Genomic DNA, 56,765 nt, shown 5'->3' with positions numbered 1-56,765 from the left:
AAAACACACCTCTCTTTTCCGTTTTAAAATCAGTTTGTGTTTTTATATAAAGGTATAAGAGCAAAAAACATTAAAGCAAAAAAAAAGTCCAATGTAAAAACATTGAACTTTTAAAGAGCCGATGGAGGGACTCGAACCCACGACCTGCTGATTACAAATCAGCTGCTCTAGCCAGCTGAGCTACATCGGCCTGAAAATCGAGTGCAAATATAAGACTATTTCTAGTATCTGCAAATCTTTTTCAAAATAATTTAGCTTAAATTATTAATTTTATCAATCAACGCACGTCCATCAGTTTCTAATGCTTTGTTAATTGCCTTAAAATGAGCTTTTTTATCTTCTACATTCTTATCGTTTACTTTTGCAATTAAAGTATCAAAAGTACTGATTGCTTCATCTATAATTGCTTCACTTTGTTTTGTATCCTTGTCTGTGTTGGTATATTCCCAAACATAAACAGCTTCAATAATATCTCCTAAAACGTAATTAATATCCTTCTTTAGGTCTCTAACATTTGCCATAATATAAAATTGTATTTATTTGTCTGCAAAATTACATTAATCTCAAACAAATTTTGTTATAAAAACATTTAAATATTGTTTGATTTAAAATAATTAACTACTTTTAACTCATGAATGTAGCCAAGGTATATAATATGCAGATTTGTAATCGTATTTCACAACAGTGGAACACGATTGTCATTTTTGTGCTTAAACATAAGCTCCCCTTGCATCTTGAAATAAGTTAACTATTATATAATATAACGATAATCAATTAAGGTGCTTTTTTAAAGGCACCTTTTTTATTTTTAACCCAGTACTAATTTAAATTTTTAAAAACATGAAAAACTCAAAATCCATTAATCAGAAAAACCAGAAGCTTGTTGCATTTTCCATTCGCACAAACGTCATGTATTGTACGTACCATAATTACAATTTGAGACCCACATTAATATATCCATAAAAAACTAAAATCATGAAAACTCATATAAATACCAACGTACCTTTTACTGTAACAAAAAATGTAAGTAACGCTAACGGATTTTTATTACCTCATATTTTATATAACAAAATAAAAACGGTTGCAACTTACCCTATTAAAGAATTTTATTTACAAGACGTCCCAGATCTTGCAGATTTTAAATTTAAAATGCACAAAAACGCATTCCTAAACGACGAATTAACCATCCAAGCACAGTTAATTAAAAAACATGATTATGGCTATTTGGTAAATATTATAGTTACCAAAGCAAAGCCTATTACCAATCATCATGAAACTATTTGTAGTGCCTTGTTTGGATTTACCTTAAATGAAGATCACTTTAAGGAATCAAAAACAGCTTGTTAAATAAAATTCCCGAGTGTTACACCCGGGATTTTTTTTTACACAAAAACTTCTAAAAGTTTTGCTTGTTTTGATATAATCTGATATGTTTCTACAGCAGCTGGAAGTAAAATTGTTTCTCCTGTTTTTATGGTTTCTGAAATGCCATTTACACTAATTTCTGCTTCTCCTTCAACACACATGTATATAAGAAACGAATCGTGAATATTTTTTTTCGATAACGTTTCGGTCACTTCTAAAAACTGAGTTGTAAAATATGGACAGCTTACCATTTCGTTAGACATATTTGCTGTTTTCTCGTAAGACACTTTAAAATTGTCTTCCATATCAAAATCTATAGCATCAAGAGCTAATTCTGTATGAAGTTCTCTTTCATTACCTTCCTTATCTACACGCTCCCAATCGTAAACACGATACGTAATATCGCTAGTTTGTTGAATTTCGGCAAGCATTACTCCTGCTCCAATTGCATGTACACGACCAACTTCGATAAAAAATGTATCGCCAGTTTTAACGCGCTCTGTATTTAAAATATCAGGTAGTGTCTTATTTTCTAAATGCTCTAAATAATTACCAGGTGTAATTTTGTCTTTAAAACCTATAATTAAATTAGAATTCTCATCGGCTTGCATAACATACCACATTTCTGTTTTTCCAAAGGAATTATGACGCTTTGCAGCCAAGTCATCATTTGGATGTAATTGAATAGATAAATCCTGCTTAGCATCAATATATTTAATAAGTAGCGGAAATTTATTTTTGAAAATTCTATAATTCTGAACTCCAATAAGATTTTCCTTATACGTTTCTAAAAGAAATTTTAAAGATTTTCCTTTTAATGTTCCATTAGCAACTATTGAAGGTTCTCCATCTACATCACTAATTTCCCAACTCTCCCCAACATCTGTTGAATTACTTTTCTTATTTAATAAAGATTTTAATTTTTCACCGCCCCAAATTTTTTCTTTTAAAATCGGTGAGAATTTAATTGGGTAAACTAAATTTTCCATAATATATTTATTTACCTGAGTAGCTTACAAAGTTCCTAGGTGTTTCGTAAAGTGTAATTTCCAATTGCAGATTAGAGTCTAATTTAGGCTTTAATTTATTGTAAATAACAACTGATATGTTCTCTGCAGTAGGATTGAGATCCTTAAATTCTGGTACATCTAAGTTAAGATTTTTATGGTCGAAAGCGTCTTCTATTTCGTCTTTTATTAGTTGTTTTAGAATTTTCAAATCTATAACAAAACCTGTCTCTTGATCTATTTCTCCTGAAACACTAACTATAACATCGTAGTTGTGCCCATGGTAATTTGCATTGTTACATCTTCCAAAAATCAATTGATTTTTTTCATCGCTCCAATCCTTTCTAAATAATCTGTGGGCCGCATTAAAATACCCTTGTCGGCTAACTTTTGCTATCATATTTACGAGATATTTATATAATCATAAAACTTATCGAAAATAATTTTAAACCAAGATGTGTAACGGTCGGGATGTAATTTAATATCTACTTTTACAGCATCTAAAGTCATCCATTTCCAATCCGCAACTTCCGCTGGGTTTATATTTGGTTCACCATCATAATATCCAATTAAAACGTGATCGTATTCATGTTCGATTAAACCGTTCTCAAAAGGTGATTTATACACAAACGAAATGGTTTCTTCCAAAGCGGTAACAAATCCCATTTCTTCTTCTAAACGTCTTCTTCCTGCTTCAACATTAGATTCTCCATCGCGTTGATGGCTACAACATGTATTGGTCCATAATCCCGGTGTATGGTATTTATCTAATGCCCGTTGTTGCAACATTAACTCACTATCATCATTAAAAACAAAAACAGAAAAAGCTCTATGTAGCACGCCTTTTTCATGAGCTTCGAGTTTTGGCATCAGCCCAATTGGCTCATCATTTTCATTAACTAATATTACGTTTTCTTCTCTCATATTGTAAAAATACCAAGTAAAATTATAAAATACGTTAATGTGAAGATAAAATTAAAAAGCGGTTGCATCATTTATTACATTTCTTACTAATAATAGTATCTTTGCGTCCTATTTTCAAGAATTATTATGAGTTTTAAAAGTGAAATAAACAGACGTCGTACTTTCGGAATTATATCGCATCCAGATGCCGGTAAGACCACATTAACAGAGAAATTACTTCTATTTGGTGGCGCGATTCAAGAAGCCGGAGCTGTAAAAAGTAATAAAATAAAAAAGGGAGCGACAAGTGACTTTATGGAAATCGAACGTCAGCGTGGAATTTCTGTTGCTACTTCTGTTTTGGCTTTTGAATACGATGGTATAAAAATTAATATTCTTGACACACCTGGTCACAAGGATTTTGCGGAAGATACTTTTAGAACACTTACCGCTGTAGATAGTGTTATTGTGGTAATTGATGTTGCAAAAGGAGTTGAAGAACAAACTGAGAAATTAGTTGAAGTTTGCCGCATGCGTAACATTCCTATGATTGTTTTTATAAACAAAATGGATCGTGAAGGTAAGGATGCTTTTGATTTATTAGATGAAGTGGAACAAAAACTAGGATTAAAAGTTGTGCCATTAAGTTTCCCTATTGGAATGGGGTACGACTTTAAAGGTATTTACAATATCTGGGAAAAGAACGTGAATCTATTTAGTGGAGATAGCAGAAAAGATATTGAGGAAACCATTGAAATCTCAGATTTATCTTCTCCTGAATTAGATAAATTAATCGGAGAAAAAGCAGCAAAAACATTAAGAGAAGAAATTGAATTAGTAAGTGGTATTTATCCTGAATTCGATAAAAAAGAATATTTAGACGGACACATACAACCTGTGTTTTTTGGTTCGGCATTAAACAATTTTGGTGTTCGTGAATTATTAGATTGTTTCGTAGACATCGCACCTAAGCCTAGAGCGAAACAAAGTGAAGAGCGTTTGGTACAGCCAGACGAAGATAAGTTTACGGGCTTTGTGTTTAAAATTCATGCTAACATGGATCCAAACCACAGAAACCGTTTAGCGTTTGTTAAAATCGTATCTGGAGAATTTAAACGTAACGCGCCTTATTTACACGTAAGAAGTAATAAAAAAGTTAAATTTTCTAGTCCAAATGCCTTTTTTGCTGAAAAGAAAGAGATTGTAGATATTTCCTACCCTGGTGATATTGTAGGTTTACAAGACACCGGTAGTTTTAAAATTGGAGACACGTTTACCGAAGGTGAAATTATTAACTATAAAGGTGTTCCGAGTTTCTCTCCAGAGCATTTTAGATATATAAATAATGCTGATCCTTTAAAATCGAAACAACTTAATAAAGGTGTTGACCAGTTAATGGATGAAGGAGTTGCCCAATTATTTACGTTAGAACTTAACGGAAGAAAAGTAATTGGAACCGTTGGAGCATTACAATACGAAGTTATTCAATACCGTTTGGAACACGAATATGGTGCTAAATGTACGTATGAAAATTTAAACGTTTTTAAAGCATGTTGGGTAGAACCGAAAGATAAAAAGAGCGATGAATTCAAAGAGTTCTTGCGTGTAAAACAACGTTTTTTAGCAAAAGACAAAAGAAATCAATTGGTATTTCTAGCAGATTCTTCATTTTCATTACAGATGACCCAACAGAAATATCCAAATATTAAATTCCATATGACATCTGAGTTTGATTAAACTCGAATACGTATAAAGCAAAAAATCCCATTGAAGATATATCAATGGGATTTTTTATGCGTTATAAAATTTTAAGCTTCTCCTGTTTGTCCAAAATTTAATGGAATTGCTGTTAGCTATGAAAAAACTATTTCGAGCAACCTTAACTAACTCCTGTTTATACTTTATAAGTAAACTTATTAAGCTTCTCCTGTAGGTCCAAAGTTTAATGGAATTGGTGTTTGCTCGTAATCTTTAATTTCACCGTGGGCATTTTCAAAACGGTTAACATTATCTGCTAGTGCTTTTGAAAGGCGTTTAGCATGCTGTGGTGTTAATATAATTCTAGATTTAACCTTGCTCTTAGGTGTTCCAGGCATAATGCTTACAAAGTCTACTATAAACTCCGAAACCGAATGATTTATAATTGCTAGGTTAGAATAAATGCCTTCAGCAATTTTTTCATCTAATTCTATATTGATTTGTCCTTGTTTTTTAGGATCTTTTTCGTCTGCCATAAAAATTTTATTTTTCACTTCCACGAAGGTGGAAGTCTTATTAATACATCATTTTAAAGAAAAAGCCCTACTAAATTTAGCAGGGCTTTTTCTTTATTAAAGATCCCAACCTGCGTTGGGATAAATTCGACTTTCAGGATTCACTTCACCTAAGCTTGTGAATCCTGAGTCTTATTTAGTTATAATTAACTTCTTGTTTTTTAGCTTGCATCATTTCATCAAACTCTTCTTTAGATCCAACGATAATATGTTCGTATTTACGCATTCCTGTACCAGCTGGAATTTTGTGTCCTACAATTACATTTTCTTTAAGACCTTCAAGAGTATCAATTTTACCAGCTACAGCTGCTTCGTTAAGAACTTTAGTAGTTTCTTGGAACGATGCCGCAGAGATAAACGATTTAGTTTGAAGTGACGCTCTTGTAATACCTTGTAAGATTGGCGTAGCCGTTGCTGGCTGTGCATCTCTAGCAGTTACAATTTCTTTATCTTCACGACGTAATGATGAATTCTCATCTCTTAATGTGAAAGGCGATATTAATTGACCTTCTTTAAGATTTACAGAATCCCCAGCACTTTCAACAATTTTCAATCCGAAAATTTTATCATTTTCTTCAATAAAGTCAGCTTTATGAGCTAATTGATCTTCTAGGAAGATCGTATCACCAGAATCTATAATTCTAACTTTACGCATCATTTGTCTTACAACAACCTCGAAGTGCTTATCGTTAATTTTCACCCCTTGTAAACGGTATACTTCTTGAACTTCGTTCACTAAGTATTGTTGTACAGCTGAAGGGCCTTTAATATTTAAAATATCGTTTGGTGTAATAGAACCATCAGAAAGCGGCATACCAGCTTTTACGAAATCATTCTCTTGTACTAAGATCTGATTAGATAATTTAACTAAGTATTTCTTAATATCTCCTAATTTAGATTCTACTATAATTTCACGGTTACCACGCTTAATTTTACCAAAAGTAACAACTCCATCAATAGCACTAACAACTGCTGGGTTAGAAGGATTACGTGCTTCGAATAATTCGGTAACACGAGGTAAACCTCCTGTAATATCCCCTGCTTTTGCAGATTTACGAGGAATTTTAACTAAAATTTTACCAACTCCAATCTTTTCACCATCGTCAATCATTAAATGCGCTCCAACTGGTAAGTTGTAAGAACGAATAGGTTCTCCTTTAGCATCATCGACATGAAGTGTTGGGATTAATTTTTTGTTTCTAGATTCAGAAATTACTTTTTCTTGGAATCCTGTTTGCTCATCAATTTCAACTTGATATGTAATACCTTGTTCGATGTTTTCGTAACGTACTTTACCAGCAAATTCCGAAATAATTACACCGTTATATGGATCCCATGAACAAACCACATCTCCTTTAGAAAGTTCGGCACCATTATCAATAAAGATAGTCGAACCGTAAGGTATGTTATTCGTACTTAAAGTGATTCCGGTTTTCTTATCTACAAGTTTCAATTCTGATGTACGAGAAATAACAATATCAATTGCGTTTCCTTCGTTATCTACACCTTTAACGGTTTTAAGATCTTCGATTTCTGCAATTCCTTTAAACTTAACTACAAGTTTATTTTCTTCTGAAATGTTACCTGCAATACCCCCAACGTGGAACGTACGTAATGTTAACTGTGTTCCTGGTTCCCCAATAGATTGAGCAGCAACAACACCTACAGCTTCACCTAATTGAACCATTTTATTGGTTGCAAGGTTACGACCATAACATTTAGCACAGATACCTTTTTTAGCTTCACATGTTAATGCAGAGCGTACTTCAACACTATCTAAAGGTGATTTATTAATTGCATTAGCAATATCATCTTCGATTAATTGTCCTTCAGAAACTAATAATTCTTCAGTTAATGGATTGTATACATCGTATAAAGAAACACGTCCAATTACGCGTTCTCCAAGAGATTCTACAATTTCATCATTTTTCTTTAATGCTGTAACTTCAACACCTCTTAACGTACCACAATCTTCGCTATTTACAATAACATCTTGAGACACATCTACCAAACGACGAGTTAAGTAACCAGCATCGGCAGTTTTAAGAGCCGTATCGGCAAGACCTTTACGTGCACCGTGAGTAGAGATAAAGTATTCTAAAATTGAAAGACCTTCCTTAAAGTTAGAAAGAATCGGGTTTTCAATAATTTCTCCACCACCTGCATTCGATTTTTTAGGTTTCGCCATTAATCCACGCATACCTGTAAGCTGACGAATCTGTTCTTTAGATCCACGAGCTCCAGAATCAAGCATCATAAATACCGAGTTAAATCCTTGTTGGTCTTCACGAATACGTTTCATTGACAATTCAGTCAATTCAGCATTTGTAGACGTCCAAATATCAATAACTTGGTTATAACGTTCGTTGTTTGTTATAAGTCCCATGTTATAGTTACCCATAATACCATCAACAAGCGTATTTGCTTTATCAATCATTCCTTGTTTTTCTGGTGGGATAATAATATCTCCTAAACTAAATGATAGTCCACCTTGGAATGCAAATTTGTAACCTAAAGTTTTAATTTCGTCAAGGAAATCAGCTGTTTGTGGAACAGATGTTAATCTTAAGATATTACCAATAATATCTCTTAACGATTTTTTAGTTAAAACTTCGTTTATATATCCAGCTGCATGAGGTACTTTATCGTTAAATAAAACACGACCTACAGTAGTTTCAATAATTTGTAATACAATTTCTCCTGCTTCGTTGAAATCGTAAGTTCGTACTCTAATACCTGCATTTAAGTCAACACGTTTCTCGTTGAAAGCAATAACTACTTCTTCTGGAGAATAAAATGTTAAACCTTCACCTATAACCTTAACATCTTCTGTAGAAGTACGTAGTTTGGTCATATAATAAAGACCAAGTACCATATCCTGAGAAGGTACAGTTACTGGAGATCCGTTTGCAGGGTTCAAGATACTATGAGAAGCCAACATTAACATTTGACATTCTAAAATAGCTTCTGGTCCTAATGGTAAATGCACAGCCATCTGGTCACCATCAAAATCGGCGTTGAATGCAGTACACACTAATGGGTGTAATTGAATTGCTTTTCCTTCAATTAATTTTGGTTGGAAAGCTTGTATACCAAGTCTGTGTAACGTAGGAGCACGGTTTAGTAATACTGGATGTCCTTTAAGAACGTTCTCCAAGATATCCCAAACAACAGGCTCTTTTTTGTCTATAATTTTCTTTGCAGATTTTACAGTTTTTACAATCCCTCTTTCAATTAGTTTTCTAATTACAAAAGGTTTGTAAAGCTCGGCTGCCATAGTTTTAGGTAAACCACATTCGAATAATTTCAATTCTGGTCCTACAACAATTACAGAACGTGCAGAATAATCAACACGCTTACCTAATAAGTTTTGACGGAAACGACCTTGCTTACCTTTTAATGAATCTGATAAAGATTTTAAAGGTCTGTTAGAATCTGTTTTTACCGCTGAAGCTTTACGAGTGTTATCGAATAACGAATCTACAGATTCCTGTAACATACGTTTTTCGTTACGTAAAATAACTTCTGGTGCTTTAATCTCAACAAGACGTTTTAAACGGTTGTTACGAATAATTACACGACGATATAAATCATTTAAATCTGAAGTTGCAAAACGACCACCATCTAAAGGCACTAACGGACGTAATTCTGGTGGAATTACAGGAACAACTTTCATAATCATCCATTCTGGACGGTTCTCTCTGTTCTCGTTAGATTCGCGCAATGCTTCAACAACTTGTAAACGTTTTAACGCTTCAGTTTTACGTTGCTTAGAGGTTTCAGTATTTGCTTTATGACGTAATTGATAAGATAATGCATCTAAATCAATACGTGCTAAAAGATCTATTAAACACTCAGCACCCATTTTCGCTAGGAATTTATTTGGGTCGGTGTCTTCTAAATATTGATTGTCTTGAGGAAGTGTTTCTAAAATATTTAAATACTCTTCTTCAGTTAAGAAATCCATTTTTTGAACTGGCTCTCCTTCGGTATTTTTAGCATTACCTGGCTGAATTACTACATAACGTTCGTAGTAAATAATCATATCTAATTTCTTAGATGGTAACCCTAATAAATAACCAATTTTATTTGGTAACGAACGGAAGTACCAAATGTGTGCTACAGGAACAACAAGATTAATGTGTCCTACTCTATCACGACGTACTTTCTTTTCTGTTACTTCTACACCACAACGGTCACATACAATACCTTTGTAACGAATTCTTTTATATTTACCACAAGCACATTCATAGTCTTTTACAGGACCAAAAATACGCTCACAGAATAAACCATCTCTTTCAGGTTTATGAGTTCGATAATTGATAGTTTCTGGCTTAAGCACTTCCCCTCTTGACTCTGCTAAAATAGACTCTGGTGATGCTAAACCAATTGAGATTTTATTAAATCTCTTTATTGTATTCTTATCTTGTTTTCTTGCCATAATATATGGTGATATCGAATTATTTGTAAACTTAGTCCATCAGGTTTAAATTAAACCTGATGGACAATATATTATTCCTCTAATCTAATGTCTAGTCCTAAACCTTTCAATTCGTGCATAAGTACGTTGAATGATTCTGGTAATCCAGGTTCTGGCATTTGCTCTCCTTTTACGATTGCTTCGTAAGTTTTAGCTCTACCAATAACATCATCAGATTTAACTGTCAATATTTCTCTAAGGGTTGCAGATGCACCATATGCTTCAAGTGCCCATACTTCCATCTCTCCAAAACGCTGACCACCAAATTGTGCTTTACCACCTAATGGTTGTTGTGTAATTAAAGAGTAAGGTCCGATAGAACGTGCATGCATTTTGTCATCAATCATATGACCTAACTTAATCATATAAATAACTCCAACAGTTGCTTTTTGGTCAAATCTTTGACCAGTTCCACCATCGTATAAATAGGTATGTCCAAATTCAGGAACACCAGCTTTATTTGTCAATTCAGTAATTTGATCAATAGTCGCACCATCAAAAATTGGTGTTGCATACTTCTGACCTAATTTTTGACCTGCCCAACCAAGAACAGTTTCATAAATTTGACCAATGTTCATACGAGATGGTACCCCAAGTGGATTTAATACAATATCTACAGGTGTTCCGTCTTCTAAGAATGGCATATCTTCCTGACGAACGATACGTGCAACAATACCTTTGTTACCGTGACGTCCCGCCATTTTATCTCCTACTTTTAGTTTACGTTTTTTAGCGATGTAAACTTTAGCTAATTTAATAATACCTGCTGGTAATTCATCTCCTACAGAAATAGTAAACTTCTCACGTCTTAAAGACCCTTGTAAGTCGTTTTCTTTAATCTTGTAATTGTGAATTAAATCCGCAACTAATTTATTAATATGGTCGTCGGTTGTCCATACACCAGATGTTAAGTGTGTATAATCTTCAACTGCATTTAACATTTTAAGTGTATATTTCTTACCTTTTGGTAATACTTCTTCACCTAAATCATTAAAGATACCTTGAGCCGTTTTACCACCTACTAAAGCAAACAATTTATCGATTAATAATGTCTTAAGCTCTTCGAACTTAGCATAATATATCGCTTCTAATTGTGTAATATCTTCTTTATCTTTAGCTCTCTTACGTTTATCTTTAACCGCACGAGCAAATAATTTTTTACCAATTACTACACCATTTAATGATGGAGAAGCTTTTAATGATGCATCTTTAACATCACCAGCTTTATCACCAAAAATAGCACGTAATAATTTTTCTTCTGGAGTTGGGTCAGATTCACCTTTTGGTGTGATTTTTCCTATAAGGATATCACCAGGCTTTACTTCTGCTCCAACGCGAATCATACCATTTTCATCTAAATCTTTAGTCGATTCTTCAGATACGTTAGGGATATCATTAGTCAACTCTTCGTTTCCTAATTTAGTATCACGCACGTCTAAAGAATACTCGTCGATATGTATAGATGTAAAGATATCTTCACGTACAACTTTTTCAGAAATTACAATCGCATCCTCAAAGTTATACCCTTTCCAAGGCATAAAGGCTACTTTCATGTTTCTACCTAAAGCTAATTCACCATTTTCGGTTGCATAACCTTGACAAAGTACTTGACCTTTTTGAACTTTATCGCCTTTACGAACGATAGGTTTAAGGTTGATAGAAGTACCTTGGTTTGTTTTTCTAAACTTAACTAAAGGATATGTTTTTGTTTCAGGATCGAAGCTTACTGATGCTTCATCTTCTGTACGATCGTAACGAATAGTAACTTCGTTTGCATCAACATATTCTACAACACCATCGCGTTCTGCATTAATTAAAACACGTGAATCTGATGCTACTTGTCTTTCTAATCCAGTTCCAACAATAGGAGCTTCGGCACGTAATAATGGTACGGCCTGACGCATCATGTTAGATCCCATCAAAGCACGGTTAGCATCATCATGTTCTAAGAACGGAATTAATGAAGCCGATATTGACGAAATTTGGTTTGGTGCAACATCTGTATAATGAAGTGCTGTTGGTTCAATAACAGGGAAATCACCTTCCATTCGGGCAATTACCTTATCATGAATAATTCTAGCATTCTCATCAATTTTTACAGTTGCCTGTGCAATTAATTTTTCTTCTTCCTCTTCAGCACTTAAGTAAACTGGAGGATTAATAATATCTACTACTCCGTTTGTAACAGGTCTGTAAGGTGTTTCGATGAATCCCATTGAATTCACTTTTGCAAATACAGAAAGTGAAGAAATTAAACCAATGTTTGGTCCTTCTGGAGTTTCAATCGGACATAAACGACCGTAGTGAGTATAGTGAACATCACGTACTTCGAAACCTGCTCTTTCTCTTGATAAACCTCCTGGTCCTAATGCTGAAAGACGACGCTTGTGCGTAATCTCTGCAAGAGGATTTGTTTGATCCATAAATTGAGATAACTGGTTCGTACCAAAAAATGAATTAATTACAGAAGATAAGGTCTTCGCATTAATTAAATCTATAGGTGTAAATACTTCGTTATCACGTACATTCATACGCTCACGAATAGTACGTGCCATACGTGCTAAACCAACACCAAATTGTTGAGATAATTGCTCACCAACTGTACGTACACGACGGTTAGATAAGTGATCAATATCATCAATCTCTGCTTTTGAGTTGATAAGCTCGATTAAATATTTTATAATCGTTATAATATCTTCTTTGGTAAGCACTTGCTTATCCATACCAATATCTAACTGTAATTTCTTGTTCATTCTGTAACGCCCAACTTCACCTAAAGAGTAACGTTGATCTGAGAAGAATAATTTATCAATAATTCCTCTAGCCGTTTCCTCATCTGGCGGTTCTGCATTACGTAATTGACGGTAAATGTGCTCAACAGCTTCTTTTTCAGAGTTTGTTGGATCTTTTTGAAGCGTATTATGGATAATTGCGTAATCTCCTTGTTGTGCGCTTTCTTTATGTAAAAGGACAGTCTTTACATTCGCTTCAAGAATTTCTTCAATATTATCTTTATCTAAAACAGTATCACGATCTAATACAATTTCATTACGTTCAATAGAAACTACTTCACCAGTATCTTCATCAACAAAATCTTCGTGCCAAGTGTTAAGTACACGTGCAGCTAATTTACGACCTTGATATTTCTTTAAACCAGATTTTGATACTTTAACTTCTTCAGCAAGATCAAAAATTTCAAGAATATCTTTATCACGTTCAAAACCAATAGCTCTGAATAAAGTAGTTACAGGTAACTTTTTCTTACGATCGATATAAGCATACATAACACTGTTAATGTCTGTTGCAAATTCGATCCAAGATCCTTTAAATGGAATAACTCTAGCTGAATATAACTTAGTACCATTCGCGTGGAATGATTGACCAAAGAATACTCCTGGAGAACGGTGTAATTGAGAAACTACTACACGTTCTGCACCGTTAATACAAAAAGTACCGCTAGGAGTCATATAAGGTATTGTACCTAAATACACATCTTGAACAATGGTTTCGAAATCCTCATGTTCAGGGTCTGTACAGTACAACTTCAACCTTGCTTTAAGCGGAACACTGTATGTAAGTCCTCTTTCGATACATTCCTCTAAAGAGTATCTAGGTGGGTCGACAAAGTAATCTAAGAATTCTAGAACAAATTGATTACGTGTGTCTGTTATAGGGAAATTTTCCATGAAGGTGTTATATAAACCTTCATTACCTCTTTCTTCAGATTTGGTCTCTAGTTGGAAAAAATCCTGGAAGGATTTTATCTGAATATCCAAGAAATCTGGATAATCTGTTCTATTAACAATAGACGAGAAATTTAATCTTTCAGCTTGTGTTTCTAACATCAATGGACGAAATTTTGATTAAAAATAATAATGTGTGCGTATCTAAATGATATATACGCAAAAATGGTCTAGGTCTTAGAGTACGACTCCAGACCTAAACCTTTATGTTGTTTGGTTAATAAGCTTACTTAAGCTCAACCTCAGCTCCAGCCTCTTCTAACTGTGCTTTTAATGCTTCTGCTTCGTCTTTAGACACAGCTTCTTTGATTGCACTAGGTGCATCATCAACTAAACCTTTAGCTTCTTTTAAACCTAATCCTGTTAATTCTTTAACTAACTTTACAACAGCTAATTTAGAACCTCCAGCGGCTTTAAGGATAACATCAAATTCAGTTTGCTCTTCAGCAGCTTCAGCAGCTGGTCCAGCAACAGCTACAGCAGCAGCAGCAGCAGGCTCAATACCGTACTCATCTTTTAATATAGTTGCTAATTCGTTAACTTCTTTTACTGTTAAGTTAACTAATTGTTCTGCGAAATCTTTTAAATCTGCCATTTTCTATCGTTTTAATAAATTTTAATATAATATGTGTGTGTAATAATGCGTACTATTTAATATTATCCTTCTTTTTCAGATAATGTTTTTAAGATACCTGCAAGTTTTCCTCCACTTGATTTAAGTGCAGAAATAACGTTTTTAGCTGGCGATTGTAATAATCCAATAATATCTCCAAGTAACTCTTCACGAGACTTGATATCTACTAAGGCATCTAATTGGTCGTCTCCTAGGTAAACAGTTTCTTCAATAAAAGCACCTTTTAGTAAAGGCTTATCAGATTTTTTTCTGAATGCTTGAATTACTTTAGCTGGAGCATTACCAGTTTCAGAATACATTACAGAAGTGTTACCTTTTAAAATAGTTGGTAAGTCTCCGAAATCTCTATCTGAAGCTTCCATTGCTTTTTCAAGTAATGTATTTTTTACTATTGCTAATTTTATATTAGCTTTGAAACAAGCGCGACGTAAGTCTGAAGTTTTAACAGCGTTTAAACCTGAAATATCTGCTATATAGATATTTGCGTTATCGGCTAATTGTGCAGTTAATTCTTCGATTACTTGTGATTTTTCTTCTCTAGTCATAATAAAAGTTTTTAACTAATTAACCAATTTTAGTCTCAACAGCTATACTAGGACTCATCGTACTAGAAATAAAAATACTTCTTACATAAGTACCTTTAGCCGCTGTTGGCTTTAATTTCATTAATGTTTGTAATAATTCGTTTACGTTTCCTGCAATTTGCTCTTGACTAAAAGATACTTTACCAACAGCTGCATGAACGATACCAGTTTTATCAACTTTAAAGTCAATTTTACCAGCTTTCACTTCAGTTACTGCTTTTGCAACATCCATAGTTACTGTACCAGTCTTTGGGTTAGGCATTAATCCTCTAGGTCCTAATATACGTCCTAATGGTCCTAATTTACCCATAACACTTGGCATAGTGATAATTACATCTACATCTGTCCAACCACTCTTGATTTTATCAAGATATTCGTCTAAACCTACGTAGTCTGCTCCAGCTTCTTTAGCTTCTGCTTCTTTGTCTGGAGTTACTAATGCTAAAACTTTTACGTCTTTACCTGTACCATGTGGAAGAGATACTACACCTCTAACCATTTGGTTTGCTTTTCTAGGATCTACTCCTAAACGAACAGCGATGTCTACAGACGCATCAAATTTTGCATTTGTTATGTCTTTTACTAATGCTGATGCTTCATTAACAGAATAAAATTTCCCTTTTTCTATTTTAGCTACAGCTTCTTTTTGTTTTTTTGCTAATCTTGCCATTTTAAATTTCTTTTTCTAGATTAATTTGGCGCGTTTCCGGTTACGGTTATACCCATAGACCTTGCGGTACCTGCGATCATTTTCATTGCTGATCCGATTTCAAATGCATTTAAATCTTGCATTTTATCTTCAGCAATAAGTTTAATTTGATCCCAAGAAACTTTAGCTACTTTTTTTCGGTTTGGTTCACCTGAACCCTTTTTCAACTTGGCTGCTTCTAATAACTGTACTGCCGCTGGTGGTGTCTTGATTACAAAATCGAATGATTTGTCTTTGTAAACAGAGATTACAACTGGTAATACCTTGCCTTGTTTGTCTTGCGTTCTAGCATTGAATTGCTTACAGAACTCCATGATGTTAACACCTGCAGCTCCTAAAGCGGGTCCAACCGGTGGCGACGGATTCGCTGCACCTCCCCGAACTTGTAACTTAACTACTTTACCTAATTCTTTTGCCATTTTTAATAATTTAATTTTGATATGCTTCTACAATTGGAAGCTGTATAACACATCTGTATCGTTGTAACAATAATTATATTAATTATACTTTTTCAACTTGCATATAGCTTAACTCTAATGGTGTTTTTCTTCCAAAAATCTTTACCATTACTTCTAGCTTACGCTTTTCTTCATTTATCTTTTCAATAGTACCATCAAATCCATTGAATGGTCCATCTATAACTTTTACTGTTTCGCCAATATTAAAAGGAATTGCAACAGTACTTTCTGTATCTACAGTCAATTCATCTACCTTACCTAACATTCTGTTTACTTCAGATTGTCTTAATGGCACAGGATCTCCACCTTTTGTTTCACCTAAAAATCCAATTACATTTGTAACAGATCTAATAATGTGAGGTACTTCTCCTGTTAAATTAGCTTGAACCATAATGTACCCTGGAAAATAAACTTTTTCTTTGCTTATTTTTTTTCCATTACGAATTTGAATAACTTTTTCTGTAGGAACTAATACTTGGTCTACATAATCTTCTAAGCCTAAACGAGCTATTTCACTCTCAATATATGCTTTAATCTTATTTTCCTGACCACTTACAGCTCTAACAACATACCACTTTTTCTCACTTCCTTCAGACATAAAAATTTTTTTTAACTTTTTTAGTTGATTAAATGAAAGTAATATGATATGACTTTGCTGAATACCGTATCAACTCCCCATATTGCTAAAGAGAACACTGTAGAGAATACAGCTACCAAAATAGTTAAGCTCTGTCCTTCTGCCAAAGTTGGCCAAGTTACATTATGCTTTAACTCTCCGAATGATTCTTTTACGTAATTTACAAATCCAGCCATTATTTTTCAAAACTTTATTAGCACGGGCGGAGAGACTCGAACTCCCGACACCTGGTTTTGGAGACCAGTGCTCTACCAACTGAGCTACGCCCGTATAAAAGTCAAGGTATTTCGTTATAGAAACACCTCAACCTTATATTGTATTAAACTTAATTTAGTCTAAAATTTCAGTTACTTGTCCAGCACCTACTGTTCTACCTCCTTCACGGATTGCAAAACGTAAACCAACATTCATTGCGATTGCTTGGTGTAAGTCAACAGTAATTGTTAAGTTATCTCCTGGCATTACCATTTCAACACCATCAGGTAAGTTAATTGTTCCTGTTACATCAGTTGTACGTACGTAAAACTGAGGACGGTAATTGTTATGGAATGGAGTATGACGTCCACCTTCTTCTTTTTTCAAAACGTAAACTTCAGCTTTGAATTTAGCGTGTGGAGTTACAGAACCTGGCTTACAGATTACCATTCCTCTTTTAATATCTTCTTTAGCAATACCTCTTAATAAGATACCTGCATTATCTCCAGCTTCACCTCTATCTAAGATTTGACGGAACATTTCAATACCAGTAATAGTTGAAGTTAATTTCTCAGCTCCCATACCAATAATTTCTACACCATCTCCAGTATTAGCTACTCCAGTTTCGATACGTCCAGTTGCTACTGTACCACGACCTGTAATAGAAAATACATCTTCGATAGGCATTAAGAAAGGCTTATCTACTTCTCTTAATGGCTCTTCGATCCAAGTATCACAAGCTTCCATTAATTCAAGAATTTTTGGAACCCATGTTGGATCATCATTCAATCCACCTAAAGCAGATCCTGAAATTACTGGTCCATTATCACCATCATAGTCATAGAAAGAAAGTAAATCTCTAATTTCCATTTCTACTAATTCTAATAATTCTTCATCATCAACTAAATCCACCTTGTTCATGAAAACAACCATACGAGGAATACCTACTTGTTTTCCTAATAAGATATGCTCTCTAGTTTGAGGCATTGGACCATCGGTAGCAGCAACCACCAAGATAGCACCATCCATTTGAGCTGCACCTGTAACCATGTTCTTTACGTAATCCGCGTGACCTGGACAGTCAACGTGAGCGTAATGACGATTTGCAGTTGCGTACTCTACGTGAGATGTATTAATAGTAATACCTCTTTCTTTTTCTTCCGGTGCGTTATCGATTTGATCAAAACCTTTTACTTCACAATAACCAGCTTTTGCCAATACCGTAGTAATAGCTGCAGTTAATGTAGTCTTACCGTGATCTACGTGTCCAATTGTACCTATATTTAAGTGTGGTTTGGAACGATCAAAAGTTGCCTTTGCCATGTTTTAAAAATTTAATCTTAGTTATATAATAATATTAGTGTATTCTACTTTATGCTTTTATAGAGCCAATGACGGGAATTGAACCCGTGACCTCTTCCTTACCAAGGAAACGCTCTACCCCTGAGCTACACCGGCTTAAAATTGAGCGAGAGACCGGGTTCGAACCGGCGACATTCAGCTTGGAAGGCTGACGCTCTACCAACTGAGCTACTCTCGCATTATTTTAATTCCTGTATTTATAATTATCAAAACCCCTATAATGTGTTACCATTATAAAAATAATGTGGGGAGAGCAGGATTCGAACCTGCGAAGACGTAGTCAGCAGATTTACAGTCTGCCCTCGTTGGCCGCTTGAGTATCTCCCCAATTATAAATTATTCACTCTTTAAAAGAACTTGAGCCGATGGAGGGACTTCCCTTCGACTATGCTCAGGATAAACTTCTCGTCCCAAGTTAAAATTGTGTTTTCACGACACTTTCAACTTCCTGTTGCACTTTTCACTTTATTGAGCCGATGGAGGGACTCGAACCCACGACCTGCTGATTACAAATCAGCTGCTCTAGCCAGCTGAGCTACATCGGCTTTTAATACTTTTTTCATCACAAAAAAAGTCCGCTATTTCTAACGGACTGCAAATGTATATATTTATTCTTTTATTCAAAACATTTTTATGAATAATTTTTTCATAAATATGATTTTAATTTTTCTTTTCGCTTTTTTAGCTGTCTTTCTAGAGAAGCTGTTGCACTATCTACGCCTTCTTCAAACGACTTACATTGTTTTTTAACTACAAAACTATCTCCTGGCACACTTACTCTTGCTTCAAATATCTTATTTTCCTTATCGCTCGTGTTTTCCACTTTTAAATAAACATCGGAACTAATAACCTTATCATAGAATAGGTCTAACTTATCCATACGTTTCTGAATAAAGTCTATCAATGATTGATCTGCATTGAAATTGACTGATTGAATGTTTACTTTCATACTTCTTAAATTTATTATTAAACAATAGGTCGTTTCGTACTATTTCTTATTTCTTGGGTGCGTATTTAAATACACTTTCTTTAATTCTGCTATACTATTGTGCGTGTAAACTTGAGTCGACGCCAAACTAGAGTGCCCTAGGAGTTCTTTAACAGCATTCAAATCTGCACCTTGATTGAGTAAATGAGTTGCAAAAGAATGCCTTAAAATATGCGGGCTCTTTTTTACTTTTGAAGATGCTAAACTAAAATAGTTATTTATTATTCTGTAAACAAGTGTTTCATAAATTTTAACGCCTTTTTTGGTTAAAAACATATAATCACTATCTGTTATACCACTTAATACTTGTCGCTCTTTTAAATACAGATTAATTACCTCTATTACAGATGGTAACAGCGGAACCAATCGTTCCTTATTCCGTTTTCCTAAGACCTTTAATGTTTTGTTTGAAATATTAAAATCGCCTAATTGTAATTGTACCAGCTCGATACGACGGATTCCTGTAGAATAAAATAATTCGATTATTAATCGGTTTCTTAACCCCTCAAAATCCTGTTCATGTGGAAAATCGTCTAGAACGGTTTTTACTTCTTTTTCAGAAAAAGGAATCTGAATGGTTTTCTTAATTTTTAAAGCTTTGTGTTTTACTAACGGATTTTGGTCAATATCTCCAACCTTCATTAAGAATTTATAATAGGAATTTAAAGCAGATAATTTCCTATTTACACTTCGATTAGATAATCCGCTTTCTACTAAATTTACAATCCAACGTCTTACTTGCGGATAATTCACATCGTGAAGCGACTCTTCCTGATATTCTGATCGTATAAAATCTAGAAAATCAGTCAAGTCCTTTTTATAAGCATTAACGGTTAAAGCTGAATAATTTTTCTCTAACAACAAATAATCTGTAAAGGCGGAAAATATCATAGAATTAGCATCAGTATGCTTGCTAATATAGTAAGTTTAAAATGGGAAGTTGTTAAATATTGCGCAAAAAAAATCCTGCTAGTGCAGGATTTTAATGTATTATTAGATAAAAAGATTAAGCTTCTGCGTGATCTCTTATTCCTTGTACGTATTGCGCTTTTTGATTTAGTTCTCTATTCGCTACAGAGGGTTTTACAAACTGCCTACGCGCTTGCAACTGACGCCTAGTACCTGTCTTATCAAATTTACGTTTGTAACGCTTTAGCGCTCTATCTATATTTTCTCCTTCTTTAATTGGTATTCTTAACATAGTCCTTAACCTCCTCTCTTTTAGCATTCGGGCTGCAAATGTAAAAATTAATTTAAATTATGCAATCAAAAAAATAAAATATTTTTTCACGCTATTTTAATCTTTAAAAAGAGATGATCTTTTGGTTAAATCTTGAATCAATTTTTCATCTTCTTCACTCTCTAAAAGCGTGTTATAATTATCCCAAAAATCTTTATTATAAGGCTTAATAGCAAATATATTAGAATTCCATTCACTGTGTAAAGTAGACTGAATTACCTCCGGGTCTAATATAATTTCTGTGAACAAAATTTCTTGTATGGTTTTATAATAACGCTCGTCTTTAGCACGTTGTTCGGCTGCTTCGTCGTCAGATTTAGATGGTTTCGAACCCACATTTACTAATTTTGGAGTTTCGTAAGACACATAATTAGTATACATCTTACTATCATATTCCATGTAAGTGATAACTAATTTATGATTTATCTGTGTATCGAACAGTATTCTACTTCTTGTTTTTTGTGCTTCTGAGGCTGCTATTAATTCATATTCAATCTTCTTTACTGCATATGTATCCCAATACACATAAAGCCATCCATTTGCAATATAACCATCATTAAAAATGCCTTTGGTTTCTAAATTGATATGATCTTTTCCTTCCGAAATTTTAATCTTATAAATCTTTCGTTCATTATCAACCAAAATAGTATCTAATTCAAACTGATGAAAATCTAATACATGCTCACCAAATAAAGCGCGAGACGACTTTGTGTTTCTAAGCAGATTCAATTTACCAGAGAAAAAATTCTGAAGTCCATTTGTTCTAATATCATTCCACTTAATGGCTTTTACTAACGAAGCTGTTTTTATAGTATCTCGTTTTAAGTTTTTGGCTCGAAGATTTTTATTTCCGTTTTGTTTTAAATACGATGTATATGCAAGTAAACTATCTACATCTCTTAAATCGTAACTTTTACGCATCTCGTCTACATTTATCTTTAAATTTTTTGAAGCCGGAGATTGAGCACTAGAATCGTAAAGTGTAATGGCACTTTCTATAAGCCACTTAAATTCCTTTTTATTACGCTCTTTATGGCGTAGGAATCCTTTTTCTAAATATGGCAATTCGGGAAGGTTATCGGGTAACTTACTTATCATTTTAAGCACGATATCGTTTCCCGTTTTAGGTCTATTTTCTGCAACTAGTAAAATTTCATCTAAGGCCGCAATATCTTCTTCTAAATAAATCTCTTCTGTATTATTGAAATCTTTTACAGGCATTTTAAAACTCTTATACCCTATTGAAGAAATAACAAGTGTATCATTCCCCATAGTATCAGGAACTAACAATACAAACTTTCCGTCGGCATTACTTATCGTACCCGTAGTGGTGTTTTTAATGTAAATGCTAGCACTTTCTATAGGAACCATAGTCGAGAAGTCGACTATCTTATTTTTTAGTTCTGTTTGTGAATATGCTGAAATAAAAAACAAACAAACTAAAATGGTTAAACTATATGTTTTGTTGATGAAATTCATATTCAATCCTTTATAATTTAACCATTACTATTTTACTTTAGTGTACTATTGAAGCCTAAAACCAAATTCTAAATATATTGAATATGTAGAACTTTTTATACATCCATTAGTCGCCTATGATAATTTATTTGTCCAAGGTGATAGGTTAAATGGTTTATTAAATGAAAGAGTAAATATTCATTTGTTTCTACTTTAACAAATTTCAAAACAGGGTAATCCATTTTTAATTCTTCACTTGTAAGAGATATTAATGATTTATTAACCATTTCTATAGTCTCCCTAACACCAGCAATCAGCTCTCGTCTTGGAACATTTCGTTTGGTAAATTCAAGTTCTCTATTTCTAACATACCCCGTTTTCCCAATTTCTTTTCCAATAAATGCATGTAAATTTCCAATTATATGAAGCGTTAAAGTTCCTGCCGAATTAGAAATGCTTTTCTCTACTCTCCAAATATTTTCTTCTTTCTTATAAAGTTCTATTTCAGTGATTAACTTCTTCAAGTCTCTTTCAAAAAAAGATATTAATTCGATTGAATTCATCTGTTACGTTTTGCATTTTCATAAAATCACTACAAACTACTAAATTTCAATACTATTTAAGTAGCCGGTTTATAATCTTTTTTATCTAGAACCATCTTGGCGATAATCTCTTTCAAAATTTCTGAAGTCCCTCCTCCTATTGGCCCTAAACGACTATCGCGTAATAATCTTGCCATAGGATAATCCTCCATATAACCGTATCCGCCTAAAAACTGTAAACATTGATAAATCACCTCATCGGCCATTTTAGTCGATTTTAACTTAGAAATTGTCGCTTCTTTCACAACATATTCACCTTTATTTAATTGATATGTTACTGAATAATTAAACGCTTTACAAATCGTCATATCAGAATACAAATCAGCAAAATTATGACGTAACGCTTGAAACTTATCTATAGTTTTTCCAAACGCCATACGTTCGCTCATATATTGTTGTGCATACTCTAAAGCAAATTCTGCACGAGCATGTGCATTAACCCCCATAATTAAACGCTCTAATGCAAAGTGCTGCATGATGTATGGAAATCCTTTACCTTCTTCTCCCATTAATTGAGATGCTGGAATCACTACATTATCGAAAGCAATTTCTGCAGTATCTGAAGCTCTCCAACCCAACTTATCTAACTTGGTAGCCGTAATACCGGGCGTATTTCTATCCACCACAAAAATGCTAATTGCTTTATGTGCTTCTTCTTGACTTGTCTTTGCCGCAACAATTAAATAATCGCTATACACTCCATTTGTAATAAAGGTTTTAGAACCATTTAAAACATAAGTATCTCCATCTTTTACTGCTGTAGTACGCATTCCTGCAACATCGCTTCCTCCAAAAGGTTCGCTTATACACAAACAACCTATTTTATCTCCAGCAATACTTGGGACTAAATATTTTTGTTTAATGGCCTCGTCTCCTTCTTTATTAAGATGTGTCATCGCTAAATAAGCATGTGCCCACATAGCTGCTGCAAAACCACCAGAATTCACTTTTTGTAATTCTTCAAGAAAAATTACAGTATAAAAAAGATCTAAATTTAATCCGCCATAAGCTTCAGGATAATTTATTCCAAAAAAACCCATGTCTCCAAATTTCTTCCAAATAAAACGATCTATAGTTCCTGTCTTTTCCCATTTATCAATATGAGGAACCACTTCCTTTTTTAAAAACGCTTGTAGACTCGCTCTGAACAAATCATGCTCTTCTGTAAAGTACATCGTATTCATAAATTATAGTGTGTTTTATTCCGGATACCGGAATTAATTGAGTGTCAAATATAGCTTAATTATATCTAATTTTTGAACAGGGAAAGTGTTAACTTTTTCCAATTCATTTAAATCATTGAAGCCCTCGTGTAGTGTGCGATACTCCAATATTTCTTGTGCTAGTGGGTAATCTATGTGCTGAATTTTCACCAAATCGTCCATACTAATTGTATTGAGATTTAGCTTAGTAATTACTCGTGGTGTTTTAACAGTAAACTTACCTTTAAGTTCCTCGATTACTTCTGGAGAAAGTCCGTAAACATCTTCTAGTTGAATATCGGCAATAAAGCCGCCATCAAAAGAATTTCTATATTTTACAATACGTTGAGATAATTTTTCTCCAATGCCGTAAACAATTTCTAATTCTGAAGTTGTAGCTGTATTTAAATCGATTTTCTCCTTAAACGTTAGTGTCCGATTAACTTTTTGTTGATATTTCCCTGTTGAAGTTGATTTGTTACTGACCCATTCTGGAAATTTGAATAACGGTGATATTTTATGAAATAACGAATCTGATACTCCTGTTACATCCTGAAAATCTTTAGCAGAATTAATCCATTTGTTTTGATTTCTATAGTTATGAAGCTTATCTATTTCTTGATTTGTCATTCCTAAACTATAGCCTTTAAAGTCTGTAATATAATTGGGATTAAACGGAAACAGCTTAGGCTTAGCATTTTCAATTTCGACAGCCTTAAGTGAATCAATTTTATTCTGAAATACTACTAAATCTTGACTTGGAATCTCGATATCTTCAGGCGTTTTATTCCAAAAAAAGTAAACACATTGAAGTATTAAGATTACAAAAAGCAATAAAAAAATCCCATATCGCTGTTGTTTTGAAAACGTGATATGGGATTTTAATAACTTCATAAATATATTTTACATATGGTCTGTATAATCAGTAGCACCTTCTTCTAAGGCGTCATCTTTTTTAGAGATAGCATTCATGTATTTGTTTAATTCGCGCTTAACAACAGGTGTAAGTATAACCACACCAATAATGTTTGGTACAACCATAGCGAAGATCATAGCATCAGAGAAATTGATAACAGCTCCTAAACTTATTGATGATCCAACTACTACGAAAAATAAGAATAATACTTTATAAACTAAATCTGTAATTTTCCCTTTTCCGAAAAGGTAAACCCAACCTTGCATTCCGTAATAAGACCAAGAGATCATAGTTGAAAAAGCAAATAGTATAACAGCAATAGTAAGTACAATTGAGAAATGCGGAATAACACTATCGAATGCCGTAGCTGTTAATTCTACTCCTTCAGAAATTGGCACACCGTATTCCATAAACTGACCATCGAAATTTGTGATGATAATTACTAAAGCAGTCATTGTACAAATAACTACAGTATCTACAAAAGGCTCTAATAATGCCACAATACCTTCACTGGCAGGATAAATTGTTCTTACTGCTGAATGCGCGATGGCAGAAGACCCAACACCGGCTTCGTTAGAGAACGCTCCACGACGTATCCCTTGTATCATAACTCCAACTAAACCACCTGCAATTCCTAAGCCCGAAAATGCGCCTTCATAAATTAAAGCAAAAGCATCACCAATATGTGAATAATTTGCGATTAAAATAATTAAAGATGCTAGTACATAGATACCCGCCATAAACGGAACAATTTTTTCTGTTACAGAAGCAATACGTTTTATTCCTCCAATAATTACTACGGCAACAATTGCAGCCATAACTAAACCAAAATACATACCTCCGTTAGAACCTTCAATCCCTGCTAATTTCACAAATTGAGCAGCTGCTTGATTGGCTTGAAACATGTTTCCACCTCCAAAAGATCCACCAATAACAAATATGGCAAAAAGAACAGCTAATACTTTTCCTAAACCACCAAATCCTTTTTCGCCTAAACCTTTTTTCAGGTAATACATTGGACCTCCATAAACAGTTCCATCTTCGCCTACATCACGATATTTTACACCTAAAGTACATTCTGCAAATTTAGATGCCATCCCTAAAAACCCAGCGACAATCATCCAAAACGTAGCACCAGGCCCTCCAATAGATAAAGCTACAGCAACACCTGCTATATTTCCTAAACCTACAGTTGCAGACAAGGCTGCCGTTAATGCTTGAAAGTGGGACACTTCTCCATCTGCACTATCGTCTCTTAAGGTTTCAATTATATTTTCGTCTTCATTTGGAGTTACATCTCCATACAATGTATCTGCACCGTGCTTCTCAATATCGTGGTATTTATCTTGAACAACATCTAAAGCTAATTTAAAACCTGTAAAATTTATAAATTTGAAATAAACAGTGAAATAAATAGCTCCTGCCATTAGTACAATTAAGACCCAAGGTATTTGAAAGCTATCTGAAAATGGAATTTCATAAAAAATAGCATCTACAAACCATTCAGTATAATTTTTAAAAACAGCATCAATTTTTTCTGATGTTGTTTCTTGTGCAAATGTTATAATAGGTAAGATTAGGGTAAAGAAAGAAAGAAGATACTTCTTCATAATTGTTGTTAATGTTAGTTAATAATTAGGTTGGGTGCCCAGTAAAGTGCCACAAGTTGCTAAAAAATATTCGTTTTTTAAAACTATACTTGTTAATAATGTAATTTCAGTTTAACTATAAATCGAACACAGATGTGCGTTTTGTATAAAGTAAATCTTTAATACGCATCCAAAAAGCAATAAATAAATATAATGCAAAACCAAATCCAACGGTTACAAATGTGAGGTAAATAAAAGATGTTCTCACTATTTTAGCACGCATTCCAATCCGGTCTGCAATACGTTGGCAAACATAAAAACCACGTTTTTGAAAATAGAGTAAAATCTTATAAAAAAATTTCATGTCGCAATATAGCTAAAATCGGTTTAAAATGGTGCTTCCCACTGCACATTGCATACATTTTTTAAGATTACAGTACTCGTTTTTCAACTGAATTAACCCTTGTGTTTGCAAAGCAGATTTCGAAATTGGTTTTAAGCTTTCAAACTTTTTAGTGATTGCATTCTGTTCGGGTTTTAACTCGTTAATTAATTGAATTAAATCTTCGTTATAATTTTTACCTGAAATTTTAGAATAACTAAATTTAATAGGAATAATGGTATTGATAATTAACAGATCTATAAAATTTTTACTCGTTGACTTACTTACTTTTTTAGAAGATTTCTTAAAGGTATAATGTGTTTCCCAATATTCAGACGTTTTTACTGTAAGCAAATCGTAAAATTCCTGTTTTGTTTTAGCTTCAATAATTCTTGAAAATAAATTTTGATTTTTAACATAAACCTGCGCCAGTTGAGATAATCTAATTGTAGGGAAATTCGGAGGCCTTAATCTAAAAAACTGAAGCGGAGTGACATGATTCTGAGTTAAATTAAATTTCTGTTTTAAAAACTGATACTCCTTCTGAAGCGTAACAACATATTCATCTTCTACATCGGTTTCTAACAAACCACTTTGCCCAAACAACATCGCTTCTAAGACATGTTCTTTGGTTTGAATTTTTCTAATTACAGCAAAATCTAAGGACGAAGCCAGGCTAAAAAAAGCTTCACCATTTACTTTTAATCCAAAATTCTTTGCTAGTAATTTAAAAAGCACGGCTTCCCAATCGTTTTTTGAACCTTCCAAAAGCACTTCTATCTGACTCGATTTTCGTTCTAACCGTTCAAAAAACAAACGTTCCAACCAATTCTGAATCACAAAATCATCAACCGAAGCAAAATCATCTTCACAATTAATCCAACGTTGTTCTTTCGAAAATAAGTGATGATATCCTTTTAAAGCAGATATTGAAACATATTGTTTCAGTTCTAAAGTTGGAATTGCTGAATTATCTTTTCTGAAGATATCCACATCGTGCTCCCAAACCACATGAAGAATAACATTATCGTAGTTGGAATCTACTTCGTGATGATGCACATACCAATCTGAAGCTTTTATATGAATTTCTACATTTCCAGCCCAAAGCTGATTGTCGATTTTAAGTTGAGCGTTAAAAAAATCAGGTCCTGAATTAAAATTATGTTGTCCAACATGAATTAGCTGAACGCGCTCTCCGTTAACGGTAGACAATCCGCTAGTGCTGAACTTTTTATATTTCCATAAATAATGCAGAAAATCTTCCTTCATAGCTTAAATATAAAATTCCATCCTAAAAACACCAAATTTCATATGCTAATTCTTTTATGACAAATGAACTTATTAAATTTACACAAAATTTTACGCGATGAACGAACTTACTTTAACAACGCCTGCCCTTTTATTTTCTGCTATTTCATTAATCATGCTTGCTTATACTAATAGATTCTTAGCATACGCTGCAGTGGTTAGAAATTTACACGATAAATATTTAGAGAAGAAAGACGAGCGTTATATTAAACAAATAAAAAACATAAAAACACGTCTTTATCTTACGCGATCTATGCAAATCGCAGGGATTTCAAGTTTATTGTTTTGTGTTGTTACCATGTTTTTAATTTACATCAATCAACAAACTATAGCCGTTTGGGTATTTGGTTTGGCATTAATTCTATTAATTATCTCTTTAGGATTATTGATTATGGAAATACAAATCTCAGTAAAAGCTTTAGAACACCATATTAGTGATATTGAGAATAATTAATTCTACAATTGGATAAAGTTATAATAGAAGAAATTAATTTGGAATACACTTCTGATTTTTAAAATAAATAAAGCGCCTCTGAATATGTTTCAGGGCGCTTTGTCTTTTAATTTTATAATTGTTTATCTCTGTAAGTTGTTGAAACAATTTAAGCAAAATGAAATATTTATTTTACAGTACCCGTTAAATGTTTCACATTTGGGTTTATAGGATTACCTGATGCTCTTCTATACGATGCAATTTGTCCACAATGCCATACAGCATCTTCAATTGGGCCATTAATTACATTCCAAAAAGACACTATTCTTTCTTCTTTCGGACTTTTAAAAATGATATTAAATTGCTCTAAATCCTCGGCTTGCTTAATTATATCGGAAGCCGTTTTTAAATTGGATAACGTTTGCCCTCTTAGTTCTTCATAAGTTAAAGCCTTTTTCAACGTTTGCTTTACATGTGGTATTTTTGAAACAGCATTCCTAATCATGGTAGATAAATCATAGATATGATTTATAATTTCCAAGGTTGAATACCCATTTTCAGTTAATTTATAATCTAAATCGGTTGTTGTTAAGCCTTGGGTTGCCCAGTAGTATCGAAATCCTAATCCATCAATAAAACGACCGGCAACGGTTCCTGCTGTATATGTTTCAGAATATTTTGGAAGTTCGAAATACGGCATTTTTTATTGGTTTTATGATTAAGTTAACAAGGAAATAGGCAACGTTCAGATTCTATATTTACCTTTTTTATTTATATACCATGAGTATCGAACAAATAAACAAGTGAAGCCATTGCTGCAGCTCCCAATTCTAATTCACGTTTATTAACAGCATCAAAAGTATCGTTTGAAGCATGATGATGATCGAAATAACGTTGAGAATCTGGTCGCAAACCAGCGGTAATATTAGTAGCCGTTTTTAACGGACTAACATCTGCTCCGGCGTGACCTTTTTCAAAATAATGAATTAAATACGGTTTAAATAATGGCTCCCAAGCCAATATTTTATCCAAATCAGCATCAGTACAATCAAAAGTAAATCCCCTTGGTGTAAATCCACCAGAGTCACTTTCTAATGCCATAATATGTTTTTCTCCATTTGCTTTTGCCTCTTTTTCATAAGCAGTAGCGCCTCTTAATCCATTTTCTTCATTCATAAACATAACCACTCGAATACTATGTTTAGGCCTGATTTTTAACGTTTTAAACAATCTTAAAACTTCCATAGATTGTACTATTCCAGCTCCATCATCATGCGAGCCATCTCCTAAATCCCAAGAATCTAAATGACCACCAACAATAATAAACTCGTTTGGAAATTGCGAGCCGGTAATTTCTCCAATCACATTATAAGACTTAACATCTTCTAATTGACTGCAGTTTTGTTTAAAATAGAATTGAAGCGTGCTATCCATATGTAGCATGCTACTTAATAAGTTCGCATCTTTTGTGCTTATCGCAGCAGAAGGAATACGTTTAGACAGAGGCAAATCGTCATAAGTCATACTTCCCGCATGAGGTAAATCATCAATATTTAGTGTCATTGATCTTACAATAACACCAGCAGCACCATATTTAGCAGCCTCGACAGCTCCCATATAACGCTGGTCTACACAACCTCCGTAAGCTTCGAAGGTATTGATTAAATCGGCTTGCATTGGTCTGTTATAGAATACTATTTTCCCTTTAACTCCAGCTTCTCCTAATGTTTTTAACTCATCAAAATTCATAATTTCTACTACAGATGCAGTAACCCCTAAAGGGTTTGTAGATACTGAACCACCTAAAGCACATATATTAACGTTTGTCGATACGCCGCTACTTGCTCTAATATAAGCAAATTCTTTAGCTCCTCTCACCCATTTTGGAACCATTACTGGTTGTAACCAAACCTTATCTAATCCTAAAGAATCTAACTCTTCTTTCCCCCAATCTACTGCGCGTTCGGCATTTAAAGACCCCGATAATCGGCCTCCTATATCTATAGACAAGGTTTCTAACCACGAGTAACTTTTACCTTCGACTAAAGCAGATTTATAAATTTGTTTTAACATCTCTGCATCTGTTTGGCCAAAAACATGACTACTTAAACACAATACTATTAGGACTATTATTCTCTTCATTTTATTTTTTGGGATGATTACTATTATTAGGGAGGTATTTAAGGAATAAAAATCCTTGAATATTTAAAACTACTCGCTTTTTAATTGCGCTGTATATGCTTCTATATTCGATTCTGTTTCGGCATCTAATTCGGGCTCTTTAATATCATGATATTCTTTAAGTGTATCGTAAAGAATATTAGCGACGATCAAACGTGCTGAGGGTTTATCGTCTGCAGGAATATTATACCAAGGTGCATTTGTTGTTGATGTTCTATTAATAGCATCTTCATAACACGATTGATAGTTGTCCCATAACACGCGCTCTTTTAAATCGTCGGCAGAAAACTTCCAGTTTTTACTTTTCTTTTCTAATCTGCGTATTAATCTATCGCGTTGTTCGTCTTTAGACAGGTTTAAAAAGAATTTAAAAATTATGGTGCCACTATTGGTAATATGTTTTTCGAAATTTACAATTTCATTGAATCGGGTGTCCCAAAATTCGTCATTCACATCTGAAATTTTAGTAACTGTCGGAATATTTTCGCCTAAAATATAATTAGGATGGACACGTGTAACCAATACGTTTTCATAATGTGTCCTGTTAAAAATCCCAAATTTACCTCGTGCAGGTAAGCGCAGATAGTGACGCCATAAATAATCGTGTTTTAACTCCAATTCTGTTGGCGATTTAAAGCTATGGCAATCGATACCTCTCACATTAAAATCTTTAAAAACTTCACGAATCAAACTATCTTTTCCGGCAGTATCCATACCTTGAAAACACACTAAAATAGAGTATTTACCATGCGCATACATGGTGTTTTGCAATTCCCCTAATTTTACTCTAACCTTTGCTAAAGCCTTTTCAATCTTTTTTTCTGAAGCGTCTAAATCTACTTTAGTTTCTAGATCTTTTATGTCTATTTTAGAATCAATTTTAAAGTCTTTAATGTGAATATCTTTCATAATGCGAATGCAGTTTTGGAATTTTACACTACTAAAAAACAAAAATGCTTTTTATTAATAGCACGTTTGATAAACTTTTTGGAATATTTAACTAAGAAGTACAAGCCTATTACAAAAACAGAAGACAACTACTCTGATAACATATAGTATCTAAACACTTTTGACTTTAGAATTATCCATAAAAAAAGGCTCTAAACTATTACGTTTAGTGCCCTTTATATATTTAATAAATTTATTATTTGGTTGCGTATAATTTCACATCGCTTTCTTTAACGGTGTCACCACTTAAAATAATAAGTCGCTCTACTACATTTCTAAGTTCTCTAATATTACCTGTCCAATCGTAAGATTTCAATAATTTAATTGCCGTGTCGGAAAACTCTTTTTTCACATTGCCTTGTTCTCCTGCAATTTTATCAGAAAAATAATCTACTAACAACGAGATATCTTCGCGTCTATCGTTTAAAGCGGGCACCTGTATTAAAATTACAGCTAATCTGTGGTATAAATCTTCTCTAAAACGTCCTTCTTCAATTTCCTTTTTCAAATCTTTATTGGTAGCAGCAACTACACGAACATCTACTTTAATATCTTTATCGCTACCAACTCGTTGCACACGGCTTTCTTGAAGCGCACGTAGTACTTTAGCCTGGGCAGACAAACTCATATCTCCTATTTCGTCTAGAAAAACAGTTCCACCATTAGCGGCTTCAAACTTCCCTGCTCGGTCTTTATTTGCGCTTGTAAAAGCACCTTTAACATGACCAAAAAGTTCACTTTCTATTAATTCGCTAGGTATGGCTGCACAATTTACTTCTACCATCGGTCCGCTAGCACGCTCACTTTTTTGATGTAACCAATGTGCGACTAGTTCTTTTCCTGTTCCGTTGGCACCAGTAATTAGTACACGAGCTTCTGTGGGTGCAACTTTTTCAATAATATCCTTTATACTCGCAATCGCTGGACTTTCCCCAATCATTTGGTAATTCTTACCAACTTTAGTTTTAAGAATTTTGTTTTGAACAACCAAATTCTTTCTATCCAAGGCATTTCTAACCGTATTTAATAAACGGTTTAAATCTGGTGGTTTCGAAATATAATCGAACGCCCCCAGACGCATAGTTTGTACAGCTGTATCTAAATCACCATGACCAGAAATCATAACAATTGGAATTTCTGGTTTTAATATTTTTGCGGCTTCTAAAACTTCGACTCCGTCCATTTTCGGCATCTTTATATCGCATAAAACCAAATCGTAGTCTTCATTTTTAATCATCTCAATTCCAATTAAACCATCTTCTGCTTCCTCCAGATGATAGGTTTCATTTTCTTCGGATAAGATTTTAACCAAAACTCTTCGAATGGCTGCTTCATCTTCTACAATTAAAATTTTTGGCATATTGTTGTATTTAAATGGTGTTGATAATATATCAACGCGTTTTAATAATATAAATTTTACTTGATTGTTTTTTCTAAACCTGGAGCCGAAACCACATGCAAATCACGTTGTGGAAACGGAATAGAAATATTATGAGCTCTAAATAGTTTTTCTATTTTAAAACGCACATCGCTTCTAGGTCCTTCACCTAAAAAACTATCTCTTAATGTAAATACTATACGAAATGTTAACGCACTATCGCCAAAATCCATAAACAGTACACGAGGTTCAGGAAACTCAACTATGTCTGGGTGGTTTTCTACCGATTGTAATAACAATTTTTCAACTAACTCTACATCGCTACCGTAGGCTACACCAACAGAAACAGAATCTTTAGTTTCTTTTCCATTTTGTGTCCAATTATACAAACTACTTGTCAGGAAAATATGATTAGGGATAATAATAACACGATTATTTAGGGTGACAGCTCGGGTTGTTCTCAATTTTATTTCTTCAACACGACCAATTTTATTGTCAATTTCTATAACATCTCCAACGTGTACTGATTGATCTATAATGATAAACACACCAGAAATTATATCCTGAATTAACGTTTGCAATGCCAAACCAACACCTATTAATAAGGCTGCTGAAGCCGCAAATACAGCAGTAACATTTATACCTATAGAGTCGAATGTGATTAATAAGATAATTAAATAAATAATCCAACTGGCATAAGAAAACAGCATTTCAAATTTTACTTTATCTGAAACAGGCAATTTTCTTGAGACTAATCTACTTAATAACTTAAGCAATCTGGACGTTATAATAATCACGATTAAGATAACCAAAATCGCTTTTACAGATACAGAAATATCTTCGCCTAAATGAAATGAAAAATTGAAAAATTCGCTAAGTTGTCTCATCACTAATACTTAATCCATTTAATTAATTCCTTATATGTAGGTTTTTTTCCATACATTAAAATCCCAACACGATAGATTTTCGCCGCAAACCAAACTGTAATTAAAAACGAGGCTATTAAAAGTAATAACGACAAAAGCTGTTGCCATATTGGAACTCCAAAAGGAATTCGCATTAGCATAACAACAGGTGATGTTAAAGGTATAAACGAAAATATAGTTGAAACGGTTCCGTGTGGGTCCTCAATAACAGTAAAAAATCCGATGTAAACAGATAATACTAGCGGCATTAAAATAGGAAAAACAAACTGTTGCGTATCGGTTTCGTTATCTACCGCAGCTCCAATTGCAGCATACATTGAACTATATAATAGATATCCTGCAATAAAAAACATCACAAATGCAATAATTAAATTGGTGAGTGGTAAATGGTAAAAACCTGCCAACACCGTACTTATTTGTCCGTTTAATTGCTGATCTAAAATAGATTGCTGAACGACTTGTTGCTGTGGCGTTTGACTCATATCTATTCCGAAGACAAATCCAACCAATGCTGTTAAAAATCCGCCTAAAATAATCCAAATAATAATTTGAGTAATCCCTGCTAAAGACGTTCCTATAATTTTCCCTAGCATAAGCTGCATCGGTTTTACTGAAGAAATAATAACCTCGATAACACGACTGGTTTTCTCTTCAATAACACTACGCATAATCATATTACCATAAATAATAATGAACATAAAGAGCAAATAACCTGCAGCACCACCAAATGCTAGTTTAATTATACTTTCGACTTTTGAAGTTTTTTCTCCTGAAAAATTTTCTTGAATGATGCTTACATCAATTTTGGCAGACTCAATTTTATCTAAATCTACACCAACTTGTTGCAACTTTACATCTGTTAAAGATTTTTCTACCTTACCTTCTAACTCCGAAACAATTGATAATGAAGGAGAGTCTTCAGAATAAAACTTAACGTGATTTTCTAAATAATTAACATCTTCACTTTTTTCAATATGCAATAATCCGTAATCTTCTTGCGCATTTACCAATACCTTGGCAGCTTCTAAATCTATATTTGTTAAGAATTTATATTTTGTAGTTTCTGTATCTTTAAATGCATTTGAAACTAAACCCGATTCGTCTAAAATCGCTATAGTTCGCACCTTATGACTACTAATTTGAGATAAATAGGCCACAGTCGCAATAAGCGCAATAAGTACAACAGGACTTATAACAGTCATCACAATAAATGCTTTATTTTTAACTTTCGTTAAGTACTCTCTTTTAATTATGAGTGGTAAATGATTCATGTTTAACTATTGTTCTGAATGGCTTTAATAAAAATATCGTTTGTGCTTGGCAACAATTCTACAAAATGAGACACTTCTCCTTTAGTAGTTAAATAACGTAATAAGTCGTTAGAATTTTCGGTTGAAGACATTTTCACATTCAATTTTAACTGTTCGTCTATAGTTTTGAATTGAGCTGGAGACACTTCAAATTTTTCAGTTAATTCTCTATGTAGCCCCTCTATGTTAGAAGTTTTTACTCCAATCTCGTAAGAGTTACTTTTATATTGCCTCTTAATTTCGGTAAGTTTACCGTCTAATATTTTATTCGATTTATTAATCAATGCAATATGATCACATAACTCTTCGACAGACTCCATGCGGTGTGTTGAAAAAATCACGGTAGAGCCATTATCTCTTAAACGTAAGATTTCGTCTTTTATTAAGTTTGCATTTATCGGGTCGAATCCTGAGAAAGGTTCGTCGAAAATCAGCAATTTAGGTTCGTGTAAAACGGTAACCACAAATTGGATTTTTTGCGCCATTCCTTTAGATAATTCTTGAATTTTCTTATTCCACCAATCACCTATTTCTAAACGATCGAACCAATAATGCAATCTTTTTTTTGCTTCAGCTTTGCTTAAACCTTTTAATTGCGCTAAGTATAAAGCTTGCTCTCCAACTTTCATAGATTTATATAAACCGCGTTCTTCTGGCAAGTAGCCGATATCCTTTACATGGTGATTTTTTAAAGGTTCTCCATCTAAAATAACATGCCCTGAATCTGGCATCATAATCTGATTTATAATTCGGATTAAAGTGGTCTTTCCAGCACCGTTTGGTCCTAATAAACCAAAAATACTACCTTGAGGAACTTCTATAGAAACGTCGTTAAGCGCCGTGAAATTTCCAAATTTTTTAGAAATATTATGGGCTTCTAATATGTTATGCATTCGTGAGTTTAGTTTATTGAGGATGTAAATATATTAAATGTAAGACAACAACTTTAATAATAGTTCTTAAAAACCAGTTATTCCTAAAATCACAAAACCCACCCTTAAATAAACCTAAGGATGGGAAAAAAATTGCTATGAAAAAGAAAAAAATTACTAATTGTATTTAGTAATAAACCAAATATAGTGCTTTATATTAAGTATCTCCTAATTTTTTAATAAATTTTTTACGAAATACATAAAATAAAAACATCCACCGTATTCTGGTGGATGTTTTAAGTTGTATTTGGAATTGATTTTTAAGAAAACATATCTTTTACTTTCTCAAAAAACGACTTATCTGAACTTTCTGGTTTTGGTAAAAAATGTTCATCATCACGCATGGTTTCAAAAAAGTCTTTTTGTTGCTTATTTAATGTTTTAGGTGTCCATACATTAACATGTACTAATAAATCACCTTTCGCATAACCATTTATATTAGGAATTCCTTTTCCGCGTAAGCGTAAAATTTTACCAGATTGTGTACCTGCTTCAATTTTAATACGCACCTTACCGGTTACAGTTTCAATTTCTTTAGATGTTCCTAAAACTGCATCTGGAATACTTACATACAAATCAAAATGAAGATTATCGCCTTCACGTTGTAAGCTGCTGTGTTCTTCTTCTTCGATTGCGACTAACAAGTCTCCTGAGATTCCCATAGTTCCTGGCGCTTCGTTACCTTTTCCTGTAACTTTAAGCTGCATACCATCTACTACTCCTGCAGGAATTTTAATAGAAACCGTTTCTTCTTTAACGACTAACCCTTGAGCATCTGCATCGTTAGGTTTTTTATCGATTGTTTGACCAGAACCACCACAAGCATTACAAGGTGCTGCTGTTTGCATGCGTCCTAAAATAGTATTTGCAATACGTGTAACTTGACCAGAACCTTGACATGTAGAACATGTATTATATGTAGTTCCTGGCGCTTGTACTTTACGTCTTACTTTTACTTTCTTTTCTACACCGTTAGCAATTTCTTCTAGTGTTAGTTTTACACGAATTCTAAGGTTACTTCCTTTTACTCGGCGTTGGCCACCGCCACCACCAAATCCTGAAAATCCGCCGCCGCCGCCAAAGCCACCACCTCCGAAGATATCTCCGAATTGGCTAAAAATGTCGTCCATATTCATATGGCCTCCACCACCATAACCGCCGCCACCGCCGCCTTCGAATGCTTGGTGACCAAATTGGTCATAACGTGCTTTTTTGTCTTGATTGCTTAAAATTTCGTAAGCTTCTGCCGCTTCCTTAAATTTAGTTTCAGCATCTTTGTTATCTGGATTCTTATCTGGGTGAAACTCAATTGCTTTTTTTCTGTAAGCTTTTTTGATTTCAGCTGCAGTAGCATTTTTCTGAACACCTAAAATTTCGTAATAATCTCTCTTCATTGTGTGTGTCACTTTCGACCGTTAATATTGTTTACACTATAGTATATAATGTGAATGTGTTATTGTCCGATTACAACTTTAGGAAAACGAATTACCTTCTCTCCTAATTTGTAGCCTTTTTCAATAACATCTATAATTTTTCCTTTTAAATCTGGTGTTGGCGCAGGAATTTGTGTAATTGCTTCATGATGGTCTGCATTAAAAACATCGCCAGCTTCTGCTTCTACAATCTCTAAACCTTTAGATTGTAATAGGTGATTAAGTTTGTTTTTAATTAGCTCTACTCCTTTTAAAAGATTCTTTTCTTTTGTTTTAGAAATTTCACTGTAAGCACGATCAAAATCGTCAACCACAGGCAATAAGGCTACCATGACATCTTGATTGGCAGTTTTAAATAACTCGATACGCTCTCTAGAAGTTCGTTTTTTATAATTTTCGAACTCAGCAAACAATCTTAAAAATTTATCTTTTTCTGCATCCAATTTAATTTGCAAATCTTCCTCTACAGATAATTCCTGATTCTCACTTACTTGCTCTTCAACTTGATCTTGTATATTGTCGTTTTCCACGTCTTTTTGAATCTCTTCTTTACTCATGTCTTTCTTTTTTAAATAAACACTACCGATTGAAGGCAAAAGTACTGCCATCTTTCAAAATTTGTCAAAATGTCATAAATAAATTTTACCTTTCTTTCATTAGTCCTTGTATTTTAATTATTTTTGAAATTAAACTTAAAACAAGTCAATATGAAAAATAGAATTTTAACGTTAATGTGTGTATTAACAATAGGTACATCTGCTACTTCCTGTAAAAACAACGCCAAAGAGGTTGATGCCACTGCCGCAGAACCCGTAGCTAAAAGTGCTATGTCTTCAGCAAAATATAATGTAGATGTTTCTAATTCGACAATTGAGTGGAAAGGTTTTAAACCTACAGGAACGCATAATGGAACAGTGAACATAGAATCTGGCGTGCTTACTTTAGAAGATAACACCTTACAAAGTGGTACTATAATTATAAATATGAATAGTATTGTTGCTTTGGATGTTGAAGGTGATAAAAGACAAAATTTAGAAGCGCATTTAAAAGGTACTGTTGAAGGTAAAGAAGGTGATTTTTTTAATGTAAACAAATACCCAAGTGCTGGATTTGAAATCACTGGAGTTACTACAGACAGCGCGGGTAAAACAATCCTTTCTGGAAATTTAAAATTGAAAGATATTCAGAAAAATGTATCATTTCCTGTTACTGTTTCTACCAGTGGAAATACCTTGAGTATTGTAAGCGAAACTTTTGAAATTGACAGAACAGTATGGGGTGTAAATTACGGTTCGAAATCTGTTTTCGATAATCTTGGAGACAAATTTATAAACGATGAGATTGCTTTAACTATTAAAGTTAATGCTTCAAAATCTTAAAACATAAAAGATTTCAATTAAACAAAAGACTATCTGAAAAGGTAGTCTTTTTTTATGCCAATAATTGTAATAATGCTGGCTGAAGATTTGGATATTTAAATACGAAGCCTTTATTTTCTAGTTTTTTACTACTTACTCGCTGACTACAAAACAATAAGTCATGCATTTCTCCTAAAGCAATTTTCATTACAGCTTTCGGGATATTTGGTAAAAACATTGGCTTATCTAAAGTCTTCGCTATGGACTTTACTAATTCGCATTGTGCTACGGGATTTGGAGCTACAGCGTTAAAAGTACCAACCTCACAGTATTTTAATATATACATAAACACACGAACAACATCGTCTACATGAATCCAAGATTGCCATTGTTCTCCTTTTCCAAAAACAGCTCCCAAACCTAAATCTATTGGTTTCTTAAATTCTGGCAAAGCGCCTCCTTCATTAGCAAGTACAAGTCCTATTCTTACTTTGGCAACTTTAACATTTAATCCAAAAAAGGTATCGACTTCAGCTTCCCAAGCTTTAACCACATCTCCTAAAAACGAACTGTTAATTTGAGTATCCTTTTCGTTATAAAGTCTGGTTAAAGAATCTGGATAAATGTTTATACCACTAGCAGAAATAATTTGAGAGACATTATGTTGCGGTAACGATTTTAATCCACGATGTAATAATCGTGTTGATAAAACACGGCTATCTAAAATTTCTTTTTTATTTGAAGTTGTCCAACGTTTAGAAACAGTACCTCCTGCTAAATGAATAATAACATTTATATCCTTAAAACAATCCGTATCTATTTCGTTGGTATTCGGATTCCAATAAAAGCCTTTATATTTTTTTTTAGTTACTATCTTATCCTTTCGGGTTGTTAAATAATTTACACTCAATTCCTTTTGGAGGCAAAGTTCCACTAATTTAGTACCCAAAAGTCCAGTAGCTCCTGTAATTAAGACTCCCATATTCTAATTTTTACACAAAAATACCAAATACACAAATGGTTATCCCCTACATTAAGTAAGGTTTAACAGTAATCTGGACAAACTTTAATTAATAATTTTAGAGTAACTTAATTAATATGAAGCTGATATTTCTGTAGCAACCCTTCTAAGTCTCCACTAGAAAACTTTGCACCCTTCATCTTATTACGCTCTGGATCTATATTGAAATTATATGCAGTTTGAAAATGAGTTCCTTCTAAATTAGAATTAAGAAACTGAGCATCTTGCAAATTACTTTCGTCGAAAACAGCTTCAGATAAATCGGTCTCATAAAATGAAGCTTGTTGCAATTCACAGTTTACAAATGCGGTTTGTTTCAGTTTTAAAAAATCGAATTGTGCCATTTGCAGATTACAATTATTAAAATTAAATCGCATTAAAAATGTACTGACATTCTTAAATTCCATTCCTAATAATTTACATCCTGAAAAAGAAACATCGTTAAGTGTTGTATTCTTAATTGTAGTATTGCTCAAATTACAATCTATAAACTCACATTCGTTAAAAACTATTCCTGAAAGATTTCCATTAGAAAAATCGCATTGCTCAAACGAACAGCCATCATAGTCTGCTAAAGGCAAAGGATTTTCCCTATAATTTTCTTTTTTAAACAACTCATCTTCAATAATAGGATTCATAATTTGTAATTATATAGGTTTATTTGCTCTTAACATTTCTCTTTTCCCCGGAGGTCCAGGAATACGCTCTACTAAAAACCCCACGGCTTGCATAGCACGTCTAGCATTACCTTGTGCCGAATATGTAACTAAAACACCGCCAGGCTTTAACGCTTTAATCATAATTTCAAAAACAGATTCTCCCCATAATTCTGGTTGAACTCGCGGTCCAAAAGCATCAAAATAGATAATATCATGCACGGCTTCGTCATCAATATAATCAAACATTTTTTGTTGTTTTGTTAACGAAAACCGATCTATAATTTCGTGTTTTGTTTCCCAAGACACCTCATGAAGCGCATTAAAAATAGAGTCTTGAGTTCCAGAAGAAATCTCTTTAGAATAATTAATATGAATCAAATCGTCTGCAGTTACAGGATAAGCTTCTACTCCTGTATAATTTATATTACACTTTAGATGTGCTGCTTCCAAACATGTTAAAAAAGCATTTAAACCCGTTCCAAACCCAATTTCTAAAATAGAAATATGACCTAATTCAGAATCCTTCTTTAACCGATATTGTAATCCTTCTTTAATAAAAACATGCAAAGCTTCTCGAATCGCACCATGTCTAGAATGATAAGTTTCATCTAAATCTGGTAAATAAATGGTTGAAGAACCATCTGCAGTTGTAATAATTTTACGTTCCAAAACAAGAAATATTGAGAAAGATTAATTAAAATATTAAAATCTAAATGAAGGTTCAGCTAATCTATAATTAGCAGTTATAGCAAGACGTAAATATACACGATTTTTAAAACCTTTTTGAAATTTTTATACTACTTTTATACTATATTTAGAACACTGTTTAATTAAGTAAATTGTAATATTTTGACAAATACGATTGAAATTACAAAAGCAAAAACAAGCAAGATACAAGATGTAGATTTTGAAAATTTGTCTTTTGGTAAAATTTTTACAGATCACATGTTTACTTGTGACTTTAAAAACGGCGAATGGCAGAAGCCAGAAATATCGCCTTATGCTCCTTTAACTTTAGATCCTTCAGCACGTGTATTCCATTATGGTCAAGCTGTTTTTGAAGGTATGAAAGCATATAAAGATGAAGCAGATAAAGTCTGGTTATTTCGACCAGAAGAAAATCTGAAACGTATAAATAAATCAGCAGAACGTTTGGCTATGCCTGCGTTTCCTCAAGATGTTTTTATGGATGGTTTAAAAACCCTTCTTAATTTAGATCAGGCTTGGGTAAAACCTGGTTTTGGAAACTCTCTTTACATTAGACCGTTTGTAATAGCTACAGAACCGGCAATTGCTGCGTCTCCTGCATTAGAGTACAAATTCTTAATTATTTGTTCGCCTGCACAATCTTATTATACTGGAGATGTTCGTGTTTTAGTTGCTGAACAGTTTAGTAGATCTGCTAACGGTGGTGTTGGTTTTGCAAAAGCGGCGGGAAATTATGCTGCTCAATTTTATCCAACTAGTTTAGCAAACAAAGAAGGTTTTCAACAAATTATCTGGACCGATGCAGATACACATGAGTATTTAGAGGAAGCAGGAACAATGAATGTCTTTTTTAGAATTGGCGACAACTTAGTTACTGCACCAACTAGCGAAAGAATTTTAGACGGAATTACTCGTAAAAGTATTATCCAGATTGCTAAAGATTCTGATATTAATGTAGAAGTTAGACCTATTAAAGTAAGTGAAATTGTTGAGGCTAGCAAAAACGGATCTTTAAAAGAAATTTTTGGTTCTGGAACTGCGGCTGTTGTTAGTCCTATTTCAGCTTTTTCTCATAAAGGAGAATCTTACGAGATTCCGAAACAAGAAAAAAGTTTCTCTTCTATCTTTAAAGAGAAGTTATTAAACATACAATATAATAAATCTGAAGACCCTTACGGTTGGAGACAAAGTATATAAAATAAAAAGAGCGACTAAATAGTCGCTCTTTTTATTACTTTAATATTGAAATAAGATCCGGTTTAGAATAATTAGGTCCTTTTATCACTTTCCCATCTGCTCTATAAATAGGCTCGCCGTCGTTATCTAACTTACTCATATTACTACGTTGTATTTCATTAAACACATCTTCAATTTTATGTTGTAAACCGTGTTCAATTATGGTTCCACATAAAATATAAAGCATATCTCCTAAAGCATCAGCAATTTCAACAAGGTCTTTATTGTTTACTGCTTCTAGATATTCCTCGTTCTCTTCTTTCATTAAATTAAAACGTAGCAGGTTTTTGTTTTCTCCCAAATCGGCACGCTGTGTTTCGCTATACTCTAATTTAAACGCAGTATAAAATGCTTTAACTGACTCTATTTTATTGTTCATATTACTAAAATATTATTTTTTTGATTACATTTACAAACTTGATAAATTAACAACAAACACAATGTTTTAGAGTTAATTATTAAGTATTTAAAATTTAAAGTTAGTATTTTTAATTAATTCGCAAGCACCCCATGTTTACAAATGGTCAACTGATTTTTGGAGTCATATTTTTTATAGTTTTTGTTATCTCTATAATTTACACTTATAAAAAAGATTTCGCTCTTCATAAAAAATATTACAGTGGTAGCATATGGGTTTTAGTGGGATTTATTGCCTTTCTTTTATTTATCATCAGCATAAAATTAATCTTTAAAGGCTAAAAGTTCTTTATATTTTTCACAAATTAATTTGTTTTTACTTCTCATTGAAAATCATTTAATTTTCAAACTAAAAATGAGCTCAAGAAATACTTTTCTATAGTTTTTATAATCTCTTTTAATATTCTACTAAAAGACACGGCAATCTAATCGGATTAAAAGCCTTCATTTACAGACAAACGACTAGAAAATCAACATAAACAAAGAACAAATACGCTTTTTAAAAAATTGAAATAAAATTGATTATCTTTGATTTTATCCAACGCTACTCTAATGAAATCTACCAAATATATTCTATTCATTTTACTAATTGCATTCATAGGTTCTGCCATTTATATCGCAGTCCAACCCAATGATTTTAGCTTCTCAAAAACTAAAACAATAGAAGCGCCACAAGAAGTTATATATAATTATGTAAGCGATTTAAACCACTGGAGTTCTTGGGCACCTTGGAAGAAAATGAGCACTTCAGATTCTATTTTAAACAGTAAAGAATACACCTGGTTGGAAGATAATGCTATTGGAAGAATTACTACTACTAGCTCATCAAAACCATCAACAATACACCAAGATATTATTTTTTCTGAATATCCTAAATCTCAATTAGATTGGAAAATTGATTCTACTTCTTCAAAAGCATCTACGGTTACTTTAACTATGAGTAGTAAAAATATTCCTTTTAAAAAGAAAGCATACTACGCTTTTTTTGGCACACCAGAAGAAGAACTTGCACCAAAATTTGAAACAAGTCTTACACAATTAGATTCTGCCATTTCAGCAAGTATGAAAGTGTATAGCATAACTATAAATGGCATTACAAACCACAGTGGTGGTTATTATTTATATAACACAACCTCTTCTAAGATTGACAATTATCAAGAAAAAGTACAAGCTATGATGCCTGAGATTACAAATTATGTTACCGAAAATCATATTGCAATGGCTGGATTTCCTTTTGTATTATATCATAAATGGGATAAAGAAAATAATGCTGTAATCTTCTCTTGCTGCGTACCTACAAGTACACAAGTTATAACGACTAATCCGAATATTTTAACGGGGATGTTACCTGCTTTCAAAACGCTTAAAACAACATTAAAAGGCGATTACGATTATTTAGATAAAGCGTGGGATTTAACATTCCAGCATTTAAACACCAATAGTTTAGAGCAAGCGAAGAGTAATATTATGTTGGAAACTTTCGTTACTAATCCGAAATATAAAATAAACCCTGCAGATTGGATTACTGAAATCTATGTCGCATTGGAAGAAGATTCAGATACAATTCCTCTAGAATTAAAAAACTTAAAATTACCGTTAGACGATAACTAAAATCTTTAAACACAAATGAAGCAATTGGTGTTGATTTTTATTGGAGGTGGCTTTGGAAGCATTTTAAGATTTATAATCAGTAAATATTTAAATGGTGCCAACACAGGCATTCCATACGGAACAATGTTTGCTAATGTTATAGGGAGTTTACTTATTGGAGCTATTTTAGGTTTGGCTTCTAAAAACCATTTTATCACACAGAATCACACCTTATTATTAGCTACTGGATTTTGCGGAGGATTGACAACATTCTCTACTTTTGCTTATGAAAATCATATGTTCCTAAAAACTGGTGACTTTATAAATTTTGCAATTTACACCTGTGTCAGTTTTATATTAGGCTTTTTAGCAGTGTTTCTCGGCGTATTTCTTATTAAGTATATTTAATCCTTAACAAACGCCTTTACTCCTGCTGTAATTTCTGTATTTAAATAGTTTACTCGAGGGACAATTGGACACGAATATTTTTCATTATAAGCACAGTATGGATTAAAAGCTGTGTTAAAATCTATAGTTATAATACTATCTTTTTCTTTATTGTTTACACGTAATTCAATATAACGGCCACCTCCATATGTAGATTCTCCATTTGTTAAATCTAAAAAAGGCAAGAACAGATAATCTTCATAACCTTCTTCATCTAGTAGATCCTGGCTCTCGTAAATTTTAAGATTGAAGTCTTCATCTTTTATTTTGAAGGTTACAATTCCAAACACACGTTGTTTTGCCAAGCGTTCTGTTGTTGTTGGCATTTCAAAAAAAGTACTATCTGGTGTATGTTTTAATTTCGCCTTTACAATGTATGTAGAATCTACTTCAAAAAAATCTAAACCCTTAAACACTTTTCTGTCCTTCTTTTTTAAAGGAGAGGTACTCGCATCTTTAAAACTTCCGTTTAATGATATTTGAAAAGGCGTATCTCCTACCAAAGGTTCTTTGTTTTGAAAACAAGAAAAAAAACAGAAAAACAAGAATATATATAAAACAGATTTCATTTAAATAATATTTGAGATTCAAAAATACAACTTATCATTTTTTTATTTAGATTTGAACTTGAAAATAAAATAATTCATGTTTATCAGAAAAAACTCGTATAAGCTTACACGCGTATCTTACCAAAGGTACTGGGCTTTCTGTATATAACATTTTTAAATATATTATATAAAAAACGTCCAACATTTTTAGAGTTGGACGTTTTTTTTTGCACTAATCAAACCTAAACCAATGAAAACAATTTTTAATAATTACATAGATACCTTTAGAGGACTATCTAACGAAGTTTGGTGGTTAGCTTTAATTACCTTAATAAACAGAGCGGGAACGATGGTAATTCCATTTTTATCGCTATATCTAACGAAGAATTTAAATTTCTCACTTATAGAAGTGGGATGGATTATGAGTGCTTTTGGTGGAGGTTCTGTTGTTGGTTCTTGGCTCGGAGGGAAACTAACCGATAAAATTGGATACTATAAAGTCATGGTTTTTAGTTTAGTGCTCTCAGGATTTCTATTTATAGGGTTGCAATTTTTAACCACCTTCGTTAGCATTACTATTGGAGTATTTGTATTATTAATGGCCGCCGATATGTTTAGACCTGCTATGTTTGTGGCTTTAAGCGCATACAGTAAACAGGAAAACAAGGTAAGGTCTGTAACATTAATTAGGTTAGCAATTAACTTAGGATTTTCTGCTGGGCCAGCCATTGGAGGATTAATTATTGTAACCTTAAGTTATGGCGGATTATTTTGGGTAGATGGTATTACATGTTTTTTGGCAGGAATATTACTATTGAATGTTTTACATCCTAAAAAGGCAAAGGTTACAGATAAGATAATAGTAGAAAATCCAAAATCGGCTTATAACGATATGAATTATATCATCTTTCTATTCGCTATGTTATTGTTCGGAATAGCCTTTTTACAATATTTCTCAACAGTTCCTTTGTTCTATAAAGAAGTACATCAATTATCTGAATTCCAAATAGGTTTATTAATGGGAATGAACGGTTTTGTTATTTTTGCTTTAGAAATGCCTTTGGTGAAATCTTTGGAGAAGTCATTATATTCTAAAACTGGATTAGTGCTTTTTGGAGCTTTATTAACGGCTATAAGTTTTATGTTTTTGAATATAAACAGCTGGGTTGGCTTTTTAGTTATCGGGATGTTGTTTATGACCATCGGAGAAATGATTGCTTTCCCTTTTTCTAATGCCTTTGCTTTAGAACGTGCTAAAAAAGGGAATCAAGGAGAATATATGGCATTGTATAGCATCTCATTTTCTATTGCTCACATTATTGCTCACAATTCTGGAATGCATTTAATAGCTAATTTTGGATACGAAATAACATGGCATGCAACAACCGCATTAATGCTTGCATGCATTGGTATTTTGTATTACCTAAAATTAAGAATGATAAGGCAAAAAGATAAACAGTAAATTAGAAATTACGTGTAGATTGACGAAAAACAATATCGGTTTCTATAACTTCTGTTGTAAATATATTCGAATCGTCTTTCTGTTCTAATTTATTAATCAGTTTTTTCACAGCTGCTGCCCCCATAATTTCACCATGTTGACTAATACAAGTTAATCTAGGATTAGAGTGACGAGCAAGTAAACCATTAGCAAAAGATATGACAGCCAAATTTTCCGGTATTTTATAATCATTTTCTTTTGCTAATTTCATTGCTGAAATTGCAGAAGATTCGTTTGTAGACACAATACCGTCTATATGATGATCGAACAACGGTTTAATCATTTTATCGTACTTTTTATAATCGGCTTCAGTAGTATTAATAACCAAATTAGAATCGAAAGGTAAATCATTTTGAATAAGTCCTTTTTTATAACCTTCAAAACGTAAACGACCAATGCTTAAATTTTGTAATGGAGATACAAAAGCAATATGTTTACAACCTTGCTTTACTAAAGAAGTTACAGCATCTGCCGCTGCATTTAAATCATCTATAATAATTTTATCACATTCTATATGTTCAGAAACACGATCGAACATAACTATCGGAAATCCAAATTTTACAGTATCTGAAAAATGACTAGAAGCTCCGTTTTCCTCAGTTTCTTCAGAAATAGCAAGTAAAAAACCATCTATACTACCTGTAGATAACATGTCTATAATTTCAACTTCCTTTTGGTAAGATTCGTTAGAAATACAAGTCATTATTCTATATCCATTCTTAGCAGCCTCCTTTTCTATACCTTGCAATACTTGCATGTAAAAATAGTTCAGCATATTTGGAATAATTACACCAATACTTTTAGTACGCTTATTCTTTAAACTTAAAGCATTATAATTTGGTCTGTAGTTCTTCTCTTTGGCGTAATTTTGAATTAAAATACGAGTTTCCTCACTAATCTCAGGAATATCATGAAGCGCTTTAGATACTGTTGAAACAGATACATTTAATGCCTTAGCAATATCTTTTAAGGTCGTTTTTTTCATGAAATTGGCTATTAATTTTAATTAGTGTGTTGTAATGTTTAAATTAATGATAGTAAAGCTAAAATTATAATAAATTATTGGAACTAAAAAGTGTAAAATCTTATATATATATTAAATATCTGAAGATTTTAAAGCTATTTAACGGAAGTATCTTTAACTAAAGGGTTATTTGACACAACATTAGACAAAACAATTTGAGTTTTAGTCTCTCCATAGGTTATTAACTGGTCGATAAACATTCCTAAATGTTTCTGATTTTTTAAAACAGCCTCCATAACTATGTTTTCATTCCCCGTTACACGGTAGCAATTAACCACTTCTTTAAAAGTTGAGACTTTCTCTAAAAATGGTTTTAAACGCCCCATAAAAACACGAAGGGTGATTATTGTTTTTAACTGATGTCCTGTTTCTATATAAGAAAGTTGAGTTATATAGCCTTCGATAATTCCTGCATCTTCCATTTTACGAATACGTTCGGCTACAGCAGGCGAGCTTATCCCAACGTTCTTTGCAATTACGGTATTAGATTGTCTTGAATTCTTTTGTAAACATTCTAAAATTTTCCAGTTAACGGCATCAAGTTGCATGTTTAAGGTATTTTAGAGTTAAAGTTTAATAATTAAACAAAAATACGTTTTAAACTTTAAAATCTAAATACATATTTAATCTTTAATAACTAATTTTGCACTAATTGTTAAGAAAGATGACACACTCACATAATACTAATATTAAGGACTTAATAATCTATCAAAAGTCGTTAGATATATTTAAATTATCTAGACATATTGCATCGTATATAACATATGATAAGGATATAATTTCTATGCATACATCAAAAAATCATTTGGATAAATATGCTGATAAATTAGTAATTGATGCATTAGGTTTGGTTCCTAAAATTGTTGAAGCTGAAAATGAAACTAATCAAATTCAGAAACTGAAATATGCCAAATCACTACGTTTTTTTATTGATAGGTTATATAACAATACGAGACATTTAGAATCTAGCAAATCGAATAGTTTAGATTTTATTAAATTACTACGGATAGAACTAAAAAAACTAAGAATTATACACAGACTTTATGTCCGTTCTTTAATACAACAGAATTGATTTAAAAGATAGTATTCTAATGATATTCGATTCCTATAGGGTTTACAAAAACACCTAAATTAATGAATACGTTACTATTAATATATTGAAGGTTACGATTCTAAGTTCGTTTTCTCTGAATTTATAGAGTCCAAAACTAAACGCAACTCACCATAACTATATTTATCATCCAATTGATTTTTTAATTCTGATAGGTTTTCAAATGTCTTTTGAGGAATAAGCTTATTTAATTCGTTATAATTTTCAGTAGACATTAAATCTAATATTTTGATTTCGCCTGAAGAAATATAACTTGCTAAATGACCAAATATAGTATTCTCGTTCAGATCTCTTTCAGCAGCTATATTACCAATAGTTTTACCCGATTTAAATAATTCTAAAGACGCTTTTTTTGTATCAATTTTGTCTTTTTTAGATTTTACTTCAATACGAATAGTCTCGTCAGATTCTGTTTGAATATCATTCTCATCACAGTAATCTCTAATAACATTTAATATAGCACTACCATATTTTTCAACTCTAGTTTTACCCATGCCATTAACTTCTAGAAGTTCATCTTTTGTTAAAGGTAAAACTTCACACATTTCATATAATGCCTTTTGAGTAAAAACCTGATAATGTATCAATTCATTATCAGTAGCAATCTCATTTCTAAGTACTCTTAACAATTCAAACAAATCGACATTAACTGTACCATCAACAACAGATTTTCGAGGTTTTCTAGGTTTATCTTTGGTTATAAACATAGATTTAGCTCGTAGTTCTAAAAGTAATTTTGTTGTAAAATTCTCTGACAGTCCATTAAAATAGAAAAGTTTAGATTCAAACAACTCTTCTATAACATCAATGTTTTTGGTAATGTCTCCTCCAATTGCTTTGTTATCTGTTGTAAAACTAAATTCTTTTAAAGGAATACCAATATTTGTTTCAGTCTCTGTTTTAAAATAAGAAATAGCCTTTTTAAAACGATTTTGAATTACGGTATTTAATTCTGGTAATTGATTATTCTCCGAAAGTTGTCTGAGTTGTGTATTAAAACCATTACTCACTTTTAATAAATTAGTAACTGCATTTTTAATGGTAACCATCTGCTGTTCTACATTTCCTTCAATACTATTTCGATTCTTATAAAAAATATCAAGAATTCTGTTTACAGGGTATAAAAATTCATAAAACCCGAAAATTTCAGCTACTAAATCGAGTTGAAACATTTTCTGCGAACTTTCTAAAATAGATTGGTCAGGTTCATTTGCTTCAGCATTCTTATTAAACGTAACAACGTGACTATCTGTAATAATTTGATTGGAACTAATTTTACTCTTTAAAACCAAACCTTCTAAAGACTTACATCTGCTTAAGGCTACATAAGTTTGTCCATGAGCAAATGCACCTCCAGCATCAATAATGGCTTTTTCAAAAGTTAAACCCTGGCTTTTGTGTATTGTAATGGCCCAAGCTAAACGTAATGGAATTTGGGTAAATGCTCCTATTTTATCTTCAGTAATAGCTTTTGTATCTGCATCGACATTGTAATTAATATTTTCCCAAACTTCGGCTTTAGTTACAATATCAAACTCATCATCGGCACAATGCACAGTAACTTCGTCTTTGGTTAATTGAATAATTTTTCCAATCTTACCATTAAAATAGCGTTTATCTTGACTGCTATCATTCTTTATAAACATAACTTGAGCACCGACCTTAAGTTGCAACGCTTCACTGTTAGGATAAGAAAACTCTGGAAATTTCCCTTCTACTTTGGCATTATAAGTAAACACTTTTGTTTTAAGTTTTTCTAATTCTAAATTATTTGTTGTATCGGCTTTGCTATTATGTGTAGTTAACGAAATATAACCTTCATCTGGTTTAGGAATAAAATCTGAAATGAATCTTTTGTTTAGTTCCTTAGCTGCAGATTCACTTAGTTCATTATTTCTAATCTCATTAAGAATCTCAATGAATTTAGGATTCTCTTGCCGGTATATATGTTTTAATTCAATAGTTACAGCGTTACATTGTTGATAGGAATGACTACTAAAAAAGAAACCATTTGCATACACATGTTTTAATAATTGCCATTCATTATCCCTTATAACAGGAGATAGTTGTTGCAAATCACCAATCATTAGTACTTGAACTCCACCAAACACTTTATTTCTATTTCTAAAACGACGCAATGTTTTATCGATACCATCAAGTAAATCGGCACGAACCATACTAATTTCATCAATAACTAATAAATCCATAGACTTAATAATATTGATTTTAGTCTTATTAAACTTTCTGTTAAAACCACTGGAATTATCCAAATCTGAATCTGGTAAGATAGGCCCAAAAGGTAATTGGAAAAATGAATGTATGGTAACTCCTTTCGCATTGATCGCTGCTACCCCTGTAGGGGCAATAATAACAAGACGTTTTAAGCTATTCGTTTTTAAGCGATGCAAAAACGTGGTTTTTCCAGTCCCAGCCTTACCTGTTAGAAAGATAGACCGATTTGTATTGTTTACAAATTCCCATGCTAAATCCAGTTCCTTATTGACAGCCATTACTTATGGTTTTAAAAAATAGTTTTTCAAGTTACTAATTTTGAAGTTTGATTAAGCTTGTTTTAAAAAAATAAAATAAGTTAATCCATCACCTATTAACAATGTCCATGTTTATTGACATGTTACATATGTGGCATATTTTGTTACATATGTAATATCCTTCTGGCACTTATTATTCTAAATTTACATCAGAAAATAAAATTCACCTTTTCTATTTGAATATAGGTTCTTTATAAAGACTAAAATTCTGTTTTTAATATCAATCTTGATATTAAAATTTTCAAACTATTACTGCTTAAAAAACAAAAAGACGCTATTAATCTGTGATAAAGGAAGTTAAAAAAAACCATCGTTTTTACCTTGCTTCCTTTTCTTAAAAAAATCAACAAATAAAATTACATGACACAGTACTTTATTTGTTTTCAAAAATAAGTTGTACTCACGAGACATGACTTACTAAACCTAGATAATAGGTTAGGATTATTAAAAATCTTCTATACCAAAGACAAAATCGCTAAAAATAAAACAATCATGAAAACACACCTAACACTATTAGCCATCCTACTATTAGTTGCCTGTAAGCAGGAACCTAATAAAAACACGGACCAATTAATTACAACAGAACAAATAATGGAAGTTGTAAACAATAACACAGGAAGCCCTACAAAAAGTAAAACTGTATCCAATGGCACCTTTCTATGTAAAATAAATGGTAAAGATTGGGCTTATACCGAGGCTTCTGGTATTGTTGATACACATGCAAAAACAAAAAAACGTACAGCAATAATTACGTTTAAAAAGAAACTCGATAAAGGCTCAGAAAGCGTACAGTTTTTTTATGATGCAGACACCAATCAGTTAGAAAAAGCTACAGCGATTCTAAAGACTCCAAAAAAAGGAGATGGTACAATGAGCGCTATGTACCAGCTACTTAATGAGGGAGGTAAGCGTTTACCAGATAGCGCAATTTCAGGAACTTTAGATTTGTCTAATGCTACAGTAGCATCTGGAACTGCAGAGGTTTCAAATATGAAAATCCGTTTTGAGGAAACTGAATTAGAAGATGCATCTATGGAAGTTATATCTTTTTCAGCATTAAAATTTACTGGTGTAGGCTACTCTGATCTTGATAAAGTGTTTGGCAATAAATAATTAATAAAAACAATACCATTATGAAAACTATAATCACACTATTGTTTGTTGCCTTTAGCTATGTTGGTTATGCGCAGCTCATTGACCCTTTCGGAAAAGTGGTTACACACGAAATTAAACTGGAAAAGTTAAAAAATGGTATGTATGCAGGTGCCATGGAATGGACTACTGGTGGTATAGATTCTTTACAAAGATTTGTTATAACTGGTTTAGATGTAAAAGCACCAGTACTAGTGCGTATAATTTCTAAAGCACCAGACCATAATATAGACCTGAGTTTTCATAAAAAAAATTGGGATAAAGTAGAGTCTAAAGTTTCTACAAACGGCGATAAGTTTGTAGATAAGATATTCAGAACTATGAATATAGTTGGAATTGGTGTACGTTCTGAAGTCGCTGGAATCCCTTATTTAATTTCAGTAAAAGTTGGTTTGCAGTTTCCTTCAACCCAATCATTAATTCGTATTACGGATAACAAAGAGGAATATACCCAACATATGCGTAAAATGGGTTTTACTGGACAACTTTTTGAAGATGATAATAATTCAAGCGGTTCTAACGCAGGAATCAATAACACACTAACCTATATAGTAATTGGATTATTAGCCATTATTACAATACTACTAGTTGTTTTTTTATTGAAAAGAAAAGCTGGAAAACATATAGCTTCATTATTAATTCTTTTAACTGTTGGGCAGTTTTGTATTGCACAAAGCAGTCAGCCTAAATTGGTGCCAGTGGGAGACTCAGGAGTATTTCTTGAATATAGAACAAGTAATGTAACTAATCAAGCACCAATTGCAATTGACAAACCACGTGTACGCGACACTAATGTAGAGGTGCCGTTACCTGAAGAAGGTGGTTTTGTACAGTACAGACCAGTACGTATCGAATCTAATCCAGGTTCAGTAGAATTATCTGAATCAGATGCTGCAAAAATTAGAGGAAGAATGGATGAAACAGATGAAAATTTTAATACTAATTATGGAGAAGATAGCCCAGGTGAACCTACAGAAGGAGACCAAAGAACATTACCGGTTGATAGATTCGATGAAGAATTAGATCAATTAAGAGCACAAGTACTACAATTGCAACAACAAGTTGATCTATTATCTCAGGAAGATGAAGCGTTTGATAGCGATAGTGATGCTGGAGGCGGAGCTTTGCTGTATTGCGAAGACCTTGACGCTTGCCAAGGCTGTGTAAGTGAAGGTATTGAAAAATTTAACAGGCATGTAGCTTATTGGAATTTCCTTCAGAAGTTTTATTTAAAAGAGGTCGATGATTTAAATGACAAGATTGAATATGGAAACACACTAGCTTCTATGCCAAGCTATGGAATTGCATGGGGACCGATTTTAACGACTGTAATAAGACCTGCGATGAACAATTTAAAAGCAGCTTACAATAAAAAATTTGATGAATATATCAATTCTATTGAAGCCGATCTTGAAGGTATCAGTGCTTGTTATCAAGGTCCGAATGGCAGGTTTCGTACTAACGATACTTACGAAATACAGGCTTATGCAATAATAAACTCTTTAAAAGCAGCAAGGATTAATAAATAAACAAGAATTATGAAAAAAATAAGTCTTTTTATACTAATTGCATTTTTAAGCTATTCTTGTGGCAACAAATCAAGTGAGACTGAAAACTCTGATGGAGATGTAAGTTCACATTCAGACAAAAGCACAATATCAGAGGCTTCTAGTAGTGATAGTGATAATCCTTCAGAACTAACGACTAATTCAGAATTAAACGACCTTCTTAATATGGGCAAAGTATTACTTGAAGGATCAGAAAAAAAAGGTGATCAGGTTTTACAGTTCGATACCGAAACACTGCTCGATATGTTAGAAAAAAGTGGAGCGTCTCGCGAGTCCATGGAAAAACTCATCAACAACCCAGACAGTCTTAGGGTACTTGCACAACAAGCCGTCAAAGAAAGACAAGAAGCTCATGATAATGAAGAACCTATCATAAAAGGAAAGATTACAAAAGAACAGTTGGCTTCAAAGAATACATCAACAGGTGTGTCCTTAGAAGAAGCTATTTTAATAGTACAAGCAGAATCTGGTCCTGAGGCAACCATGGCAAAATTGAAAACTATAGATTCTTTAGCAGGCACTAATATAATGTCTCAACTAGATTTTACCGAAGCAGGCTATGTGATGAGAGATGTAGAACGGAAAAATGAGATTAAATCTAGTGATGAAGAAGAGCATAAAATGAAAGAACTTCAGGATAAATCACGACAAATGCATAGTGAAAAAGAGTCTAGAGAACTACTCGCCGAATTGGAAGTAATAGAAAAGGCAATTGCTTCAGGAAAATTAAAAGCAAGTCCAAAATACCAACGTGCAATTACATACAGAAAAAAAAATGTTACCCAATTTCATAAAAGTATTGTTCGTAAATCGGAAGCAGCGAAACGGAAATTTAAAGCATTAAATCCAGATTTATTTTACGGTGATGAGGTTGGTGTAAGCTATGTTGGTAATCTTAATAAAACAGTGTATTTGCCATTGGGACCATTATCTTTTGCAGATGAGGTTGTACACGTTAATCACCCACAACTTTTAACACAAGAGGTAAATAATGTCCTTGGAGAACCCAATGTTATAGAATCCTTTGATGATGCTACAGGTATTTACAGCCTTGGACTTGCAGGTACACTAACTATTCGGTTTACAGATAATGCGTTAGTAGATGTTAATGGTCCAGATTTGTACTTATTTGAAATCGGACAATTAGAACCAACAGAACTCGAAATATCTAAAGATGGTAAATCTTGGATAAAAATAGGAAAGATAGATGGAGGAGTAGCAGAAGTAGATATTGCTCCTTTCGTAAAACCAAATGATCTGTTTTATTATGTACGCTTTAAAGATCTTATGGAAAAAAGCAGTATTCCAGGTGCAGATGTAGATGCCATTGCTGCTATTGGAGCTGCGATGCGTCTGAATTTAGATAGCCAAGTCTTATTCGATTCGGGTAAAAGTGACTTAAAACCAGAAGGTATTACTGCTTTAAAGGAATTGGTGAATAGTATCACAGTACTCAAAAAAGGAAAAGTAATCGTTGAAGGGCATACCGATAATGTGGGCAGCGAGACAATCAATAAATCCTTGTCTTTAGCACGTGCTCAAAGTGTATCAAAAGAATTAAGACAATTAATCCCAAGTACCCAATTTAAGTGGCAAGAAAAGGGCTATGGAGAATCTAATCCTATCGTAGATAATGATTCTGATGAAAATAGAAGTCAGAACAGACGAGTAGAAATATTGGTGGTTCCCAATTAATCAATGCTTAATAAAAACTATATATTATGAACACAAAATATATAATATTAAGTATAACATCCATTATTATGTTTCAAATAATGCATGCTCAAAAGCATAAACAAGATGAAATAGAAAAACTAAAAGAAATTTTAAACATTACAATTCCTGAAAATTTTAAAGTTGAATTAAATAATAATAATAATCCATTTTGTACAATAGATAACTTAAACCAAACTCTAGATTTAAGGGATGACCATCTTATAGTTACAAATACTATCAAAATAAATGTTAAAAATGAAGCACACACTGCACACTATAAAGGTCCTATACTTTGGAACCATAATTTTCAAATAGCTACAAATTCAGATGTAAAAATCAAATAAATATCTTTTAAATTTCATTTAAAGAACTAGACACTATTTTTATAAAAAGTAGTCTCAATGCTTATACAAGCAATCATAAATTAAAAGAATCGGCACTACATGATGTGACATGGATAGGAGATAAATACGTTAGCATTTTACTAACTCCAATAAAGGTTGACAACAAAATTAAATTCGAATTGAAAGACATTACCAAAAGCGGAAAATTAGAAAGACTCGATAAAACAGAAATAGATAAAA

Annotated in this window: 54 protein-coding genes and 6 tRNA genes; 13 read left to right on the top strand and 47 right to left on the bottom strand. The window is 32.9% G+C overall.

The genetic code is table 11. From position 1 onward, the window contains the following. Positions 1-116: 116 nt before the first annotated feature. Positions 117-190 (bottom strand) — tRNA-Thr (locus R6X41_RS17190). A gap of 61 nt (positions 191-251) precedes the next feature. Next, positions 252-521 carry a hypothetical protein gene (locus R6X41_RS17185; protein ID WP_318501588.1) on the bottom strand — a complete coding sequence of 90 codons (270 nt, stop codon included), beginning with the start codon at positions 519-521 and terminating at the stop codon, positions 252-254. Positions 522-975: 454 nt separating this feature from the next. On the opposite strand from R6X41_RS17185, the gene R6X41_RS17180 reads away from it, so the two are divergent. Beyond that, entirely contained in the window at positions 976-1,347 is a 372-nt protein-coding gene (locus R6X41_RS17180) for a hypothetical protein (RefSeq protein WP_318501587.1), read from the top strand. A gap of 35 nt (positions 1,348-1,382) precedes the next feature. Here R6X41_RS17180 and R6X41_RS17175 read toward each other — a convergent pair whose 3' ends face one another. The 3 genes from R6X41_RS17175 to idi are packed head-to-tail and all read right to left on the bottom strand — an operon-like array spanning position 1,383 to position 3,296. Then, positions 1,383-2,354, bottom strand: coding sequence for a type I phosphomannose isomerase catalytic subunit (locus tag R6X41_RS17175; protein ID WP_318501586.1), 972 nt, complete (start codon positions 2,352-2,354; stop codon positions 1,383-1,385). Between the two features lie 7 nt (positions 2,355-2,361). Then, positions 2,362-2,772: a 6-pyruvoyl trahydropterin synthase family protein gene (locus tag R6X41_RS17170; RefSeq protein ID WP_318501585.1), complete on the bottom strand. Its 411-nt coding sequence runs from the start codon at positions 2,770-2,772 to the stop codon at positions 2,362-2,364. A gap of 2 nt (positions 2,773-2,774) precedes the next feature. Further along, the gene (gene idi / locus R6X41_RS17165) at positions 2,775-3,296 is read right to left on the bottom strand and encodes an isopentenyl-diphosphate Delta-isomerase (protein WP_318501584.1); all 522 of its coding nucleotides are present in this window, start codon (positions 3,294-3,296) and stop codon (positions 2,775-2,777) included. A gap of 126 nt (positions 3,297-3,422) precedes the next feature. On the opposite strand from idi, the gene R6X41_RS17160 reads away from it, so the two are divergent. Next, positions 3,423-5,012 carry a peptide chain release factor 3 gene (locus tag R6X41_RS17160; RefSeq protein ID WP_318501583.1) on the top strand — a complete coding sequence of 530 codons (1,590 nt, stop codon included), beginning with the start codon at positions 3,423-3,425 and terminating at the stop codon, positions 5,010-5,012. Positions 5,013-5,191: 179 nt separating this feature from the next. Here the strand turns inward: R6X41_RS17160 and R6X41_RS17155 are convergent, their stop codons facing one another. From R6X41_RS17155 to R6X41_RS17035, 25 genes are all read right to left on the bottom strand, one after another. Then, positions 5,192-5,509: a DUF3467 domain-containing protein gene (locus R6X41_RS17155; RefSeq protein WP_318501582.1), complete on the bottom strand. Its 318-nt coding sequence runs from the start codon at positions 5,507-5,509 to the stop codon at positions 5,192-5,194. Between the two features lie 175 nt (positions 5,510-5,684). Further along, the gene (rpoC, locus tag R6X41_RS17150) at positions 5,685-9,989 is read right to left on the bottom strand and encodes a DNA-directed RNA polymerase subunit beta' (RefSeq protein WP_318501581.1); all 4,305 of its coding nucleotides are present in this window, start codon (positions 9,987-9,989) and stop codon (positions 5,685-5,687) included. Positions 9,990-10,060: 71 nt separating this feature from the next. Beyond that, the gene (gene rpoB, locus R6X41_RS17145; protein WP_318501590.1) at positions 10,061-13,873 is read right to left on the bottom strand and encodes a DNA-directed RNA polymerase subunit beta; all 3,813 of its coding nucleotides are present in this window, start codon (positions 13,871-13,873) and stop codon (positions 10,061-10,063) included. A 124-nt stretch (positions 13,874-13,997) separates the two neighbouring features. Beyond that, positions 13,998-14,366 carry a 50S ribosomal protein L7/L12 gene (gene rplL, locus R6X41_RS17140; protein WP_318501580.1) on the bottom strand — a complete coding sequence of 123 codons (369 nt, stop codon included), beginning with the start codon at positions 14,364-14,366 and terminating at the stop codon, positions 13,998-14,000. A 62-nt stretch (positions 14,367-14,428) separates the two neighbouring features. Further along, positions 14,429-14,950 (bottom strand): 50S ribosomal protein L10, encoded by a 522-nt coding sequence (gene rplJ, locus R6X41_RS17135; RefSeq protein WP_318501579.1) that lies wholly within the window; start codon positions 14,948-14,950, stop codon positions 14,429-14,431. Between the two features lie 19 nt (positions 14,951-14,969). After that, complete coding sequence (gene rplA / locus R6X41_RS17130) at positions 14,970-15,659, bottom strand: 50S ribosomal protein L1 (protein ID WP_318501578.1); 690 nt, start codon at positions 15,657-15,659, stop codon at positions 14,970-14,972. A 20-nt stretch (positions 15,660-15,679) separates the two neighbouring features. Beyond that, positions 15,680-16,117, bottom strand: a complete 438-nt coding sequence (gene rplK, locus R6X41_RS17125; RefSeq protein ID WP_318501577.1) for a 50S ribosomal protein L11 — start codon at positions 16,115-16,117, stop codon at positions 15,680-15,682. An 82-nt stretch (positions 16,118-16,199) separates the two neighbouring features. Continuing rightward, positions 16,200-16,754 carry a transcription termination/antitermination protein NusG gene (gene nusG, locus R6X41_RS17120; RefSeq protein ID WP_318501576.1) on the bottom strand — a complete coding sequence of 185 codons (555 nt, stop codon included), beginning with the start codon at positions 16,752-16,754 and terminating at the stop codon, positions 16,200-16,202. Positions 16,755-16,774: 20 nt separating this feature from the next. Next, positions 16,775-16,969 (bottom strand): preprotein translocase subunit SecE, encoded by a 195-nt coding sequence (gene secE / locus R6X41_RS17115; protein WP_318501575.1) that lies wholly within the window; start codon positions 16,967-16,969, stop codon positions 16,775-16,777. Positions 16,970-16,990: 21 nt separating this feature from the next. Further along, a tRNA-Trp gene (locus tag R6X41_RS17110) sits at positions 16,991-17,063 on the bottom strand. Positions 17,064-17,123: 60 nt separating this feature from the next. Beyond that, positions 17,124-18,311 (bottom strand): elongation factor Tu, encoded by a 1,188-nt coding sequence (tuf, locus tag R6X41_RS17105; protein WP_318501574.1) that lies wholly within the window; start codon positions 18,309-18,311, stop codon positions 17,124-17,126. A 63-nt stretch (positions 18,312-18,374) separates the two neighbouring features. Continuing rightward, a tRNA-Thr gene (locus tag R6X41_RS17100) sits at positions 18,375-18,446 on the bottom strand. 9 nt (positions 18,447-18,455) lie between these two features. Then, positions 18,456-18,528 (bottom strand) — tRNA-Gly (locus R6X41_RS17095). Positions 18,529-18,595: 67 nt separating this feature from the next. After that, positions 18,596-18,677: transfer RNA gene (locus R6X41_RS17090), tRNA-Tyr, on the bottom strand. Positions 18,678-18,821: 144 nt separating this feature from the next. Further along, positions 18,822-18,895: transfer RNA gene (locus R6X41_RS17085), tRNA-Thr, on the bottom strand. A 101-nt stretch (positions 18,896-18,996) separates the two neighbouring features. Further along, on the bottom strand, positions 18,997-19,299 hold the full coding sequence (gene hpf, locus R6X41_RS17080) for a ribosome hibernation-promoting factor, HPF/YfiA family (RefSeq protein ID WP_318501573.1): 303 nt from the start codon (positions 19,297-19,299) through the stop codon (positions 18,997-18,999). A 39-nt stretch (positions 19,300-19,338) separates the two neighbouring features. After that, positions 19,339-20,229 (bottom strand): tyrosine-type recombinase/integrase, encoded by an 891-nt coding sequence (locus tag R6X41_RS17075; protein ID WP_318501572.1) that lies wholly within the window; start codon positions 20,227-20,229, stop codon positions 19,339-19,341. A gap of 115 nt (positions 20,230-20,344) precedes the next feature. Continuing rightward, complete coding sequence (gene rpsU / locus R6X41_RS17070) at positions 20,345-20,539, bottom strand: 30S ribosomal protein S21 (RefSeq protein WP_318501571.1); 195 nt, start codon at positions 20,537-20,539, stop codon at positions 20,345-20,347. A gap of 96 nt (positions 20,540-20,635) precedes the next feature. Then, the gene (locus tag R6X41_RS17065; protein WP_318501570.1) at positions 20,636-22,057 is read right to left on the bottom strand and encodes a carboxypeptidase-like regulatory domain-containing protein; all 1,422 of its coding nucleotides are present in this window, start codon (positions 22,055-22,057) and stop codon (positions 20,636-20,638) included. A gap of 95 nt (positions 22,058-22,152) precedes the next feature. Then, positions 22,153-22,599: a DinB family protein gene (locus R6X41_RS17060; RefSeq protein WP_318501569.1), complete on the bottom strand. Its 447-nt coding sequence runs from the start codon at positions 22,597-22,599 to the stop codon at positions 22,153-22,155. Positions 22,600-22,655: 56 nt separating this feature from the next. Then, on the bottom strand, positions 22,656-23,822 hold the full coding sequence (locus tag R6X41_RS17055; protein ID WP_318501568.1) for an acyl-CoA dehydrogenase family protein: 1,167 nt from the start codon (positions 23,820-23,822) through the stop codon (positions 22,656-22,658). Positions 23,823-23,855: 33 nt separating this feature from the next. Further along, positions 23,856-24,734: a ComEA family DNA-binding protein gene (locus tag R6X41_RS17050; RefSeq protein ID WP_318501567.1), complete on the bottom strand. Its 879-nt coding sequence runs from the start codon at positions 24,732-24,734 to the stop codon at positions 23,856-23,858. 9 nt (positions 24,735-24,743) lie between these two features. Continuing rightward, positions 24,744-26,366, bottom strand: coding sequence for an alanine/glycine:cation symporter family protein (locus R6X41_RS17045; protein ID WP_318501566.1), 1,623 nt, complete (start codon positions 26,364-26,366; stop codon positions 24,744-24,746). A gap of 115 nt (positions 26,367-26,481) precedes the next feature. Beyond that, complete coding sequence (locus R6X41_RS17040; RefSeq protein ID WP_318501565.1) at positions 26,482-26,709, bottom strand: PspC domain-containing protein; 228 nt, start codon at positions 26,707-26,709, stop codon at positions 26,482-26,484. Positions 26,710-26,721: 12 nt separating this feature from the next. Beyond that, positions 26,722-27,996, bottom strand: coding sequence for a DUF2851 family protein (locus tag R6X41_RS17035; protein ID WP_318501564.1), 1,275 nt, complete (start codon positions 27,994-27,996; stop codon positions 26,722-26,724). A 97-nt stretch (positions 27,997-28,093) separates the two neighbouring features. On the opposite strand from R6X41_RS17035, the gene R6X41_RS17030 reads away from it, so the two are divergent. Continuing rightward, positions 28,094-28,489, top strand: a complete 396-nt coding sequence (locus R6X41_RS17030; protein WP_318501563.1) for a DUF2721 domain-containing protein — start codon at positions 28,094-28,096, stop codon at positions 28,487-28,489. A gap of 166 nt (positions 28,490-28,655) precedes the next feature. On the opposite strand, the gene R6X41_RS17025 is transcribed toward R6X41_RS17030, so the two are convergent. The 9 genes from R6X41_RS17025 to R6X41_RS16985 form a co-directional block, all read right to left on the bottom strand. Then, a complete protein-coding gene (locus R6X41_RS17025; protein ID WP_318501562.1) occupies positions 28,656-29,168 on the bottom strand; it encodes a hypothetical protein in 513 nt (170 codons plus the stop codon). A gap of 71 nt (positions 29,169-29,239) precedes the next feature. Then, positions 29,240-30,610 (bottom strand): M28 family peptidase, encoded by a 1,371-nt coding sequence (locus R6X41_RS17020; RefSeq protein ID WP_318501561.1) that lies wholly within the window; start codon positions 30,608-30,610, stop codon positions 29,240-29,242. Between the two features lie 69 nt (positions 30,611-30,679). Beyond that, the gene (locus R6X41_RS17015; RefSeq protein WP_318501560.1) at positions 30,680-31,558 is read right to left on the bottom strand and encodes a PPK2 family polyphosphate kinase; all 879 of its coding nucleotides are present in this window, start codon (positions 31,556-31,558) and stop codon (positions 30,680-30,682) included. Positions 31,559-31,793: 235 nt separating this feature from the next. Then, complete coding sequence (locus R6X41_RS17010; protein ID WP_318501559.1) at positions 31,794-32,957, bottom strand: sigma-54-dependent transcriptional regulator; 1,164 nt, start codon at positions 32,955-32,957, stop codon at positions 31,794-31,796. Between the two features lie 56 nt (positions 32,958-33,013). After that, entirely contained in the window at positions 33,014-33,862 is an 849-nt protein-coding gene (locus R6X41_RS17005; RefSeq protein WP_318501558.1) for a mechanosensitive ion channel family protein, read from the bottom strand. Positions 33,863-33,864: 2 nt separating this feature from the next. Then, complete coding sequence (locus R6X41_RS17000) at positions 33,865-35,172, bottom strand: ABC transporter permease (RefSeq protein ID WP_318501557.1); 1,308 nt, start codon at positions 35,170-35,172, stop codon at positions 33,865-33,867. Between the two features lie 2 nt (positions 35,173-35,174). Further along, positions 35,175-36,104: an ABC transporter ATP-binding protein gene (locus R6X41_RS16995; protein WP_318501556.1), complete on the bottom strand. Its 930-nt coding sequence runs from the start codon at positions 36,102-36,104 to the stop codon at positions 35,175-35,177. 299 nt (positions 36,105-36,403) lie between these two features. Continuing rightward, positions 36,404-37,537: a molecular chaperone DnaJ gene (gene dnaJ / locus R6X41_RS16990; protein ID WP_318501555.1), complete on the bottom strand. Its 1,134-nt coding sequence runs from the start codon at positions 37,535-37,537 to the stop codon at positions 36,404-36,406. Between the two features lie 59 nt (positions 37,538-37,596). Beyond that, entirely contained in the window at positions 37,597-38,184 is a 588-nt protein-coding gene (locus R6X41_RS16985; protein WP_412176277.1) for a nucleotide exchange factor GrpE, read from the bottom strand. Between the two features lie 99 nt (positions 38,185-38,283). Here R6X41_RS16985 and R6X41_RS16980 point away from each other — a divergent pair, with 99 nt between their 5' ends. After that, positions 38,284-38,955, top strand: coding sequence for a YceI family protein (locus R6X41_RS16980; protein ID WP_318501554.1), 672 nt, complete (start codon positions 38,284-38,286; stop codon positions 38,953-38,955). A 52-nt stretch (positions 38,956-39,007) separates the two neighbouring features. Here R6X41_RS16980 and R6X41_RS16975 read toward each other — a convergent pair whose 3' ends face one another. The 3 genes from R6X41_RS16975 to mnmC2 all read right to left on the bottom strand — a co-directional run bounded on the left by R6X41_RS16975 (position 39,008) and on the right by mnmC2 (position 41,283). Continuing rightward, a complete protein-coding gene (locus R6X41_RS16975) occupies positions 39,008-39,916 on the bottom strand; it encodes a TIGR01777 family oxidoreductase (RefSeq protein ID WP_318501553.1) in 909 nt (302 codons plus the stop codon). A gap of 107 nt (positions 39,917-40,023) precedes the next feature. Beyond that, positions 40,024-40,593 (bottom strand): pentapeptide repeat-containing protein, encoded by a 570-nt coding sequence (locus tag R6X41_RS16970; protein ID WP_318501552.1) that lies wholly within the window; start codon positions 40,591-40,593, stop codon positions 40,024-40,026. A 9-nt stretch (positions 40,594-40,602) separates the two neighbouring features. Next, positions 40,603-41,283, bottom strand: coding sequence for a tRNA (5-methylaminomethyl-2-thiouridine)(34)-methyltransferase MnmC2 (mnmC2, locus tag R6X41_RS16965; protein WP_318501551.1), 681 nt, complete (start codon positions 41,281-41,283; stop codon positions 40,603-40,605). 180 nt (positions 41,284-41,463) lie between these two features. Between mnmC2 and R6X41_RS16960 the strand changes: the two genes are divergently transcribed. Then, positions 41,464-42,519, top strand: coding sequence for a branched-chain amino acid aminotransferase (locus R6X41_RS16960; RefSeq protein ID WP_318501550.1), 1,056 nt, complete (start codon positions 41,464-41,466; stop codon positions 42,517-42,519). A gap of 34 nt (positions 42,520-42,553) precedes the next feature. On the opposite strand, the gene R6X41_RS16955 is transcribed toward R6X41_RS16960, so the two are convergent. Then, a complete protein-coding gene (locus R6X41_RS16955; RefSeq protein ID WP_318501549.1) occupies positions 42,554-42,937 on the bottom strand; it encodes a pyrophosphohydrolase domain-containing protein in 384 nt (127 codons plus the stop codon). 590 nt (positions 42,938-43,527) lie between these two features. Here R6X41_RS16955 and R6X41_RS16950 point away from each other — a divergent pair. After that, positions 43,528-44,586, top strand: a complete 1,059-nt coding sequence (locus tag R6X41_RS16950; protein ID WP_318501548.1) for an SRPBCC family protein — start codon at positions 43,528-43,530, stop codon at positions 44,584-44,586. A gap of 15 nt (positions 44,587-44,601) precedes the next feature. Then, on the top strand, positions 44,602-44,973 hold the full coding sequence (crcB, locus tag R6X41_RS16945) for a fluoride efflux transporter CrcB (RefSeq protein ID WP_318501547.1): 372 nt from the start codon (positions 44,602-44,604) through the stop codon (positions 44,971-44,973). Here the strand turns inward: crcB and R6X41_RS16940 are convergent. After that, entirely contained in the window at positions 44,970-45,581 is a 612-nt protein-coding gene (locus R6X41_RS16940) for a DUF1684 domain-containing protein (RefSeq protein WP_318501546.1), read from the bottom strand. The two genes, crcB and R6X41_RS16940, sit on opposite strands and share 4 nt — an antisense overlap. A 229-nt stretch (positions 45,582-45,810) precedes the next feature. Here R6X41_RS16940 and R6X41_RS16935 point away from each other — a divergent pair, with 229 nt between their 5' ends. Next, on the top strand, positions 45,811-47,022 hold the full coding sequence (locus tag R6X41_RS16935; protein WP_318501545.1) for an MFS transporter: 1,212 nt from the start codon (positions 45,811-45,813) through the stop codon (positions 47,020-47,022). Between the two features lies 1 nt (position 47,023). On the opposite strand, the gene R6X41_RS16930 is transcribed toward R6X41_RS16935, so the two are convergent. Further along, positions 47,024-48,046 carry a LacI family DNA-binding transcriptional regulator gene (locus R6X41_RS16930; RefSeq protein ID WP_318501544.1) on the bottom strand — a complete coding sequence of 341 codons (1,023 nt, stop codon included), beginning with the start codon at positions 48,044-48,046 and terminating at the stop codon, positions 47,024-47,026. Positions 48,047-48,180: 134 nt separating this feature from the next. Beyond that, positions 48,181-48,633: an Lrp/AsnC family transcriptional regulator gene (locus R6X41_RS16925; RefSeq protein WP_318501543.1), complete on the bottom strand. Its 453-nt coding sequence runs from the start codon at positions 48,631-48,633 to the stop codon at positions 48,181-48,183. Positions 48,634-48,749: 116 nt separating this feature from the next. Here R6X41_RS16925 and R6X41_RS16920 point away from each other — a divergent pair, with 116 nt between their 5' ends. After that, a complete protein-coding gene (locus R6X41_RS16920) occupies positions 48,750-49,157 on the top strand; it encodes a hypothetical protein (protein WP_318501542.1) in 408 nt (135 codons plus the stop codon). A 92-nt stretch (positions 49,158-49,249) separates the two neighbouring features. On the opposite strand, the gene R6X41_RS16915 is transcribed toward R6X41_RS16920, so the two are convergent. Next, positions 49,250-51,706, bottom strand: coding sequence for a helix-turn-helix domain-containing protein (locus R6X41_RS16915; protein WP_318501541.1), 2,457 nt, complete (start codon positions 51,704-51,706; stop codon positions 49,250-49,252). Between the two features lie 531 nt (positions 51,707-52,237). Here R6X41_RS16915 and R6X41_RS16910 point away from each other — a divergent pair. From R6X41_RS16910 to R6X41_RS16895, 4 genes are read left to right on the top strand one after another with little or no spacing between them, the layout of a single operon-like run. Next, entirely contained in the window at positions 52,238-52,858 is a 621-nt protein-coding gene (locus R6X41_RS16910; RefSeq protein WP_318501540.1) for a hypothetical protein, read from the top strand. Between the two features lie 20 nt (positions 52,859-52,878). After that, positions 52,879-54,426, top strand: a complete 1,548-nt coding sequence (locus tag R6X41_RS16905) for a hypothetical protein (protein WP_318501539.1) — start codon at positions 52,879-52,881, stop codon at positions 54,424-54,426. Between the two features lie 9 nt (positions 54,427-54,435). Continuing rightward, a complete protein-coding gene (locus R6X41_RS16900; RefSeq protein ID WP_318501538.1) occupies positions 54,436-56,160 on the top strand; it encodes an OmpA family protein in 1,725 nt (574 codons plus the stop codon). A 26-nt stretch (positions 56,161-56,186) separates the two neighbouring features. Further along, the gene (locus R6X41_RS16895) at positions 56,187-56,525 is read left to right on the top strand and encodes a hypothetical protein (RefSeq protein WP_318501537.1); all 339 of its coding nucleotides are present in this window, start codon (positions 56,187-56,189) and stop codon (positions 56,523-56,525) included. The last annotated feature ends 240 nt before the right edge of the window (positions 56,526-56,765 follow it).

The organism is Formosa sejongensis (assembly GCF_033447105.1).
Taxonomy (GTDB): domain Bacteria; phylum Bacteroidota; class Bacteroidia; order Flavobacteriales; family Flavobacteriaceae; genus Formosa.
This window is presented reverse-complemented; position numbering and strand designations above follow the sequence as displayed.

Excerpts from the sequence above, each read along its gene's own strand:
- R6X41_RS17185 (WP_318501588.1), bottom strand. The coding sequence starts at position 521 with ATGGCAAATGTTAGAGACCTAAAGAAGGATATTAATTACGTTTTAGGA.
- R6X41_RS17180 (WP_318501587.1), top strand. The coding sequence starts at position 976 with ATGAAAACTCATATAAATACCAACGTACCTTTTACTGTAACAAAAAAT.
- R6X41_RS17175 (WP_318501586.1), bottom strand. The coding sequence starts at position 2,354 with ATGGAAAATTTAGTTTACCCAATTAAATTCTCACCGATTTTAAAAGAA.
- R6X41_RS17170 (WP_318501585.1), bottom strand. The coding sequence starts at position 2,772 with ATGATAGCAAAAGTTAGCCGACAAGGGTATTTTAATGCGGCCCACAGA.
- idi (WP_318501584.1), bottom strand. The coding sequence starts at position 3,296 with ATGAGAGAAGAAAACGTAATATTAGTTAATGAAAATGATGAGCCAATT.
- R6X41_RS17160 (WP_318501583.1), top strand. The coding sequence starts at position 3,423 with ATGAGTTTTAAAAGTGAAATAAACAGACGTCGTACTTTCGGAATTATA.
- R6X41_RS17155 (WP_318501582.1), bottom strand. The coding sequence starts at position 5,509 with ATGGCAGACGAAAAAGATCCTAAAAAACAAGGACAAATCAATATAGAA.
- rpoC (WP_318501581.1), bottom strand. The coding sequence starts at position 9,989 with ATGGCAAGAAAACAAGATAAGAATACAATAAAGAGATTTAATAAAATC.
- rpoB (WP_318501590.1), bottom strand. The coding sequence starts at position 13,873 with ATGTTAGAAACACAAGCTGAAAGATTAAATTTCTCGTCTATTGTTAAT.
- rplL (WP_318501580.1), bottom strand. The coding sequence starts at position 14,366 with ATGGCAGATTTAAAAGATTTCGCAGAACAATTAGTTAACTTAACAGTA.
- rplJ (WP_318501579.1), bottom strand. The coding sequence starts at position 14,950 with ATGACTAGAGAAGAAAAATCACAAGTAATCGAAGAATTAACTGCACAA.
- rplA (WP_318501578.1), bottom strand. The coding sequence starts at position 15,659 with ATGGCAAGATTAGCAAAAAAACAAAAAGAAGCTGTAGCTAAAATAGAA.
- rplK (WP_318501577.1), bottom strand. The coding sequence starts at position 16,117 with ATGGCAAAAGAATTAGGTAAAGTAGTTAAGTTACAAGTTCGGGGAGGT.
- nusG (WP_318501576.1), bottom strand. The coding sequence starts at position 16,754 with ATGTCTGAAGGAAGTGAGAAAAAGTGGTATGTTGTTAGAGCTGTAAGT.
- secE (WP_318501575.1), bottom strand. The coding sequence starts at position 16,969 with ATGGCTGGATTTGTAAATTACGTAAAAGAATCATTCGGAGAGTTAAAG.
- tuf (WP_318501574.1), bottom strand. The coding sequence starts at position 18,311 with ATGGCAAAGGCAACTTTTGATCGTTCCAAACCACACTTAAATATAGGT.
- hpf (WP_318501573.1), bottom strand. The coding sequence starts at position 19,299 with ATGAAAGTAAACATTCAATCAGTCAATTTCAATGCAGATCAATCATTG.
- R6X41_RS17075 (WP_318501572.1), bottom strand. The coding sequence starts at position 20,229 with ATGATATTTTCCGCCTTTACAGATTATTTGTTGTTAGAGAAAAATTAT.
- rpsU (WP_318501571.1), bottom strand. The coding sequence starts at position 20,539 with ATGTTAAGAATACCAATTAAAGAAGGAGAAAATATAGATAGAGCGCTA.
- R6X41_RS17065 (WP_318501570.1), bottom strand. The coding sequence starts at position 22,057 with ATGAATTTCATCAACAAAACATATAGTTTAACCATTTTAGTTTGTTTG.
- R6X41_RS17060 (WP_318501569.1), bottom strand. The coding sequence starts at position 22,599 with ATGAATTCAATCGAATTAATATCTTTTTTTGAAAGAGACTTGAAGAAG.
- R6X41_RS17055 (WP_318501568.1), bottom strand. The coding sequence starts at position 23,822 with ATGAATACGATGTACTTTACAGAAGAGCATGATTTGTTCAGAGCGAGT.
- R6X41_RS17050 (WP_318501567.1), bottom strand. The coding sequence starts at position 24,734 with ATGAAGTTATTAAAATCCCATATCACGTTTTCAAAACAACAGCGATAT.
- R6X41_RS17045 (WP_318501566.1), bottom strand. The coding sequence starts at position 26,366 with ATGAAGAAGTATCTTCTTTCTTTCTTTACCCTAATCTTACCTATTATA.
- R6X41_RS17040 (WP_318501565.1), bottom strand. The coding sequence starts at position 26,709 with ATGAAATTTTTTTATAAGATTTTACTCTATTTTCAAAAACGTGGTTTT.
- R6X41_RS17035 (WP_318501564.1), bottom strand. The coding sequence starts at position 27,996 with ATGAAGGAAGATTTTCTGCATTATTTATGGAAATATAAAAAGTTCAGC.
- R6X41_RS17030 (WP_318501563.1), top strand. The coding sequence starts at position 28,094 with ATGAACGAACTTACTTTAACAACGCCTGCCCTTTTATTTTCTGCTATT.
- R6X41_RS17025 (WP_318501562.1), bottom strand. The coding sequence starts at position 29,168 with ATGCCGTATTTCGAACTTCCAAAATATTCTGAAACATATACAGCAGGA.
- R6X41_RS17020 (WP_318501561.1), bottom strand. The coding sequence starts at position 30,610 with ATGAAGAGAATAATAGTCCTAATAGTATTGTGTTTAAGTAGTCATGTT.
- R6X41_RS17015 (WP_318501560.1), bottom strand. The coding sequence starts at position 31,558 with ATGAAAGATATTCACATTAAAGACTTTAAAATTGATTCTAAAATAGAC.
- R6X41_RS17010 (WP_318501559.1), bottom strand. The coding sequence starts at position 32,957 with ATGCCAAAAATTTTAATTGTAGAAGATGAAGCAGCCATTCGAAGAGTT.
- R6X41_RS17005 (WP_318501558.1), bottom strand. The coding sequence starts at position 33,862 with ATGAGACAACTTAGCGAATTTTTCAATTTTTCATTTCATTTAGGCGAA.
- R6X41_RS17000 (WP_318501557.1), bottom strand. The coding sequence starts at position 35,172 with ATGAATCATTTACCACTCATAATTAAAAGAGAGTACTTAACGAAAGTT.
- R6X41_RS16995 (WP_318501556.1), bottom strand. The coding sequence starts at position 36,104 with ATGCATAACATATTAGAAGCCCATAATATTTCTAAAAAATTTGGAAAT.
- dnaJ (WP_318501555.1), bottom strand. The coding sequence starts at position 37,537 with ATGAAGAGAGATTATTACGAAATTTTAGGTGTTCAGAAAAATGCTACT.
- R6X41_RS16985 (WP_412176277.1), bottom strand. The coding sequence starts at position 38,184 with ATGGCAGTACTTTTGCCTTCAATCGGTAGTGTTTATTTAAAAAAGAAA.
- R6X41_RS16980 (WP_318501554.1), top strand. The coding sequence starts at position 38,284 with ATGAAAAATAGAATTTTAACGTTAATGTGTGTATTAACAATAGGTACA.
- R6X41_RS16975 (WP_318501553.1), bottom strand. The coding sequence starts at position 39,916 with ATGGGAGTCTTAATTACAGGAGCTACTGGACTTTTGGGTACTAAATTA.
- R6X41_RS16970 (WP_318501552.1), bottom strand. The coding sequence starts at position 40,593 with ATGAATCCTATTATTGAAGATGAGTTGTTTAAAAAAGAAAATTATAGG.
- R6X41_RS16955 (WP_318501549.1), bottom strand. The coding sequence starts at position 42,937 with ATGAACAATAAAATAGAGTCAGTTAAAGCATTTTATACTGCGTTTAAA.
- R6X41_RS16950 (WP_318501548.1), top strand. The coding sequence starts at position 43,528 with ATGAAATCTACCAAATATATTCTATTCATTTTACTAATTGCATTCATA.
- crcB (WP_318501547.1), top strand. The coding sequence starts at position 44,602 with ATGAAGCAATTGGTGTTGATTTTTATTGGAGGTGGCTTTGGAAGCATT.
- R6X41_RS16940 (WP_318501546.1), bottom strand. The coding sequence starts at position 45,581 with ATGAAATCTGTTTTATATATATTCTTGTTTTTCTGTTTTTTTTCTTGT.
- R6X41_RS16935 (WP_318501545.1), top strand. The coding sequence starts at position 45,811 with ATGAAAACAATTTTTAATAATTACATAGATACCTTTAGAGGACTATCT.
- R6X41_RS16930 (WP_318501544.1), bottom strand. The coding sequence starts at position 48,046 with ATGAAAAAAACGACCTTAAAAGATATTGCTAAGGCATTAAATGTATCT.
- R6X41_RS16925 (WP_318501543.1), bottom strand. The coding sequence starts at position 48,633 with ATGCAACTTGATGCCGTTAACTGGAAAATTTTAGAATGTTTACAAAAG.
- R6X41_RS16920 (WP_318501542.1), top strand. The coding sequence starts at position 48,750 with ATGACACACTCACATAATACTAATATTAAGGACTTAATAATCTATCAA.
- R6X41_RS16915 (WP_318501541.1), bottom strand. The coding sequence starts at position 51,706 with ATGGCTGTCAATAAGGAACTGGATTTAGCATGGGAATTTGTAAACAAT.
- R6X41_RS16910 (WP_318501540.1), top strand. The coding sequence starts at position 52,238 with ATGAAAACACACCTAACACTATTAGCCATCCTACTATTAGTTGCCTGT.
- R6X41_RS16905 (WP_318501539.1), top strand. The coding sequence starts at position 52,879 with ATGAAAACTATAATCACACTATTGTTTGTTGCCTTTAGCTATGTTGGT.
- R6X41_RS16900 (WP_318501538.1), top strand. The coding sequence starts at position 54,436 with ATGAAAAAAATAAGTCTTTTTATACTAATTGCATTTTTAAGCTATTCT.
- R6X41_RS16895 (WP_318501537.1), top strand. The coding sequence starts at position 56,187 with ATGAACACAAAATATATAATATTAAGTATAACATCCATTATTATGTTT.